The 57671-nt window shown below is 64.2% G+C and carries 48 protein-coding genes (2 of these 48 cut by a window edge); 33 read left to right on the top strand and 15 right to left on the bottom strand.

The window, feature by feature from the left end; all coding sequences use genetic code 11:
* The 10 genes from tssF to ACODS9_RS05550 form a co-directional block, all read left to right on the top strand.
* A protein-coding gene (gene tssF, locus ACODS9_RS05595; protein WP_104444619.1) for a type VI secretion system baseplate subunit TssF crosses the window boundary here: on the top strand, positions 1–162 show its 3' end. Its footprint begins 1701 nt before the window's first position; 162 of the gene's 1863 nt are visible here — the last part of the coding sequence; the start codon falls outside the window, past its left edge; it ends in the stop codon at positions 160–162.
* The gene (gene tssG / locus ACODS9_RS05590) at positions 126–1175 is read left to right on the top strand and encodes a type VI secretion system baseplate subunit TssG (protein WP_038707645.1); all 1050 of its coding nucleotides are present in this window, start codon (positions 126–128) and stop codon (positions 1173–1175) included. The genes tssF and tssG overlap by 37 nt, the downstream gene beginning before the upstream one ends.
* Complete coding sequence (tssH, locus tag ACODS9_RS05585; protein WP_489093462.1) at positions 1168–3843, top strand: type VI secretion system ATPase TssH; 2676 nt, start codon at positions 1168–1170, stop codon at positions 3841–3843. The genes tssG and tssH overlap by 8 nt, the downstream gene beginning before the upstream one ends.
* Before the next feature lie 11 nt (positions 3844–3854).
* Positions 3855–5792, top strand: coding sequence for a type VI secretion system Vgr family protein (locus tag ACODS9_RS05580; protein WP_198753753.1), 1938 nt, complete (start codon positions 3855–3857; stop codon positions 5790–5792).
* A gap of 12 nt (positions 5793–5804) precedes the next feature.
* A complete protein-coding gene (locus ACODS9_RS05575) occupies positions 5805–6239 on the top strand; it encodes a DcrB-related protein (protein WP_489093461.1) in 435 nt (144 codons plus the stop codon).
* Between the two features lie 9 nt (positions 6240–6248).
* Complete coding sequence (locus tag ACODS9_RS05570) at positions 6249–10571, top strand: RHS repeat-associated core domain-containing protein (protein WP_489093460.1); 4323 nt, start codon at positions 6249–6251, stop codon at positions 10569–10571.
* Positions 10568–11095 (top strand): hypothetical protein, encoded by a 528-nt coding sequence (locus ACODS9_RS05565; protein ID WP_046857491.1) that lies wholly within the window; start codon positions 10568–10570, stop codon positions 11093–11095. The genes ACODS9_RS05570 and ACODS9_RS05565 overlap by 4 nt, the downstream gene beginning before the upstream one ends.
* A 56-nt stretch (positions 11096–11151) precedes the next feature.
* Positions 11152–15585, top strand: a complete 4434-nt coding sequence (locus ACODS9_RS05560) for an RHS repeat-associated core domain-containing protein (RefSeq protein WP_489093459.1) — start codon at positions 11152–11154, stop codon at positions 15583–15585.
* 1 nt (position 15586) lies between these two features.
* Positions 15587–16018 carry a hypothetical protein gene (locus ACODS9_RS05555; protein ID WP_401107590.1) on the top strand — a complete coding sequence of 144 codons (432 nt, stop codon included), beginning with the start codon at positions 15587–15589 and terminating at the stop codon, positions 16016–16018.
* A 171-nt stretch (positions 16019–16189) separates the two neighbouring features.
* Positions 16190–17860 (top strand): FMN-binding glutamate synthase family protein, encoded by a 1671-nt coding sequence (locus tag ACODS9_RS05550; RefSeq protein WP_489093458.1) that lies wholly within the window; start codon positions 16190–16192, stop codon positions 17858–17860.
* Positions 17861–17890: 30 nt separating this feature from the next.
* On the opposite strand, the gene ACODS9_RS05545 is transcribed toward ACODS9_RS05550, so the two are convergent.
* Entirely contained in the window at positions 17891–19210 is a 1320-nt protein-coding gene (locus ACODS9_RS05545) for an OprD family porin (RefSeq protein WP_110700207.1), read from the bottom strand.
* A 194-nt stretch (positions 19211–19404) separates the two neighbouring features.
* Complete coding sequence (locus ACODS9_RS05540; protein WP_401107584.1) at positions 19405–19650, bottom strand: hypothetical protein; 246 nt, start codon at positions 19648–19650, stop codon at positions 19405–19407.
* A gap of 168 nt (positions 19651–19818) precedes the next feature.
* On the opposite strand from ACODS9_RS05540, the gene ACODS9_RS05535 reads away from it, so the two are divergent.
* Positions 19819–21909: a TonB-dependent receptor gene (locus tag ACODS9_RS05535; RefSeq protein ID WP_489093457.1), complete on the top strand. Its 2091-nt coding sequence runs from the start codon at positions 19819–19821 to the stop codon at positions 21907–21909.
* A 478-nt stretch (positions 21910–22387) separates the two neighbouring features.
* Here ACODS9_RS05535 and aguA read toward each other — a convergent pair whose 3' ends face one another.
* Together aguA and ACODS9_RS05525 are read right to left on the bottom strand one after the other, a co-directional pair.
* A complete protein-coding gene (gene aguA / locus ACODS9_RS05530) occupies positions 22388–23494 on the bottom strand; it encodes an agmatine deiminase (protein WP_111532493.1) in 1107 nt (368 codons plus the stop codon).
* Positions 23495–23698: 204 nt separating this feature from the next.
* Positions 23699–26599: an aminotransferase gene (locus tag ACODS9_RS05525; protein ID WP_489093456.1), complete on the bottom strand. Its 2901-nt coding sequence runs from the start codon at positions 26597–26599 to the stop codon at positions 23699–23701.
* Positions 26600–26768: 169 nt separating this feature from the next.
* Here ACODS9_RS05525 and rfbB point away from each other — a divergent pair, with 169 nt between their 5' ends.
* From rfbB to ACODS9_RS05490, 7 genes are read left to right on the top strand one after another with little or no spacing between them, the layout of a single operon-like run.
* Entirely contained in the window at positions 26769–27851 is a 1083-nt protein-coding gene (rfbB, locus tag ACODS9_RS05520; protein ID WP_489093455.1) for a dTDP-glucose 4,6-dehydratase, read from the top strand.
* The gene (gene rfbA / locus ACODS9_RS05515) at positions 27848–28723 is read left to right on the top strand and encodes a glucose-1-phosphate thymidylyltransferase RfbA (RefSeq protein WP_489093454.1); all 876 of its coding nucleotides are present in this window, start codon (positions 27848–27850) and stop codon (positions 28721–28723) included. Before rfbB ends, rfbA begins: the two co-directional genes overlap by 4 nt.
* Entirely contained in the window at positions 28720–29268 is a 549-nt protein-coding gene (gene rfbC / locus ACODS9_RS05510) for a dTDP-4-dehydrorhamnose 3,5-epimerase (protein WP_489093453.1), read from the top strand. Before rfbA ends, rfbC begins: the two co-directional genes overlap by 4 nt.
* Positions 29265–30125: a dTDP-4-dehydrorhamnose reductase gene (gene rfbD, locus ACODS9_RS05505; RefSeq protein WP_489093452.1), complete on the top strand. Its 861-nt coding sequence runs from the start codon at positions 29265–29267 to the stop codon at positions 30123–30125. The genes rfbC and rfbD overlap by 4 nt, the downstream gene beginning before the upstream one ends.
* 39 nt (positions 30126–30164) lie before the next feature.
* Positions 30165–31979 carry a sensor histidine kinase gene (locus ACODS9_RS05500; RefSeq protein WP_401107569.1) on the top strand — a complete coding sequence of 605 codons (1815 nt, stop codon included), beginning with the start codon at positions 30165–30167 and terminating at the stop codon, positions 31977–31979.
* Positions 31976–33376 (top strand): sigma-54-dependent transcriptional regulator, encoded by a 1401-nt coding sequence (locus tag ACODS9_RS05495; RefSeq protein WP_489093451.1) that lies wholly within the window; start codon positions 31976–31978, stop codon positions 33374–33376. The genes ACODS9_RS05500 and ACODS9_RS05495 overlap by 4 nt, the downstream gene beginning before the upstream one ends.
* Entirely contained in the window at positions 33373–33828 is a 456-nt protein-coding gene (locus ACODS9_RS05490; protein WP_489093450.1) for a thioesterase domain-containing protein, read from the top strand. The genes ACODS9_RS05495 and ACODS9_RS05490 overlap by 4 nt, the downstream gene beginning before the upstream one ends.
* A gap of 29 nt (positions 33829–33857) precedes the next feature.
* Here the strand turns inward: ACODS9_RS05490 and cysQ are convergent, their stop codons facing one another.
* Both cysQ and nudE read right to left on the bottom strand, forming a co-directional pair.
* Positions 33858–34691 carry a 3'(2'),5'-bisphosphate nucleotidase CysQ gene (gene cysQ / locus ACODS9_RS05485; RefSeq protein ID WP_489093449.1) on the bottom strand — a complete coding sequence of 278 codons (834 nt, stop codon included), beginning with the start codon at positions 34689–34691 and terminating at the stop codon, positions 33858–33860.
* Entirely contained in the window at positions 34688–35254 is a 567-nt protein-coding gene (nudE, locus tag ACODS9_RS05480) for an ADP compounds hydrolase NudE (RefSeq protein ID WP_023630347.1), read from the bottom strand. The genes cysQ and nudE overlap by 4 nt, the downstream gene beginning before the upstream one ends.
* Positions 35255–35318: 64 nt before the next feature.
* Here nudE and yrfG point away from each other — a divergent pair, with 64 nt between their 5' ends.
* Complete coding sequence (gene yrfG, locus ACODS9_RS05475; protein ID WP_401107561.1) at positions 35319–35981, top strand: GMP/IMP nucleotidase; 663 nt, start codon at positions 35319–35321, stop codon at positions 35979–35981.
* 49 nt (positions 35982–36030) lie between these two features.
* Here the strand turns inward: yrfG and lysM are convergent, their stop codons facing one another.
* Positions 36031–36471 (bottom strand): peptidoglycan-binding protein LysM, encoded by a 441-nt coding sequence (gene lysM, locus ACODS9_RS05470; protein ID WP_401107558.1) that lies wholly within the window; start codon positions 36469–36471, stop codon positions 36031–36033.
* A 175-nt stretch (positions 36472–36646) separates the two neighbouring features.
* Here lysM and fdhD point away from each other — a divergent pair, with 175 nt between their 5' ends.
* The 5 genes from fdhD to ACODS9_RS05445 all read left to right on the top strand — a co-directional run bounded on the left by fdhD (position 36647) and on the right by ACODS9_RS05445 (position 42328).
* A complete protein-coding gene (gene fdhD, locus ACODS9_RS05465) occupies positions 36647–37474 on the top strand; it encodes a formate dehydrogenase accessory sulfurtransferase FdhD (RefSeq protein WP_489093448.1) in 828 nt (275 codons plus the stop codon).
* Between the two features lie 8 nt (positions 37475–37482).
* Positions 37483–39828: an FdhF/YdeP family oxidoreductase gene (locus ACODS9_RS05460; protein WP_046857504.1), complete on the top strand. Its 2346-nt coding sequence runs from the start codon at positions 37483–37485 to the stop codon at positions 39826–39828.
* A gap of 223 nt (positions 39829–40051) precedes the next feature.
* Positions 40052–40534 carry a glycine zipper domain-containing protein gene (locus tag ACODS9_RS05455; RefSeq protein ID WP_046857505.1) on the top strand — a complete coding sequence of 161 codons (483 nt, stop codon included), beginning with the start codon at positions 40052–40054 and terminating at the stop codon, positions 40532–40534.
* Between the two features lie 209 nt (positions 40535–40743).
* Entirely contained in the window at positions 40744–41553 is an 810-nt protein-coding gene (locus ACODS9_RS05450; protein WP_489093447.1) for a CheR family methyltransferase, read from the top strand.
* Positions 41554–41671: 118 nt separating this feature from the next.
* Positions 41672–42328, top strand: a complete 657-nt coding sequence (locus tag ACODS9_RS05445; RefSeq protein WP_046857507.1) for a response regulator — start codon at positions 41672–41674, stop codon at positions 42326–42328.
* Here the strand turns inward: ACODS9_RS05445 and ACODS9_RS05440 are convergent.
* Complete coding sequence (locus ACODS9_RS05440; protein WP_046857508.1) at positions 42318–42752, bottom strand: acyl-CoA thioesterase; 435 nt, start codon at positions 42750–42752, stop codon at positions 42318–42320. The two genes, ACODS9_RS05445 and ACODS9_RS05440, sit on opposite strands and share 11 nt — an antisense overlap.
* Positions 42753–42878: 126 nt before the next feature.
* On the opposite strand from ACODS9_RS05440, the gene ACODS9_RS05435 reads away from it, so the two are divergent.
* Together ACODS9_RS05435 and ACODS9_RS05430 are read left to right on the top strand one after the other, a co-directional pair.
* Positions 42879–43322, top strand: a complete 444-nt coding sequence (locus ACODS9_RS05435) for a hypothetical protein (RefSeq protein WP_489093446.1) — start codon at positions 42879–42881, stop codon at positions 43320–43322.
* Positions 43322–43588, top strand: a complete 267-nt coding sequence (locus ACODS9_RS05430) for a type II toxin-antitoxin system RelE/ParE family toxin (protein WP_489093445.1) — start codon at positions 43322–43324, stop codon at positions 43586–43588. The genes ACODS9_RS05435 and ACODS9_RS05430 overlap by 1 nt, the downstream gene beginning before the upstream one ends.
* Before the next feature lie 64 nt (positions 43589–43652).
* On the opposite strand, the gene ACODS9_RS05425 is transcribed toward ACODS9_RS05430, so the two are convergent.
* Positions 43653–45194, bottom strand: coding sequence for a phosphoenolpyruvate carboxykinase (locus ACODS9_RS05425; RefSeq protein WP_367857406.1), 1542 nt, complete (start codon positions 45192–45194; stop codon positions 43653–43655).
* A 179-nt stretch (positions 45195–45373) separates the two neighbouring features.
* A complete protein-coding gene (gene hslO, locus ACODS9_RS05420; protein WP_110700172.1) occupies positions 45374–46276 on the bottom strand; it encodes an Hsp33 family molecular chaperone HslO in 903 nt (300 codons plus the stop codon).
* Positions 46277–46384: 108 nt separating this feature from the next.
* On the opposite strand from hslO, the gene ACODS9_RS05415 reads away from it, so the two are divergent.
* Positions 46385–47185 (top strand): phosphatase PAP2 family protein, encoded by an 801-nt coding sequence (locus ACODS9_RS05415; RefSeq protein ID WP_489093444.1) that lies wholly within the window; start codon positions 46385–46387, stop codon positions 47183–47185.
* Between the two features lie 29 nt (positions 47186–47214).
* Here the strand turns inward: ACODS9_RS05415 and ACODS9_RS05410 are convergent, their stop codons facing one another.
* Positions 47215–47616 (bottom strand): RNA-binding S4 domain-containing protein, encoded by a 402-nt coding sequence (locus ACODS9_RS05410; protein WP_038707163.1) that lies wholly within the window; start codon positions 47614–47616, stop codon positions 47215–47217.
* 109 nt (positions 47617–47725) lie between these two features.
* Between ACODS9_RS05410 and rimB the strand changes: the two genes are divergently transcribed.
* The gene (gene rimB, locus ACODS9_RS05405; RefSeq protein ID WP_489093443.1) at positions 47726–48208 is read left to right on the top strand and encodes a retropepsin-like aspartic endopeptidase RimB; all 483 of its coding nucleotides are present in this window, start codon (positions 47726–47728) and stop codon (positions 48206–48208) included.
* Positions 48205–49110, top strand: a complete 906-nt coding sequence (gene rimK / locus ACODS9_RS05400; RefSeq protein ID WP_046857513.1) for a 30S ribosomal protein S6--L-glutamate ligase — start codon at positions 48205–48207, stop codon at positions 49108–49110. The genes rimB and rimK overlap by 4 nt, the downstream gene beginning before the upstream one ends.
* Before the next feature lie 60 nt (positions 49111–49170).
* Here the strand turns inward: rimK and ACODS9_RS05395 are convergent, their stop codons facing one another.
* A complete protein-coding gene (locus tag ACODS9_RS05395) occupies positions 49171–50484 on the bottom strand; it encodes an ATP-binding protein (protein ID WP_038707161.1) in 1314 nt (437 codons plus the stop codon).
* A 94-nt stretch (positions 50485–50578) separates the two neighbouring features.
* Complete coding sequence (gene ompR / locus ACODS9_RS05390) at positions 50579–51319, bottom strand: osmolarity response regulator transcription factor OmpR (RefSeq protein ID WP_046857514.1); 741 nt, start codon at positions 51317–51319, stop codon at positions 50579–50581.
* Between the two features lie 229 nt (positions 51320–51548).
* Between ompR and ACODS9_RS05385 the strand changes: the two genes are divergently transcribed.
* The 4 genes from ACODS9_RS05385 to ACODS9_RS05370 all read left to right on the top strand — a co-directional run bounded on the left by ACODS9_RS05385 (position 51549) and on the right by ACODS9_RS05370 (position 56724).
* Positions 51549–53873 carry a Tex family protein gene (locus tag ACODS9_RS05385; RefSeq protein ID WP_401107538.1) on the top strand — a complete coding sequence of 775 codons (2325 nt, stop codon included), beginning with the start codon at positions 51549–51551 and terminating at the stop codon, positions 53871–53873.
* A complete protein-coding gene (locus ACODS9_RS05380) occupies positions 53873–54256 on the top strand; it encodes a PaaI family thioesterase (RefSeq protein ID WP_023630730.1) in 384 nt (127 codons plus the stop codon). Before ACODS9_RS05385 ends, ACODS9_RS05380 begins: the two co-directional genes overlap by 1 nt.
* 264 nt (positions 54257–54520) lie before the next feature.
* Entirely contained in the window at positions 54521–56098 is a 1578-nt protein-coding gene (gene gshA, locus ACODS9_RS05375) for a glutamate--cysteine ligase (protein ID WP_489093442.1), read from the top strand.
* The gene (locus ACODS9_RS05370) at positions 56098–56724 is read left to right on the top strand and encodes a TetR/AcrR family transcriptional regulator (RefSeq protein ID WP_198753727.1); all 627 of its coding nucleotides are present in this window, start codon (positions 56098–56100) and stop codon (positions 56722–56724) included. The genes gshA and ACODS9_RS05370 overlap by 1 nt, the downstream gene beginning before the upstream one ends.
* A 122-nt stretch (positions 56725–56846) precedes the next feature.
* Here the strand turns inward: ACODS9_RS05370 and ACODS9_RS05365 are convergent, their stop codons facing one another.
* On the bottom strand, positions 56847–57062 hold the full coding sequence (locus ACODS9_RS05365; RefSeq protein ID WP_008095172.1) for a TOBE domain-containing protein: 216 nt from the start codon (positions 57060–57062) through the stop codon (positions 56847–56849).
* A gap of 30 nt (positions 57063–57092) precedes the next feature.
* A protein-coding gene (ssuB, locus tag ACODS9_RS05360) for an aliphatic sulfonates ABC transporter ATP-binding protein (protein ID WP_038707158.1) crosses the window boundary here: on the bottom strand, positions 57093–57671 show its 3' portion. 234 nt of this gene lie beyond the right edge of the window; only the last 579 of its 813 coding nucleotides appear in the window; its start codon lies off the right edge, out of view; the stop codon is at positions 57093–57095.

Raw genomic sequence — 57671 nt, 5'->3', positions numbered from 1 at the left:
GCCTTCCGCGGCACCGGTGTGTTCCTGCTGGGCGCGGTGTTCGAGCGCTTCCTGACCCGCTATGTGTCGATCAACAGCTTCACCGAAACCGTGCTGCGCACCAGCGAACGAGGCGAGATCATGCGCTGGAAAGCCAAGCCCGGGCGCAGGCCGAACCTGTGAATACGCTACAGGCCATGCAGGCCGAGCCCTGGGAATACGACTTCTTCCAGGCGCTGCGCCGTCTCGAGGCGGAGAACCCCGAGCTGCCACGCTTCGGTCACTCGCTGCGCCTGGCCGACGAACCGGTGCGCCTGGGCCAGCGCCTGGACTGCGGCTTCGCCCCGGCGACGCTGGCCTCGGTCACGGCCAACGACGACCAGCCAGCGCGCCTGGAGCAGTTCTTCTTCGGCCTCGGCGGTCCCAACGGCCCGCTGCCACTGCACCTGACCGAGTACATGCGCGAGCGCCAGCGCAACCACGCCGACCCGACCAGCAAGCGCTTCCTCGATGTCTTCCACCACCGCCTGCTGAGCCTGTTCTATCGCGCCTGGGCCGAGGCCCGGCCGACCGTCAGCCATGACCGCCCGGGCGACGATTACTGGGCCGCGCGCCTGGCCGCCCTCAGCGGCCGCGGTCAACCGGAGCTGCAAGGCCAGGGGCCGCTGGCCGATACCGCCAAGCTGCACTGGTCCGGCCACCTGGCGGCGCAGACCCGCTACCCGGATGGCCTGTGCAGCATCCTGGCCAGCTACTTCGGCGTGCCGGTGAAGCTCGAGGAATACGTCGGCCAGTGGCTGGAGCTACCTGAACGCAGCCAGCTCGGCGTGCGCGCCAACCGCCTGGGCGTCGACCTGTGCCTGGGCCGCTATGTCTGGGACCGCCAGCACAAGTTCCGCCTGTGCCTGGGCCCGCTGACCCTCGACCAGTACCACGCCCTGCTCCCCGGCGGGCAGGCGTTCGTCGAGCTGGCCGCGTGGGTCGCCGAGTACCTGGGCCAGGAACTGGACTGGGACCTCAACCTCATCCTCGCGCAGGGCCAGGTGCCCGCGCTGCAACTCAATGCCGGCCAACGCCTGGGGTTCGATACCTGGCTCGGCCGGCCGTCGCACGATGCCAACGACCTGAAGCTTGCCCGGTACTACGCCGAGCGGCCGGTCAACGCCCCGCCAACAAGGAGTCAGGACCATGGGTGAAATCAGCCGCGCCGCGCTGTTCGGCAAACTCAACAGCGTCGCCTACAAGGCCATCGAGGCCGCCACGGTGTTCTGCAAGCTGCGGGGCAACCCCTATGTCGAGCTGGCGCACTGGCTGCACCAGCTGCTGCAACTGCAGGACAGCGACCTGCACCGCATCATCCGTCAGTTCAACGTCGAGCCGGCGCGCCTGGCCCGCGACCTGACCGACGCACTGGATCGCCTGCCGCGAGGCTCGACATCGATCACCGACCTGTCCTCCCAGGTCGAGGAAGCCGTCGAGCGCGGCTGGGTGTACGGCAGCCTGATGTTCGGCGAAAGCCAGGTGCGCACCGGCTACCTGCTGGTCGGCATCCTCAAGACCCCGAGCCTGCGCAACGCCCTGCTGGGGCTGTCCAGCGAGTTCGCCAAGCTGAAGGTCGAGGCCCTGAGCGAGCGCTTCGACGAGTACGTCGGCGACTCGCCGGAAAACAACCTGGCTGCCAGCGACGGCTTCAGCGCCGCGGCCCCGGGCGAAGCCAGCGGCGCGGTGGCGCCGGCGGCGATGGGCAAGCAGGAGGCGCTCAAGCGCTTCACCGTCGACCTCACCGAGCAGGCGCGCAGCGGCAAGCTCGATCCCATCGTCGGCCGTGACGAGGAGATCCGCCAACTGGTGGACATCCTCATGCGCCGCCGCCAGAACAACCCGATCCTCACCGGCGAGGCCGGCGTCGGCAAGACCGCCGTGGTCGAAGGCTTCGCCCTGCGCATCGTCGCCGGCGACGTGCCGCCGGCCTTGAAAGACGTCGAACTGCGCAGCCTGGACGTCGGCCTGCTGCAGGCCGGCGCCAGCATGAAGGGCGAGTTCGAGCAGCGCCTGCGCCAGGTCATCGAAGACGTGCAGGCCTCTCCCAAGCCGATCATCCTGTTCATCGACGAAGCCCACACCCTGGTCGGCGCCGGTGGCGCGGCCGGCACGGGCGATGCCGCCAACCTGCTCAAACCGGCCCTTGCCCGTGGCAGCCTGCGCACCGTGGCGGCGACTACCTGGGCCGAGTACAAGAAGCATATCGAGAAGGACCCGGCGCTGACCCGGCGCTTCCAGGTAGTCCAGGTGGACGAGCCGAGCGAGGCCAAGGCGTTGCTGATGATGCGCGGCGTGGCCTCGACCATGGAGAAGCACCACCAGGTGCAGATCCTCGACGAAGCGCTGGAAGCCGCCGTGAAGCTGTCGCACCGCTACATTCCGGCGCGCCAGCTGCCCGACAAGTCGGTGAGCCTGCTTGACACCGCCTGCGCCCGCGTGGCCATCAGCCTGCACGCGGTGCCGGCCGAGGTGGACGACAGCCGTCGGCGCATCGAGGCGCTGGAAGTCGAGCTGCAGATCATCGCCCGTGAGGCCGCCATCGGTGTGAACACCGGGCAACGTCAGGCCCAGGCCGACAGCCTGCTGACCGAGGAGCGCGAGCGCCTGGCCGCCCTGGAAAGCCGTTGGGCCGAGGAGAAAGCCCTGGTCGACGAGCTGCTGGCCACCCGCGCGCAACTGCGTGAACAGGTTGGCGTGGTCGATCAGGAAGTGGACGTGCAGGGCAGCCATGAACTGCGCGAAAAACTCATCGACCTGCAGCAGCGCCTGAGCCAGCTGCAAGGCGAGAGCCCGCTGATCCTGCCAACCGTGGACTACCAGGCGGTGGCCTCGGTGGTCGCCGACTGGACCGGTATTCCGGTGGGGCGCATGGCGCGCAACGAGATCGAGACCGTGCTCAACCTCGACTCGCACCTGGCCAAGCGCATCATCGGCCAGGACCACGCGCTGAAGATGATCGCCAAGCGCATCCAGACCTCCCGCGCAGGCCTCGACAACCCGAACAAGCCGATCGGTGTGTTCATGCTCGCCGGCACCTCCGGCGTGGGCAAGACCGAGACCGCCCTGGCCCTGGCCGAGGCCATGTACGGCGGTGAACAGAACCTGATCACCATCAACATGAGCGAATTCCAGGAAGCCCATACCGTCTCGACCCTCAAGGGCGCGCCCCCCGGCTACGTCGGCTACGGCGAAGGCGGCGTGCTGACCGAGGCCGTGCGCCGCCGCCCGTACAGCGTGGTGTTGCTGGACGAGGTGGAAAAAGCCCACCCCGACGTGCACGAGATTTTCTTCCAGGTATTCGACAAGGGCGTGATGGAAGACGGCGAAGGCCGCCAGATCGACTTCCGCAATACCCTGATCCTGCTCACCACCAACGCCGGCACCGAGCTGATCGCCAACACCTGCAGGGATCCGCAGGCCCTGCCCGACCCCGAGGCCGTGGCCACCTCGCTGCGCAAGCCGCTGCTGGAGATCTTCCCGCCGGCGCTGCTCGGCCGCCTGGTGACCATCCCCTACTACCCGCTCAGCGACACCATGCTCAAGGCCATCACCCGCCTGCAGCTGGAGCGCATTCGCAAGCGTGTGGAAGGTACCCACAAAGTCGGCTTCGCCTACGACGACGACGTGGTCGAGCTGATTGTCTCGCGCTGCACCGAGACCGAAAGCGGTGGCCGCATGATCGACGCCATCCTCACCAACGGCCTGCTGCCGGACATGAGCCGCGAGTTCCTCACCCGCCTGCTCGAAGGCAAGCCGCTGGCCAGCGTCAGCATCAGCCGTCGCGACAACGACTTGCACTATGACTTCGGCGCCGCCGACTGACAGGACCGACCATGCTGTTCAAGCAGTTCACGCGCCTGGCGCAGATCAACAGCCCCCTGGGGCCGGACAAGCTGATCCTTGCCGAGATGGGCGGCAGCGAGGAGCTTGGCCGCCTGTTCGACTATGAGCTGCAGCTGACCAGCGACGACCCGGCCATCGACCTCAACCAGCTGCTGGGCAAACCGATGAGCCTGAGCGTGCAGCAGAGCGTCGGCACATCGCGGCACTTCCACGGCATCGTCGCCCGCTGCAGCCAGTCGGTGGACCAGGGCCAGTTCGCCAGCTACCGCGTCACCCTGCGCCCCTGGCTATGGTTGCTGACGCGCACCAGCGACTGCCGGATCTTCCAGCACCTGAGCGCGCCGCAGATCATCAAGCAGGTGTTCCGCGACCTGGGCTTCTCGGATTTCGAGGACCTGCTCAGCCGCAACTACCGCGAGCGCGAGTACTGCGTGCAGTACCGCGAAACCAGCTTCGACTTCGTCAGCCGCCTGATGGAAGAAGAAGGCATCTACTACTTCTTCCGCCACGAGCAGGAGCGCCACGTGCTGGTGCTCGCCGACGCCTATGGCGCGCACCAGAAGGCGCCGGGCTACGAGACCGTGCCCTACTACCCGCCGGACGGCCAGCACCGCGAGCGCGACCATATCAACGACTGGCATCTGGCCCAGGAAGTCCAGCCGGGCTCGCTGGAGCTCAACGACTACGACTTCCAGCGCCCCAGCGCGCGCATCGACGTGCGTTCGGCGATGCCCCGGCCGCACCAGGCCGGCGACTACCCGCTGTACGACTACCCCGGTGCCTATGAACAGACCCAGGATGGCGAGCACTACGCCCGCACCCGCCTGGAATCGCTGCAAAGCCTGCACGAGCGCGTCGAGCTGCGCGGCAACGCCCGGGGCCTGGGCAGCGGCCATCTGTTCAGCCTGAGCAACTTCAGCCGCCAGGACCAGAACCGCGAGTACCTGATCGTCGCCGCCCGCTACTACGTGCACCAGGAACGCCTGGAAAGCGGTGGCGGCAGCGGCGCGGCGCAGTTCGAGAGCAACCTGAGCTGCATCGACGCGCAGCAGAGCTACCGCCCGGTGAGCAGTTCGTTGCGCCCGATCGTCAAGGGGCCGCAGACCGCCGTGGTGGTCGGCCCGGCTGGCGAGGAGATCTGGACCGACCAGTACGGCCGGGTCAAGGTGCACTTCCACTGGGACCGCCACGACCAGTCCAACGAGAACAGCTCGTGCTGGATCCGCGTGTCCCAGGCCACGGCCGGCAAGAACTGGGGTTCGATCCAGGTCCCGCGCATCGGCCAGGAGGTGATCGTCAGCTTCCTCGAAGGCGACCCCGACCGGCCGATCATCACCGGGCGGGTGTACAACGCCGAACAGACCGTGCCCTACGACCTGCCCGGCGGCGCCACCCAGAGCGGCATGAAGAGCCGTTCGAGCAAGGGCGGCAGCCCGGCCAACTTCAATGAAATCCGCATGGAGGACAAGAAGGGCGCCGAACAGCTGTACATGCATGCCGAACGCAACATGGACACCGTGGTCGAGCAGAGCGAGACGCTGTCGGTGGGCGTCAACCGCACCCAGACCGTCGGCATGCTCGAGACCATCACCATCGGCCAGGACCGCATCCGCGCCGTGCGCCGCGACGACATGCTGCTGGTCGGCGCGAGCAAGACCGACAGTGTCAGCACCAGCTACCTGATCGAAGTCGGCGAGAACCTGCGCCTGGTCTGCGGCAAGAGCGTGATCGAGCTCAACGCCAGCGGGCAGATCAACATCAGCTGCGAGCAGTTCAGCTTCCACGCCAACGCCGACGCCGAGATCAACACCGGCGGCACCCTTGACCTGAACGTGGGCAGCGGCGCGCAGACCGACCCGAACAACCAGGGCGTGAAAACGGCCATCGACGGCGCGGTGAAGGCCCTCTTCCCCGGCGCCGGCAAGTAACGAGACCGAACCATGAGCTACCGCGTCAACGAATTCCGCTTCGCCCTGCCCGATGCGCAGGTACGCGACACCAGCATCAACATCCTGCGCTTCGAAGCCCTGGGCACCTCGCTGATCGTCAGCCGCAGCCTGCTCGAAGAGGGCGAGACCTTGCAGAGCAATTTCGACGGCCAGTTGCAGCGCCTGCAGCAACAGGTCAAGGACCTGCAGTTCCAGCCTGCCCGCGCCACGCAGGTGGGCGCGGCGCAGCCGATCGAGGCGATCGAGCTGAGCAGCCAGTTCAGCAAGGGCCAGGAAAAGGTCTACCAGTACCAGCTGGCGCTGGTGCTTCCGGGCACGCGCAAGATGTTCGCCCTGAGCTACGTCAAACCCACCCCCCTGGGCGAGGCCGAGGCGACGCACTGGGCGGCGCTCAAGCAGTCCCTCGAATTCGACAACCTGGGCTGACCCCGCACCATGTCCGATGCACTCTGGGCCGCCCGCGAAGGCGATGCGCTGCTGCACACCTCGGTGATGGCCGACATCATCGGCGGCGTGCTGGAAGTGGCCGCCAACGTCGCCATCGGCGCCCTGGCCACCGCAGCGGTGGCCGCGGCACTGGGCATTACCGTGGTCACCGGCGGCCTGGGCTGCTTCGTGCTTGGCGCGGTGGTGGGCCTGGTGGTCGGTGTGGTCATGGCCAAGACCGGCGCCGACACCGGGCTCAGTCGATTATGCGAGGGCATCGGCAACGCCCTCTTCCCGCCGACCGTGCAGGCCACCATCGTCAGTGGCTCGCCCAACACCAAGACCAACGGCAAGCGCGCCGCGCGCGCGGCTGGCGTGGTCACCGCGCCCTCGGCCCCGGCCAGTGGCGAGGGCGGTGGCGCGCAGGCCGAGGAGCAGGAAGAGACCTTCCTCGACATGGCCAAGGGCTTCTTCTCGCAGATGTGGCGGCCGACCGTCGCCAGCCCAGCGGCCAACACCCAGGAAGCCCCCGACGACAAGGTGCTGTGCACCAAGCACCCGCCGATGCCGCCGCAGTACCTGGCCGAGGGCTCGAGCAAGGTATTGATCAACGGCCACCCGGCCTGTCGTAGCGGCGATCGCAGCACCTGCGAGGCGGTGATCGTCGATGGCGGGCTGGTGTCGAACAACGTGCGCATCGGCGGCGGGCCGATCGTGGTGCGCGAGATACGCAGCGGCAAGACACCGGGGATCGGCCTGGCGATCACGGCGTTGATGATGTTGCGGGGGCGGGGGGGGAAGTTTTATAGCAAGTTTGGGTGCATGTTGATTGGGGGGGCCACCAGCTTCGTCACGAGTCAGGTGACGGGAGCATTGACTCGAGCAATCGTCGGGAGCCCAAACCCAGTACATGCCCCTACGGGGGCCAAGATACTGTCGGGTGAGGAAGACCTTGATTTCACCTTGACGGCGCTTCTTCCAATTACCTGGCAACGTTTCTACAACAGCCGCGACGAGCGTCGCGAAGGCCTGTTTGGCGCTGGGTGGAGCGTGCCCTACGAAGCGTTCGTCGCCGTGCAAGCCGACCGGTTGGTATACACCGATGAACAAGGGCGTCTGATCGACATGGGCATGATCGCCCTCGGCGATGCAGTATTCAGTACAGGGGAAGGCCTGAGTGTACGCCGCGCCTGGGACGGCGAACTATTGATCGAAGACATAGAGAACGGGCTATATCGCCTGTTCCAGCCCTCGCCCGGCAACCCCCAGCACCTGAGACTGGCATCGCTCGGGGACCGCAACGACAACCGAATTCACCTCGACTATGACGAACTCGGTCGCTTGGCGCAGTTGTGTGACACCTACAACACGCCGATGGTCAGACTGCACTACGACAGTCACTGGTCCAGGCGCGTCAGCCATATCGAACGGCTGTTCGCCGATGGCAGCGCGCAAGTTCTCGCCCGGTATAGCTTCGACGAACACGGCGACCTCGCTGAAGTTATGGACGCCGAGGGTCACTCACAGCGGTATTTCAACTATGACCAGCAGCGCCTCATGGTTGAGCATCAAACCATCTCCGGGCTGCGTTGCTTCTACAGCTGGATACTGAGCGCCGATGGCTGGCGAGTTGCCCATCACTGGACCAGCCTAGGCGACGAGTATTTTTTCGAGTACGACGTGGAGGCGGGCCTTACTCGCATCACAGACGGCCTGCAGCGCACCAGCATTCGACGCTGGAACAGCCAGTATCAGGTCGTCGAGTTCACCGATGCACTGTCACTGACTTGGCATTTTGAGTGGAATGACGATCGCCAGTTGCTCTCGGCAACAAACCCCAAGGGAGGCAAGTGGCTGTTCTTCCACGACGATTCGGGGAATCTCGCGGAAACAGTCGATCCGCTAGGTCGTAGCGAATCGACCCAGTGGCTTGAACACTGGTCGCTGCCCAAACTCAGAATCGAACGTGACGGCAGCCGTTGGAAATTCGACTATGACGCTAGGGGCAACTGCATCCGCAAGACCGATCCACTAGGCCACATCACGCGCTTTCACTACGATGACCACGGCCAGACGCTGCAGATCGTCGATGCGACGGGGAAAAGCCGCCATCAAAAATGGAATGACCACGGGTTGCTGCGCGAATATGCCGACTGCTCGGGATACACCACACGCTTCACTTACGATCAACATGGCCATGTTCAAACCATCATCAATGCACTGGGTGAACCTCTACATTATGTACACGACCTCCACGGCCGCCTTCTGGCCAAGACGTACCCCGATGGCCGCGTGGAGCGCTACGAACGCAATGATCACGGTCAGCTGATACGCCATGTCAGTCCAGCAGGTCATGTCACCCGCTTCACCTACGATGAGCATGGCCGCATCACCAGCCGCACGGATGGCAATGGCAACTCGGTGCACCTGCACCATGACAGCTATGGTCGACTACAGTGGCTGAGTAACGAAAATGGCGAACGATACGCGTTTGAGTGGGACGCGCGGGACCGTTTGACGACGCAACGTAATCTCGATGGCAGCAGCCTTTGCTATGCCTACGGACGCCTGGACGAAATCCATGAGGTCAGGTTCAACCCGGCCCCAGGCATCGACCGCGAGGATCCTGTCATTCATCGCCTGTGCTCGGATGCATTCGGCCGCCTGCTGAGCAAGCACACCGCAGACGGTATCACGTGCTATCGCTATGACGACGGTGATCGGCTGGTGCACGTGAGTGCCACTGACAATCACGGCAAAGCGCAGACTCTGACGTTCGGCTATGACGCCGTCGGCCAGCTCATCAGCGAAACCAATGAAGTCGGCAACCTTACCCATCATCACGACGAGCTCGGTAACATCGTTCAGACCACACTCCCCGATGGGCGTCAGATCAAACGTCTGCATTACGGCAGCGGACATCTGCACCAGCTGAATCTTGATAGCCTGCTTATCAGCGATTTCGAACGAGATCGCCTGCACAGAGAAGTAAAGCGCACCCAGGGGAGCCTGACGACTCGAAGCGAGTATGATCGCTGTGGCCGCCTCCGCTCACGGCTGTGCCAACGTTCGGACATGCCCGCCCAGCTACGATCACCGCTTCAACAACGTTTCGAGTACGACGACGCCAGCAATCTTCAGGCCCTGATCAGCCAGCAATCGCAGCTTATGCACCAGCAATGGTTCAGTCATGACGCTGCCGGTCGCCTCACGAATTCACATGGGCCTCTGGGCGCTCAGCACGAAACCTTCAGCTACGACCCAGCTGCCAACTTGGTAGAGCAGCCCTCGAAATCTTTACCCATTCGCCACAACCAACTGCTGGATTACAAAGACAAACGTTATCGCTATGACGGCTTCGGGCGCTTGGTCGAAAAACGCAGCCGCACATGGGGCACCCAATTCTTCCGCTATGACGCGCAGCACCGTCTGATCGAGGTCCGCAATCTGCGCCAAGGCAGGGAGACGGTGGTCACAATGCACTACGACCCCCTGGGACGTCGGATTGCCAAACGCAGTCATGATGCTGCCAGCGGGCTCACGCTGAGCGAAACCACGTTCAGCTGGGATGGCCTTCGCCTTCTCATGGAGTACAGCCATTCACACAGCAGCCTCTACCTCTATGCGGATAGCGGCTATGAGCCACTGGCACGAGTCGACGGTAACAGTGCGAACCATCAGGTCAGCTACTACCACAATCATCTGAACGGGCTTCCCGAGAAGCTTTCCGATGCTCAAGGAGTCATCGTCTGGCAGGGCCGGCATAGTGCTTGGGGGCAACTCTGGCACGAAGAGCGAACAACACCCTACGCACAGAACCTGCGCTTCCAGGGCCAATATTTCGACCGGGAAACCGGACTTCACTACAACACCTTCCGCTTCTACGATCCGGAGGTAGGTCGTTTCACTCAGCCTGACCCTATAGGGCTGGCTGGCGGTATCAATCTTTACCAGTATTGTCCCAGCCCTCTCACATGGATCGACCCCTGGGGTCTCGAGGCCATCTATGAGAACCCCGGGCACCATGAGCCCGGCTACCTGCCAAATCGCCAAGTACCGTTCAACTCCTCCAAAAGCGTGCTGCCAGCGGAGCATGAGGAATTGTTCAGACAGAGCGTTGCCGACCCAGATGATCCAAAGACTCGCTGGGCTAAAGTGGGGGAAGGCAAGAAAGCGGTGTGGCACAGGTTCCAGAGCAGTGCGGGCGACGGTTCGAAGCCTTTCCACTGGAATGGGTCGACGGATGGCAAAGATATCAACGGTCGCCCACGCGCGATCGATAAAAAGAACGTCCCAAGGTATGCGCAGAAAATGAAAGGGTGTGCACTGTGACTCAACTGATCGGAAACAAACTCACAATTGCCATCGAGTACGAGGTGACATCCCAGGCCCCTCTGATGGGGCATGGCAGGCTCTGGTTCGAAGGGCAGCCACTTGGCAGCCTGGAGGACTTGATCTACCTCGATGGCTACCTTTTGGGGTGCCTGGAGGATCTGGTAAAGAAGCCTCTACTGACGCAGCGCTACCAGCACATGGACGAGCGAGGACTGTTCCTGCAACTGGATGGAGACCTCAGTTCCTACGATGAGGAGGACAGCAAGGACTTCAGCGAACAAGCCCGTCCTTATTTCGTTACGTGCGGTACGCTGTTCGATTGTTACCTGGTGTTCTCCTACCGCCTGGACGACATGCGTGGAAGCATCATGTGGCGTCTTGAGGGAGACATCGACGACCTGCCATTCAATGACCTCAAGCAGGCCTCTCGCGCCGATCATTTCGCCACGTTCGAGTATGCGCAGTTACTTACCCTGATCAGCGAACTCCGGACAGGGTTGAGCCAAGCGGGCAGCAGGTGACGACTTTTTGGACACCACCGAACTGAACTCGACAATCGCGAGCAGCTGCCATCACCATGCCTGACGCACTCTGGGCCGCCCGCGAAGGCGATGCGCTGCTGCACACCTCGGTGATGGCCGACATCATCGGCGGCGTGCTGGAAGTGGCCGCCAACGTCGCCATCGGCGCCCTGGCCACCGCTGCGGTGGCCGCGGCATTGGGCATTACCGTGGTCACCGGCGGCCTGGGCTGCTTCGTGCTGGGCGCGGTGGTGGGCCTGGTGGTCGGTGTGGTCATGGCCAAGACCGGCGCGGACACCGGGCTCAGTCGATTATGCGAGGGCATCGGCAACGCCCTGTTCCCGCCGACCGTGCAGGCCACCATCGTCAGTGGCTCGCCCAACACCAAGACCAACGGCAAGCGCGCCGCGCGCGCGGCCGGCGTGGTCACAGCGCCCTCGGCACCGGCCAGTGGTGAGGGCGGTAGCGCGCAGACCGAGGAACAGGAAGAGACCTTCCTCGACATGGCCAAGGGCTTCTTCTCACAGATGTGGCGGCCGACCGTCGCCAGCCCCGCGCCCAACACCCAGGAAGCCCCCGACGACAAGGTGCTGTGCACCAAGCACCCGCCGATGCCACCGCAGTACCTTGCCGAAGGTTCGAGCAAGGTCTTGATCAACGGCCATCCGGCTGCGCGCAGTGGCGACCGCAGTACCTGTGAAGCGGTGATCGTCGACGGCGGGCTGGTGTCGAACAATGTGCGCATCGGCGGCGAGCCCATCGTGGTGCGCGAGATACGCAGCGGCAAGACGCCTGGGATCGGCCTGGCGATCACCGCCTTGATGCTCCTGCGCGGGCGTGGTGGCAAGTTCTACAGCCGATTTGGCTGCATGCTGATCGGTGGCGTGAGCAGTTATGTCACCGGCCAGGTCACCAGCGCCCTCACCTCTGCCATCGTCGGCTCGCCGAATCCGGTCCACGCGCCCACCGGCGCCAAGTTGCTCAACGGCGAGGAGGATCTGGACTTCAACCTGCCAGGCCCGATCCCGTTGCCCTGGCAGCGCTACTACAACAGCCGCGATGAACGCCGCGACGGGCTCTTTGGCCCCGGCTGGAGCGTGGCTTACGAAGTCTTCGTCGAGTTGAAGCGTGACGCGGGCACAGAACGCTTGCTGTTCACCGATGAGCAAGCCCGGGTCATCGACATGGGGCAGATCCCCAAGGGCGATGCGGTATTCAGTGCCAGTGAAGGCTTGAGCGTGCGTCACGCCCTCAATGGCGAGCTGCTGATCGAAAGCCTGCAAGGGGTTTACCGGCTGTTCGAGCCTACGCCGGGCAACCCTGACCGCCTGCGCCTGAGCCAGCTGGGCGACCGCAACGACAACCGTCTCTACCTGGACTACGACGACCTCGGCCGTCTGGCATACTTGCGCGACAGCAGCGGGCAGATCGAGATTCACCTGCGCTATTGCAGCCAGTGGCCGCAGCGGCTGCTCGCGGTTGATCGTCACTATCCCCATGCCCATCAGCCCCACCCCAGTCGAGAAACGCTGGTCAGCTACCGCTATGACGCCAATGGCAACCTGGCCCAGGTTGAAGATGCCCTGGCCTGCCCCACCCGACAGTTCGCCTACGATGCCGGCGCGCGCCTGACCCTGCACCAGACCTACGACGGCCTGCAGTGCTGCTATGAGTGGGCGAGCTTCGACGATGGCTGGCGGGTGGTCCGACATTGGACCAACGAAGGCGACGAGTATCGCTTCGAGTATGACGTTGGCGCGGGCATTACGCGTATCACCGATGGCCTGCAACGGGTCTCGACCCGTCGTTGGAACCCGCAGTACCAGGTCACCTCGTTCACCAATGCGCTGGGCGACACCTGGCATTTCGAGTGGAACGATGAGCGCCAATTGCTCGGCGCCCAGGCGCCCGATGGCGGTCAATGGCAGTACTTTTATGACGAGTCGGGCAACCTGGCCGAGAGCATCGACCCGCTTGGCCGCAGTGAGTCGTTTCAGTGGCTGGAGCATTGGGCCTTGCCACGCGTACGCACCGACAGGGGGGGTAATCGTTGGCTGTATCGCTATGACCCGCGTGGCAATCGCACCAGCGAGACCGACCCGCTGGGCCAGGTCACTCGCTACCGCTACGACGTGCACGGCCAGGTTGTGGAAATCATCGATGCGGCAGGCAAGCACAAGCAGCTGCGCTGGAACCCACTGGGCCAACTCACGCGCTATACCGACTGTTCTGCTGCAACCACCGGCTTCGACTACGATCACCGCGGCCACTTGCAGGCAGTGACCAATGCCTTGGGTGAATGCACCACCTATGAGCGGGATATCCGGGGCTACCTGACCGCCATCGTGCAGCCTGACGGTCGGCGCGAGCACTTCGAGCACGACGCCCTGGGCCGGCTGGTGCGCTACAGCGATACGGGCGGGCAAACCAGCCTCTACAGTTTCAATCGGCAAGGCAAAGCCTGGAAAAGCATCGACCCACTCGGTCACCAGGTGGAGTATCGCTACGACCCCTACGGTCGCTTGAGTACCCTGCGCAATGGCAACGGCGAGCACTATCGGTTCAGCTGGGACCCGCTCGATCGCTTGATCGACCAGCAAGCGCTGGACGGCGGCGGACGCCGCTACCGCTATGACGCCACGGACAACCTGATCGCGCTGGAGTTTTACCCCTCGCCCGAGTTCGCCGAGGCGAACCCAGCGGCAATCGTCCATCAATACACCCGCGATGCCGGTGGGCGAATGGTCGCCAAGACCACCGACGATGGTGTTACCGAGTATCGCTACGACGCGTTGGACCAACTGCTGGAAGTGCTCGGCATTGACCGCGACGGCAGCAAGCAACGGGTCGCGTTCGCCTATGACGCCTTGGGGCAAAACACCGAGGAGCACACTGCAGGCGGGGTACTGCGGCGGGTCTACGATGAACTGGGCAATCCCCTCCAAACCCAGTTGCCTGATGGCCGCTGGCTCAATCGGCATTTCTACGGCAATGGCCATCTGCACCACATCAACCTCGACGGCCTGTTGCTCTGCGACTTCGAACGCGACCGCCTGCATCGGGAGACCTTGCGCGTGCAAGGTCGCCTGGCGACACAGAGCGAGTACGACCGCAGTGGGCGGGTGCACAGACGCCAATCTCGCCAGCTCGACCAAGCCTCCCAGCTGCTGGCGCCGTTCCAGGAGAGCTACCAGTGGAGCTTGGCCGATGATCTGGCGGGGCATTTCAGCCAGCAGCCCGGCCAACAGCATCAGCAGTGGCTACGCCACGATGCGGCCGGCCGGATAATCGCGCGCCAAGATACTCACGATGGCACCCATGAAGCCTTCGCCTACGATGCTGCCGCCAACCTGATAGACCCCGCGCAGACGCTGGCCAAGCCGGTTCGCCATGATCGCCTGAGCCACTATCAGGACAAAGGCTATCGCTATGACGCCTTCGGCCGGTTGCGGGAAAAACGCAGCCGTCGCTGGGGCACGCAGCACTTTCACTACGACGCCGAGCACCGCCTGGTACGGGTCGACAGCCATCAGGCAGGGCGCGAACGCGTGCTGCGCATGCGCTATGACCCGCTGGGGCGCAGGCTGGAAAAAGCCGAGTACGACGGCCAGGGTCAGCTTTTGAACCAGACCTGCTTCACCTGGGAAGGCCAACGTCTGCTGAGCGAGCGACGCAATGGCCGCACCAGCATCTACGTCTATGCCAACGACGGCTTCGAGCCACTTGCGCGCATCGACGGCCAGGGCCAGACGCAGCAGGTCTGCCACTTCCACAACGACGTCAATGGCCTGCCGAACAAGCTGACCGACGAGCAGGGCAAGCTGCTCTGGCAGGCAAGCTATCAGGTGTGGGGCAATACCTTGCGCGAGGAGCGCGAGGAGCGCTTCATCGACGAGCAGAATCTACGCTTTCAGGGCCAATACCTTGATCGCGAAACCGGCCTGCACTACAACCTGCACCGTTACTACGACCCCGATATCGGGCGCTTCACCCAACCGGACCCGATTGGCCTGTACGGTGGCCTGAACCTGTATGCCTATGGGCCCAACCCGTTCACCTGGATCGACCCGCTGGGCCTGGACGGCATCTTCACCCGAACGGTGTTCGAGGCGCCTTCTGGCAATGTGCACACGGTCTATCAGCAGGACATCGACTGGGACTTGAAGGTCAAGACCAAGAATGGCGTGAAGACCAACATGCAACTGGTGCTGGAAGAAAATCGCAGCCCCATGATCGTCAAGAACGGCAAGTACCAAGTGGTGCACCTGCATCACTCGAAACAGGATGGGCTGGGGTCCTTGTTCGAACTTTCGGCGAAGACCCATAACCGCTTCCGCAAGAGCAATGCCTTGCATCCGCACTTGCCCAACGCCCACCCCCACAATCCGGTCAATCGTAGCGCTTTCGACATTGACCGTGATGCATACTGGAAACAACGCGCTAACGCGGCCATGAAAGCCCGTGGCAAACCAAACCGATGTGGAGCCTGACATGCTTTCCAAAAAACTGATCGACCATTGCAAAGCCAAGGGCTGGTGGTTCGATGATGCCTTCGAGGACTACCAGCAAGCCTTCAGCGACCTGGGTATCCCCATGGACTCCGATTTTGTCGAGTTCTTTTTGCATGTCGAGGATTCGCCTACCTTCCTTAGCCGCCACACCGAGATCTTCCAGGTAGGCTGGTTCCTGGTTAACTCCAGCTACGAAGATTCGATTGAAGCCGCACGGGATATGGGCCTGCCGGAGGAGTACCTGCCGCTGGATGATTTCCAGGCTGAACACGGTTTCTTCTATAACACCCGCACTGGGGAAGTGCTGGAGCTGGAGGCAGGGCCGTTGCTGGTGGACTTCCTCGCCGGCAAGGTCAAGCCTCAATACCCAGATTTCAACGCCTTCCTGGAGTGGTACTTCGAGCTGGCGTGAACCTGTGCGAGCGGCCCGGGGCGATCCCGGGCCGCCAAGCGAGCACGGCGTTAGCCCAGGGCGACGATTGAACGCAAGTCGCGCGCGCAAGAGTGTTTTACCGAAACCACTGGTTTTCCGCGCGCCCGCTTTGCCTATCCTAGGTCGGGTCATCCTGTCTGCGATGGACCCATGAAAGATTCGCTCCCCAGCCGCTATGCCTGCCTGGCCGCGTGCCTGATCTTCACCTTTGCCAGTATCCCCTTGCTCGCCCAGCACAGCTGGCTGTGGTTGTTTTGCGTGATCACTGCCCTGCTCAGCCTGGTCGGCCTCAACGACCTGCGCCAACGCCACCACGCCGTGCGCCGCAACTACCCGATCCTGGGCAATATCCGCTACCTGATCGAGACCATCCGCCCGGAGATCCGCCAGTACCTGATCGAGGGCGACGACGACAAGCTGCCGTTCTCCCGCGCCCAGCGTTCACTGGTCTACGCCAGGGCCAAGAACGAGAGTGCCGAGAAAGCCTTCGGCACGCTCAACGATGCCTACAAACCGGGCTTCGAGTTCATCAGCCACTCGATGCTGCCGGTGCCGATGCCCGACCCTGCGTCGTTCCGCATTCGCATCGGCGGCCCACAGTGCCGCCAACCGTACTCGGCGTCGATCTTCAACATCTCGGCCATGAGCTTCGGCGCCCTCAGCGCCAATGCCATCGCTGCGCTGAACAAGGGCGCGCGCCTGGGCCGCTTCGCCCATGACACCGGTGAGGGCAGCATCAGCCCCTACCACCGCGAACACGGCGGCGACCTGATCTGGGAAATCGGCAGCGGCTATTTCGGCTGCCGCAGCGAAGACGGCCAGTTCGACCCCGAGCGCTTCGCCGAGCAGGCCCGCGCCGCCCAGGTGAAGATGATCGAGATCAAGCTCAGCCAGGGCGCCAAGCCGGGCCATGGCGGGATCCTGCCGGGGCACAAGGTCAGCGCCGAGATTGCCGCCACCCGAGGCGTGCGCGAGGGCGAGGACTGCATCTCGCCGGCCGCCCACAGTGCTTTCGCCACACCGCGGGAACTGCTGCAGTTCGTCGCCCGGCTGCGCGAGCTGTCCGGCGGCAAGCCGGTGGGCTTCAAGTTCTGCCTGGGCCACCCGTGGGAGTTCATGGGCATCGCCAAGGCCATGCTGGCCACCGGCATCACCCCGGACTTCATCGTCGTCGACGGCAAGGAAGGCGGCACCGGCGCAGCGCCCCGGGAGTTCTCCGACAACATGGGCGTGCCGCTGCGCGAGGGCCTGATGTTCGTGCACAACACCCTGGTGGGGTTGAACCTGCGCGAGCGCATCCGCATCGGCGCGGCGGGCAAGCTGGTCAGCGCTTTCGACATAGCCTGCGTGCTGGCCATCGGCGCGGACTGGGTCAACTCGGCCCGGGGCTTCATGTTCGCCATCGGCTGCATCCAGTCGCAAAGCTGCCACACCAACAAGTGCCCGACCGGCGTGGCGACCCAGGATGCGTTGCGCCAGCGCGCGCTGGTGGTGCCGGAGAAGGCCGAGCGGGTCGCAAGCTTCCACCGCAATACCCTGCATGCCCTGGCCGAGATGCTTGCCGCTGCCGGCCTGGACCATCCTACTGAACTCAAGCCCAAGCACCTGGCGCGGCGTATCAGCGCCAGCGAGATCGGCCTGTTCTCGCAGCTGCACACCTTCCTCAAGCCGGGCGAATTGCTCAGCGGTGCGATCGACAGCGAGTTCTATGCACGGATGTGGCGGATGGCACGCAGTGACAGCTTTGCGCCGGAGACGGGGGAAATCGAGGTGGCGCCGGTGACGGTCAGCGTGCAGCGGAAAGAAACAGCCCCGGCATAGGCCGGGGCTGCGGGTGACGCGGGATCAGGATCAGAAGATGCTGATCGGGTACTCGACGAATACGCGGACTTCGTTGCCGTCGTCGTTGTAACCGTTCTGCTGGACAGCATTGTTGGTCCGCAGGAAGGAGCTGCGCAGTTTGACGGACAGGTCCTTGGCCGGACCTTCCTGAACCACGTAACGGATCTGGTTGAAGATCTCGCGCTCTTTACCTTCACCGAAGCCTTGTGGGGCGCCGACCTTACGGGTGTTGATGTTGTCACCCACTACATAGGCAAACTTGTAGGTCAGCCCCGGTACGCCGAAGGCACCGAAGTCCAGGCCGTAGCCCAGCTGCCAGGAGCGCTCGTCTTCTGCGTTGAAGTCGGACCAGTAGGAGTTGGCGAGGTAGATGGTCGAGCCACCGTCACCCACGCCACCATCGTTCTGGTACCAGCCGTAGTTGTAGCCGGTGCTGCCGGTGCTGCGCTGGTGCGCCAGGGTGAACGAGTGCGGGCCGTAGGCGTAGGTGGCGGCCAGGCTCCAGATGGTGTTGGAGTCGCCGTTGAGCTTGGCGGCACGCACGTACTTGTTGTCGATGTCCGACTTGTAGCCGTTGAAGTCCAGGGTCAGGGACTGGTCGCTGGCAATCGGGAAGACATAGTTCAAGCCCAGGTAGTGCTTCTTCATCACGTCTTCGTTGTCGGCGGTGTACAGCGACGCGGTGAAGTTGTCGGTGAACTTGTAGCTGCCGCCGAGCACGTTGATCGACTTCAGGCCGCCGCCATCACGACGCTCGGCGCTCTTGCGCGCTTCCTGGGTGAAGCGGCCGGCGTTGATTTCCAGGCCCTTGATCTCCTTGGAGGTGATCATGGTGCCGGTGAAGCTTTCTGGCAGCAGGCGACCGTCGTCGTACTGCAGAACCGGCAAGGCCGGCATCTGGTCACCGTACTTGAGCACAGTGTTGGACACACGGAACTTCACCGCAGCGCCACCACGGGCCAGGTTATGCGAAGCGTTGGTTTTTTCGTCAGGAAGGGTGGGGTCCGAACGCTTGAAGAAGTCGACACCGCCACCCTGGTTGCGCCCTTTGCCACCATCCAGGCGCAAGGCGTACAGGCCGAACGCGTCGACACCTACGCCCACGGTGCCTTGAGTGAAGCCGGAGGAGAAGTTGGCGATGACGCCCTGGCCCCACTGGGACTGGTCGTTGGTGTGATGCTTCTTGTCACGGTTGATGAAGGCGTTGCGCAGAAGGACGTTGGCGTGGCTGTCCTCGATGAAGCCCTTGCTCTCGGCCTGGTCATTGGCCTGTGCCTGGGTCGCGGCGATCATCGCCAGGGCGACCAGGCTGATCCTGGTTTTCAACATGTTATTTTCCTTATTTCGTATTCAAAAACGCTCTGCATCAGAACGCCAGGAACCAACGCCCCTTCGTAGGTTCGACGCTATGCGGATCCAAGCCGAAGGCCCGCCAATGGTCTGCAACGGGCCTTGCAGCCGCATGGCCAGAGAATGGCCAGCAGGCGTAGAGCCCGAATCCTAGCCCTGCCTGCTTATACATGTCAAAAAAACGTGAAATGCAGGTTGATATAACCAAAAACAAGGTCAGCGCTGGTGCATTTCCATGCATATCTGCCGTGGGTCAGCGCAAATTTGTCTCTTTTGTGGAAAACGGTCGAAATCCATAAAACCGTCATACGGCCATGTTCCCGCAGGACTTCCGAAAGCCTGTTTGAACTGCCCTGCTCTTCCCACTGCGCGGTCACGCAGAGAGCAACGTTGCACGCACCGCCGCTTCCACAAGCCATTCCGAAGCGCATCCCTGCGAATGCCAAGACAATTTCAAATCAATCCAAACGAATAGCAACATCTTGAAACATATGTAAAGACAACCCTTTACAAATGTCGATGCAACAGTAAATAGCAAGCATTACCATTCGCGCCTAATTTCTCACTCCCTCCCTTGGACGCCTTCGATGCCTGCCCCCTGCCGCCTTTCACCCTTGACCCTGGGCCTGTCGCTGCTGTTCAGCGCCGGCCTGGCCAGTGCCGCCACCACGACCTTGCCGGAAACCTCGGTGACAGCCGACAGCACCCGCGAAGAGGACAACCCGCAAGTCAAGGACGTGACCACCGCGACCCGCACCTCGACCCCTGCGCGCTACGTGCCACAGGCCATCGATTCGGTGAAGACCCGCAACGTGCTGGACTACGGCAGCAGCAACCTGGGCAAGGCGCTGGAAGGCATCCCCAACGTCAGCAGTGGCGCCGACACCCGCTTCGACAGCCTGCGCATTCGCGGCTTTGACGCCAGCAACGACTTCTACCTGGACGGTGTCCGCGACGACAGCCAGTACACCCGTGATCTGCACAACATCGAGCGGGTCGAGGTGCTCAAGGGGCCGGCGGCAGTGCTTTATGGCCGTGGCAGCCAGGGCGGCATCGTCAACCGGGTGAGCAAGGCGCCGGAACACGGCCGCCGCTCGACCATCGAGGCTCAAGGTGGCAGCCAGGACCTGCGTAGCCTGTACGCCGACCTCAGCGCCGACCCCAGCGACACCCTCAGCCTGCGCCTGAACCTGGGCAACGAGGACAAGAACAGCTTCCGCGACGGCATCGACGGCAACCACCGCCAACTGTTCGCCCCGTCCATGAGCTGGCAGATCACCCCCGAGCTGAACTGGCTGGTGCAGTACGAGTACAGCCGCTACGACCGCACGCCCGACCGTGGCATCCCCGGCAACCCGCTCACCGGGCGCCCCGCCGATGTCAGCCGCAAGACCACCTACGGCGACACCCAGCGCGACTACATCAACGACCGCGCCGAGTCGCTGCGCTCGCGCCTGAACTACGAGCTGAACGATCAGTGGCAACTGCGCCACACCTTCAGCCTGTTCACCCTGGAGAGCGACTTCGACAATACCTACCTGACCGCCTACCGCCCCGCTGCCGGTCTGGTGGACCGCCAGCGCTGGCAGCAGGACCTGAGCACCCGCAATCTCTACAACACCGTCGAACTCGAAGGTCATGTAGAAACCTTCGGTCTGGAGCACACGCTGCTGGTGGGCCTGGAAATGGGCGAACAACGTCGCAACTCGCTGCTGAGCCAAGGCGTAGGCGTGCCCTCGGTACCGCTGCAGGGGGCCACGGCCAGCCAACAGCACAACGGCACCATGCGGGTGTCCAGCAACAACCACACCGACGTCGAGAGCCGAGGGATCTACCTGCAGGACCAGATCCGCCTCAACGACCAGTGGCAGCTGCTGGCCGGTGTGCGCTTCGACCAGTTCGAGGTGGACACCACCAACAAACTGCGCAACATCTCGGAAAAGCAGAAGGACAACAGTTTCAGTCCGCGTATCGGCGTGGTGTACACCCCCTGGCAGGACCACTCCTTCTATGCCTCCTGGAGCAAGACCTACTCTCCGGTCGGTGGCGGCCTGATCGGCATCACCCCTGGCGCGGCCGGCAATGCCAACCAGACCGACCCGGAACAGACCCGGCAGAAGGAGATCGGGGTCAAGAGCGAATGGTTCGACGAGCGCCTGAGCACCACCCTGGCGATCTACGAGCTGGAACTGTACAACCGCCGTACCCGCGACCCGATCATTCCGGACCTGATCCAGCTCAGCGGCCTGCAGCGTTCACGCGGCATCGAGCTGACCGCCACCGGCAACGTGGTGGGCAACTGGTACGTGCGCGGCGGCATCGGCCTGCAGGACGCGACTATCGTCAAGGACAACAACGGCCAGCAGGGCAACCGCATCAACGACGTGGCCAAGCGTAACGCCAGCCTGTTCGTGACCTGGAAGCCGGAGCTGGGCTGGTACGCCGAAACCGGTTTGACCCTGGTCGGCGACCGCTACGCCGACAACCAGAACACCGTGATCCTGCCGGGCTACGGCCGCTGGGACGCGCTGGCCGGTTATCGCACCCACGACTGGGATGTACGCGCGGCGTTGAGCAACATCACCGACAAGACCTACTACAGCTCAGCCACCAGCGCGGCGCAGATCCAGGTGGGCGATCCGCGCAGCCTGGTGGTGACCGGGACCTACAGCTTCTGAGTTGCAATCAGGAGCGGACGTCAAGGACAGGGCACCCAAACGAAAACGCCACCGCAATTGCGGTGGCGTTTTTTTCTGCGACGGGTTCCTTCCCGGTCAATGCCAGACAGCCAGCAGAGCTTCGAGCTCTTCCTCGCTGATCAGGCCTTGGGGGTATCGCCCATCCAGCAGGCGTCGTGGGTCGGTCGTCCTGACCCGATCGTCTCCATGACGTTTCAACCACTGAGCCAGGATTCTGAGCGATTGGTGACTGGCCGCCGTTGAGGGCAAAGCCGACTCACTTGCTGCGTTCATTTCCTCACGTACTCCCTGGGCCGAGTGAGCGGCTAAGTTACTTCAGGCACATTACAGAACGGCGTAGGCCGATTCCCCTGAAGTACGAAGAAAAATCAATACAATTGCTGTGCCATTCCAAGTGTCCGACTATCGCCAGCAAAAAAAAGCCCGTCTTGCGACGGGCTTTTCTCTCAGTGGCCGATCAGCGTTTGACCGGTGCCGGCTGCTGTTGGGTCAGGCAGTGAATGTTGCCACCGCCAAGCAGCAGTTCACGCCCCGGGATCATCACCACTTCGTGGTCCGGGAAGACCTTGGCCAGGATCGCTCTGGCTTGCGCATCAGCCGGGTCGTCGAAGCTCGGGGCGATGATGCCGCCGTTGACGATCAGGAAGTTCACGTAGGAACCGGCCAGGCGTACCGAAGGGTCGCGCTCCTGGCTGCCCACCACGTGATCGACGCCGTCACATTCTGCCTGGGTGGCGTACAGCGGCCCCGGGATCGGCATCTTGTGCACCACGAACTCGCGCCCTTTGGCGTCGCGGGTGTTTTTCAGCACCTCATAGGCGGCGTGGCAGCGCGCATAGTTGGGGTCATTGGAATCATCGGTCCAGGCCAGTAACACTTCGCCTGGGCTGACGTAACAGCAGAAGTTGTCGACGTGGCCGTCGGTCTCGTCGTTGTACAGGCCGTCCGGCAGCCAGACGATGGTCTCGACTGCCAGGTGCTCGCGCAGGATCTCCTCGATCTGTTCGCGGTCCAGGTGCGGGTTGCGGTTGCGGTTGAGCAGGCATTCTTCGGTGGTGATCAGAGTGCCTTCGCCATCGACGTGGATCGAACCGCCTTCGAGCACGAAGCCTTCGGTGTGGTAACGCTGCACGCGCTCCATCTCCATGACCTTGGCGGCCAACTCCTCGTCACGGTTCCAGGGCGCGTACAGGCCGCCGTCGAAACCGCCCCAGGCGTTGAAGCCCCAGTCCACGCCGCGTACCTCGCCGTGGTCGTTGATGACGAAGGTCGGGCCGGTGTCACGTACCCAGGCGTCGTCATTGCTGATTTCGACCACGCGGATGTTGGGCAGGTCGAGTTGGCGACGGGCGTTCTCGTACTGGCCGGCGGACACCGCCACGGTGACCGGCTCGAAGCGGGCGATGGCCTTGGCCAGGGTCACGTGCGCGGCCTGCGCCGGCTTGCCGCCCAAGCGCCAGTTGTCCGGGCGCTCCGGCCAGACCATCCAAACCTGGGTCTGCGGGGCCCACTCGGCGGGCATGTGGAAACCGTCGGCGCGGGGGGTCGAGTTGAGGGTCTTCATGGGTAACCTCTGCGAAGGCCCGGGGCCAGGGGCGCCAGGTCGGTGATCGGAAAAGATGCAGGCCCGCCAGTATAGGCAGCGTAATGATCAGACGATATTACAACCGATAAATATCGACTTTAAATAGATAATCACAAAATATTTAGGCATAAAAAAGCCTGGCGAACCGATAACAATCGACTTGCCAGGCCTGCATGCCTTGAATCAGAGCCCCTCGCCGAGGACCCGCTCCACGCTGTCGACGAAGTAATCCACGCTGGACCGCGTGGTGCACATCGGTGGCTTGATCTTGAGGATGTTCAGGTAGTCGCCAGTCGGCTGCATGAAGATCCCCAGGTCGCGCAGGCGATCGCACAGGATCATGGTCTCCTCGGTCGCCGGTTCCAGCGTCTGGCGATCGCGTACCAGCTCCAGCCCCAGGTAGAACCCGGAACCATGGGCGGCGCCAGCAAGCGGATATTTATCGACCAATGCCTGTAGCCGAGCCTTGAAGTAACGGCCCACGTCTCGGGCGTTGTCCCACAACCCTTCATCACGCATTACGTCCAGCACCGCCATGCCGATGCGACAACTGACCGGGCTGCCCCCGGCCGACGAGAAGAAGTAGCCCTCGGCCTCCAGCGCCTCGGCGATCTCGCGCCGGGTGATCACCGCGCCCAGCGGCTGGCCGTTGCCCATGCCCTTGGCCATGGTGATGATATCCGGCACCACGCCCTGCTCCTCGAAGCCCCAGAAGTACTCGCCCAGGCGCCCGTAACCGACCTGCACCTCGTCGGCGATGCACACCCCACCACGCTGGCGCACCTTGGCATAAGCCTCGCGCAGGTAGCCCGGCGGCAACGAGATGCCCCCAGCGTTTCCGTACACCGGTTCGCAGATCATCCCAGCCAGCTGGCGACCACGGGCGTCGAGGTCGGCCAGCTTGGCATCGACATCGCGGAGGTAGTCGGCGGCGCTGTCGGCGCCCCGGTAGCGCCCGCGGAAGGTATTTGGCGCCTCCACCGGATGCACCCAGTCCGGCCGGGTCTCCAGGGCCTGGGGGTTGTCGGCGATGGAGGTGGAGATCGCGTCAGTGGCCACCGACCAGCCGTGGTAGGCCTCCAGCACGCTGAGCAGGTCGCGCCCGCCGCTGTAGGCCCAGGCCAGACGGATCGCCAGGTCATTGGCCTCGGTGCCGCTGTTGACCAGGAACACCCGGTCGAAGCCTTCCGGGGCCACTTCCAGCAGGCGTTCGGAGAATTCGGCGATGGCTGCGTAGTGAAAGCGCGAGTTGGTGTTGACTAGCGACCACTGGCGCGCCGACTCGGCGGCCATGCGCGGATGGCCATGGCCGAGCACCGCGACGTTGTTGAGCATGTCCAGATACGAGCGGCCCTGCATGTCGATCAGGTAATTGCGCCAACCGCGCTCGATGTGCGGAGGCTCGGCGTAGTAATGCTTCTGCGAGCGCGCGAAGCTGGCATCGCGACGGGCCAGCAGGGCTTGCGCGTCGGCCAGCGGCTCGGCGTCGCAGGCGAAGCCCAGCAAGGCTTGCGACGACGGGCACAGGGCCAGCCAGGCGGCAGCGTGGGAGGGCGTGGCAAAGAAGGGTGGACGGATATCGGTATCCACGCACAGTTGCACGCGAAGGTACCCACAGGTCGCGCCGATGACCTGGCCCTTGAGCAGCGTCTGGCCATCGGTCGGCGCCTCTTCCAGGCCTTCGAGCCACAGGTTCCAGTGCGCGGTGCGCAGGCAGCCATGGCCCTCGCCGATGCATTGCCATACCCCAGCATCGGGCGCCTGCAACGCGGTGCCGGGCGACAGGTTCAGCTCCACGCCCAGGGCGCAGGTAGCCGGTTCTTCAGGCCGGTCGATGTGGGTTTGCGACAGGCGGTACTGCCCATGCAGGCTGCACGCCGGCCCCGGCTGGGCAGCAAGCAGGCGCTGGTCAAAGCCGGGTTGCTCCCAGTTGCCCGCCTCGCAGTAGGGGCTGAGCACGCCGAGGTCGACCCGAGTCACCGTCTCGCTGTTCAACGCCGGCAGCAACACGGCGCAATCGCCAAGATCGATGCTGGCTGGCTTGCGCCCTACCGCCTGGAGGATCGCCACCTCCATCAAAGCTGCGGGCACGGCGCAGGCCGTATCGAAAATCTCCCACTCGTGGGCGATGTTGTCGCGGGTGTACTGGTTGTCCGGGTCGATGGCCAGTTGCTGCTCGCTGCTGAGCACCAGCACAGCCGCGCGGTTCAGCACCAGCGGCCAGAGGGCGCGCAACTCCGCGTCCTGCAGGGGATTCACGGCATGATAGGCGCTGACCGCCGGCAGGATCCGCAGCGGGTCACCCTCGGCGTGATGCAGCAAGGCCGCGCAGGTCACCGACAGATCGGCAATGCGCCAGGTACGCACCAGGTCACCAAAGTCGATGACACCCTGCACCTGCCACTGCCGCTCGGCGTCGCGGGCCCAGACCACGTTGTCGTCGGTGATGTCCAGGTGCACGGCCTGGGTCGGTAGCAGGTCAATTAACGGTTGCAGACGTGCGGATGCCGCCTGGGCGACCTGCTCCACCTGCGCCCGGCGCTGGGCATCCTGCAATACGGGCGACAAATGCTGGATCAGTACCTGGGCATGGCGCGGATCCCACTGCAAGGTGCGCTCGAGGCCTGGATGATCGAAGTCGGCCAGCGCCTTATCGACAAGGGCGCAAAGCGCACCGAGCTCAGCCATCACCCGCGCTGGCAGATGGCCCAGGCGGGTCAGTGGCTGCCCGTCGATGTAATCGAGCAGACGGGCCCGCAGCGGCTGGCCATCGACCTCGAGGTCCAGCAATAGCTCGCCTGTACTAGCTGTGCGCACTACCGGCACTGGCACGCCTTGCCCATGCAGGAACGCCAGCGCCGCGTGCTGGGCCTGCAGTTCGACCGCCGCATAGCTGCCATGACAGACCTTGAGCACGAAGCGGCCCTGGTCGCTGTCCACGCGAAAGTTGAGGTCCTGCTGGCTGCCCAGCACCTGCAACGTGCCCTGCAAATCGTAGTGCGACCTCAGCAGGGCATGGGCCTGGGCCTCGCCAAGTGAAGGACTGGGCTGGCTCGAACGCTGGATCAGGGGGCTCAGGGGCATGAACGGGGAACCTCGTTTTTTTGTCGCTTATATCGCCACCACCGGGGGTGATAAGCAAGTGGCAGCCTTGCACAGACGACAGGCCGTCGTGCATTCACGACTTGCCACGAGCGGCGCCAGCCAACAAGCTAGGCACCTGGTAATACGCTTTCCGCACAGGCACCCGCACATGCGCATTCTCGTCACCGGCGGCGCCGGTTTCATCGGCTCGGCCTTGGTCCGCTATCTGATCGAACACACCGATCATGAAGTGCTCAATCTCGACAAGTTGACCTACGCGGGCAACCTGCAGTCGCTGCAGCGGATTGCCGACCACCCCCGCTATGAGTTTGTCCAGGCCGATATCGCCGAACAGGTCAGTGTCAGCGCCATGCTTGCCAGGTTCCAGCCACACGCCATCATGCACCTGGCCGCGGAGTCGCACGTCGACCGCTCCATCGATGGCCCGGCGGACTTCATCCAGACCAACATCGTCGGCACCTACAGCCTGCTGGAGGCCGCTCGCGGATACTGGAGCACGCTGGACGAAAGCGCCCGCGAAGCGTTCCGTTTCCACCATGTTTCCACCGACGAAGTGTTCGGAGACCTGCAAGGCACCAACGACCTGTTCGATGAAAACACGCCGTACGCGCCCAGCTCCCCCTACTCGGCCAGCAAGGCGGCAGCTGATCACCTGGTCCGCGCCTGGCACCGTACCTACGGGCTGCCGACAGTGATCAGCAACTGTTCCAACAATTACGGTCCGTACCACTTCCCCGAAAAGCTGATCCCGTTGACCATCCTCAACGCCCTGGCCGGCAAGCCGCTTGCGGTGTACGGCGATGGCCAGCAAGTCCGCGACTGGCTGTACGTCGAGGATCACGTCCAAGCCCTGCTCCGGATCGTAACCACTGGAGAGGTCGGCCAGACCTACACCATCGGCGGCCACAACGAGCAGCGGAACATCGACGTGGTGCAGGCCGTGTGTGCGCTGCTGGAGGAGCTGGCCCCTGCGCACCCCGCCGGGGTGACCCGCTACGCCGACCTGATCACCCACGTCCAGGACCGCCCGGGGCATGACCTGCGCTACGCTATCGATGCCGGCCGAATCGAGCGTGAGCTCGGTTGGGTACCGCAGGAAACCTTCGCCTCGGGCCTGCGCAAGACTGTGCAATGGTACCTGGACAATTTCGAGTGGTGCCGCCAGGTCCAGGACGGCAGCTATCAAGGCGAGCGCCTGGGCAATTCGGACTTCAAGGACCTGATCGCATGACCAAAGGCATCGTCCTGGCCGGCGGCACGGGCACCCGCCTGCACCCCATCACCCTCGGCGTCTCCAAGCAGCTGCTGCCGATCTACGACAAACCGATGATCTACTACCCGATCTCGGTGCTGATGCTCGCCGGCATCCGCGACATCCTGCTGATCTCCACGCCACAGGATCTGCCGCAGTACCGCCAGTTGTTCGGTGACGGCAGCCCGTTCGGCATTCACATAAGCTATGCCGAACAACCGTCCCCCGACGGGCTGGCACAGGCGTTCCTGATCGGCGAATCGTTCATCGGTGACGATGCCGTGTGCCTGATCCTCGGCGACAACATCTTCCACGGCCAGGGCTTCAGCGAACAGCTGCAGCGTGCGGTGCGGCAGCCCTCGGGCGCCACCGTGTTCGGCTACTGGGTCAAGGACCCGGAGCGCTTCGGCGTGATCGAGTTCGACGCCGATGGCCGGGCGTTTTCGATCGAGGAAAAACCCAGGCAACCCAAGTCCAGCTATGCCGTGACCGGCTTGTACTTCTACGACAACGATGTGGTGAACATCGCCAAGAGCATCCGCCCGTCAGCCCGCGGCGAACTGGAGATCACCGACATCAACAATGCCTACCTGGCACGCGGCGACCTGCGCGTAGAACGCTTCGGCCGTGGCTTCGCCTGGCTCGACACCGGCACCCACGACAGCCTGCTGGAAGCCTCGCAGTACGTGCAGACCCTCGAGCATCGCCAGGGGCTGAAGGTGGCCTGCCTGGAAGAGATCGCCTTCCAGAACGGTTGGATCAGCCGTGAGCAACTGCTGGCCAAGGCCTGCGAACTGCAAAAGACCGGCTACGGCCAATACCTGAGCCAGCTGGCCGAAGAACAGCCATGAATGTCATCGCCACCGCACTCCCCGGAGTCCTGATCATCGAGCCCAAGGTGTTCGGCGACAGCCGCGGTTTTTTCTACGAAAGCTACAACGCCCGCGACTTCGCCCTGCGCACCGGCATCGACACGCCCTTCGTCCAGGACAACCACTCTCGCTCCCGACACGGCGTGCTACGCGGGCTGCACTACCAGTTGCAGAATGCCCAGGGCAAGCTGGTCCGCGTGCTGCAGGGCGATATCCTTGACGTGGCGGTGGACATCCGTCGCAGCTCGCCAACCCTGGGTCAGTGGGTGGCGGTGCGGCTGTCCGCCGACAACCATCGCCAGCTGTGGCTGCCACCGGGTTTCGCCCATGGTTTCCGGGTGTTGAGCGAGTCGGCCGAAGTGCTCTACAAGACCACCGACTACTACAACCCCGACGCCGAGCACGGCATCCTCTGGGACGACCCGCAGTTGGCCATCGACTGGCAGCTGGACGGCCGGCAACCGTTGCTGTCGGCCAAGGACCAGGCCGCCACGTCATTTGCCGATGCACAGCTGTTCCCATGAAGATCCTCGTCTGCGGCCGCCACGGCCAGGTTGCACTGGCACTCCAGGAAGCATTGCGCGGCCTGGGCGATGTGCAGCGGCTCGGTCGTGACGGGTTGGACATGGCCCGACCAGGGCAGCTGCGCGCCGTGCTGCGCCAGATGGCGCCCGACCTGATCATCAACGCCGCCGCCTACACGGCAGTCGACCAGGCCGAAAGCGAAACGCAGCTGGCCCACGCCATCAACGCCGAAGCGCCCCGGGTACTGGCCGAAGAAGCCGCACGGCTCGGCGCACCGCTGATCCACTACTCCACCGACTATGTCTTCGACGGCAGCAAGCCAGCTCCCTACAACGAGGATGACGCCCCCAATCCACTGGGCGTCTATGGCCGAAGCAAGCTGGCGGGCGAGCAGGCCATCATCGCTGTCGCCGGAGAACATCTGATCCTGCGCACCAGCTGGGTCTATTCGCTGCATGGACGCAACTTCCTGCTGACCATGCAGCGCCTGCTTCAGGAACGTCCACAGCTGAAAGTCGTCAACGACCAGATCGGCGCCCCGACCTGGGCAGCCACTCTCGCCGCCAGCACCCGCGCGCTGATCGAGCGCTGGCGCAACGGCCAGGCCGGTGCCTGGGGCACCTACCACCTGACCGCCCAGGGCGAGACCTCCTGGTACGGCTTCGCCCAGGCCATCGCTGACCAACTCAAGGCCCAGGGGCGGTCTTGCGCCGAGCTGCTGCCGATCCCTTCCAGCGAGTACCCGGCACCGGCAAGACGACCGCTCAACTCACGCCTGGATTGTTCCCGACTGGCGCGTGAATGGCACGTCAGCCAACCGCACTGGCACGATGCACTCATCGACTGCCTCAAGTAGCGCATAATTGCGCCAGATCCTACTGGCGCCCTTATTGCGATGATCCCAAGACCCACGCCTCCCCGCCGCCCCCGCTGGCGCAGCCTGGCCCTGCTGGCGCTGTGCCTGGCCCCGCTGCTGTGGCCGCTGCACCACCTGGCCGAGCGCTACTACCAGGATGAGCTGGCCTCGCAGAATCGCCAGACCCTCGACCTCTACGTTGCCAACCTGCTGGGCACCCTGCACCGCTACGAAACCCTGCCGCAGATCCTCGGCGACCTGCCGGCGCTGCGCGGCGTACTGGCCGACCCGTTTCGCCTCGAAGCGGTGACCAACGCCAACCGGTTGCTCAAGGGCATCACCCAGCAGACCGGTGCCGAGGTGATGTACCTGATGGATGTCAGCGGCAACACCCTGGCCGCGTCCAACTGGGACAAGCAGGACAGCTTCGTCGGCCGCAACTTCTCATTCCGCCCGTACTTCATCGAGGCGATGGAGGGGCGGCTGGGGCGGTTCTTCGGCCAGGGCACCACTTCGGCCAAGCGCGGCTACTTCTTCGCCGCCGCCGTGCACGACCGCGACAAGGTGATCGGCGTGCTGGTGGTCAAGGTCGACCTCGACCACACCGAAACCCTGTGGGGCCGCACGCCGGAACAACTGCTGCTGACCGACCAGAACGGCGTGGTGGTACTCACCTCGCGCCCGGACTGGCGGTTCCGTGCAACCCGCGAATTGACCGCGGCCGAGCGCCAGGCCATCGTCGCCATCCAGCCCTACCCGACCCAGGCCCCGCAGCCGTTGAGCCTCAACCGCGACGCCTGGCTGGTCCAGACCCGCGACATCAAGGAAACCGGCTGGCAGGTGAACATCCTCGCCCCGCGCCTGCTGGTCGACCGCTCGGTGCAGACGGTCATGGCCATCGGCGGTGGCGCGCTGCTGGTGACCATGCTCCTGGCTGGCCTGGTGATGCAGCGCCGCCGCCACTACATCGACCGCATCGACTTCGAGGCCCTTGCCCGGCAAGAGCTGGAAAAGCGCGTGATCGAGCGCACCGCCGACCTGGAAGGCCTCAATACCCGGCTCAAGAGCGCGGTGCTGGAGCGCGAAAGCGCCCAGCAGGAGCTGGTGCGCGCCCAGGACGAACTGGTCCAGGCCGGCAAACTCTCGGTATTGGGCACCATGTCGGCGAGCATCAGCCATGAGCTCAATCAACCGCTGGCGGCGATTCGCAGTTATGCCGAGAACGCCGAGATTCTCCTCGACCATCAGCGCACCGAAGATGTGCGCGGCAACCTCAAGCTGATTGGCGAACTGACCGGGCGCATGGCCTCGATCATCGCCCACCTGCGCGCCTTCGCCCGCCGCGACCAGCACGCCCCGGAGAGCGTTGCCCTGCAACCGGCCCTGGATGATGCCCTGGCGCTGCTGGCCAAGCGTCGCCGGGCCATGGCCGTCGAGCTGGTGCGCGACCTGCCCGAGGCCACGCTGTGGGTACAGGCCGGCGAGACCCGCCTGCGCCAGGTGCTGGGCAACCTGCTGGCCAACGCCCTCGATGCCCTGACCGAAAAAGCCAACCCCCGCAGGCTGTGGCTAAGTGCCGAGCGCCAGGACGGCTGCGTCTACCTGTACATCCGCGACAATGGCCCAGGCTTCAGCCGCCAGGCCCTGGAACACGCCAAGGAGCCGTTCTTCACCACCAAGACGCGCACCCAGGGCCTCGGCTTGGGGCTGGCTATCTGCGAAAGCCTGATGCACGCGCTCGGCGGCGAGTTGCTGCTGGGCAACCACCCGGAAGGCGGCGCCCTGCTGACCCTGAAACTGCGCGTGGCCAAGCCCGGCGCCAATCTGCAATCTTCGGAGGACACCTCGGCATGAGCACCGAGACACCGATCGACAGCCGTGCCCAGGTGATCCTGGTCGATGACGACCCGCACCTGCGCCAGGCCCTGAGCCAGACCCTCGACCTGGCCGGGCTCAAGGTGGTGGCCTTGGCCGACGCCCAGGGCCTGGCCGAACGCCTGGAGGAGGACTGGCCGGGCGTGGTGGTCAGCGATATCCGCATGCCCGGCATCGATGGCCTGCAACTGCTGGAGCAACTGCACGCCCGCGACAGCGAACTGCCGGTGCTGCTGATCACCGGCCACGGCGATGTGCCGCTGGCGGTGCAGGCAATGCGCGCCGGCGCCTACGACTTCCTCGAAAAGCCTTTCGCCAGTGATTCCCTGCTCGACAGCGTGCGCCGCGCCCTGGCCCTGCGCCGCCTGGTGCTGGACAACCGCAGCCTGCGCCTGGCCCTGAGCGACCGCCAGCACCTGGCCACGCGCCTGGTCGGCCAGTCGCCCGGCATGCAACGCCTGCGCGAGCAGATCGGCGCCTTGGCGGGCACCCGCGCCGACGTGCTGATTCTTGGCGAGACCGGCGCCGGCAAGGAGGTGGTGGCGCGAGCCCTGCACGACCTGTCGAGCCGACGCGACGGTCCGTTCGTGGCGATCAATGCCGGCGCCCTGGCCGAGTCGGTGGTCGAGAGCGAGTTGTTCGGCCATGAGCCGGGCGCTTTTACCGGCGCGCAGAAGCGCCGCATCGGCAAGTTCGAGTTCGCCAATGGCGGCACGCTGTTCCTCGACGAAATCGAAAGCATGAGCCTGGATGTACAGGTCAAGCTGCTGCGCCTGCTGCAGGAGCGGGTGGTCGAGCGCCTGGGCGGCAACCAGCTGATCCCGCTGGATATCCGCATCATCGCCGCCACCAAGGAAGACCTGCGCCAGGCCGCCGACCAAGGCCGTTTCCGCGCCGACCTGTACTACCGCCTGAACGTCGCGCCGCTGCGTATCCCCGCGTTGCGCGAGCGCGGCGACGACATCCTGGTGTTGTTCCAGCACTTCGCCGATGCCGCCAGCGAACGCCATGGCCTGCCGCCCCACAACCTGCAACCGGCGCAGCGTGCCCTGCTGCTGCGCCATGACTGGCCGGGCAACGTTCGTGAGTTGCAGAATGCCGCCGAACGCTTTGCCCTTGGCCTGGAGCTGGCCCTTGATGGCCAGGCGCCTGCGGCGGCCAACGATATCCATGTTGCGGTGTCGACCGGCAACCTCAGCGAGCAGGTCGAGCAGTTCGAGCGCTCGCTGATCGCCGCCGAGCTGATGCAGCCGCACAGCTCCATGCGCAGCCTCGCCGAGGCCCTGGGTATCCCACGCAAGACCCTGCACGACAAGCTGCGCAAGCACAGCCTGAGCTTTGGCGGGCACGACGACCAGGAGGACAACCGTCAATGAGCAACGACAGCCAGTACCTGCAGTCCGTACTGCACAGCGATATTCCGCTGACCCGCGAGATGGGCATGGAAGTCATCGATTGGCAGGCGCACACCTTGCGCCTGAAGCTGCCATTGGCGCCCAACGTCAACCACAAGAGCACCATGTTCGGCGGCAGCCTGTACTGCGGCGCGGTGCTGGTGGGCTGGGGCTGGCTGTACCTGCGGCTGCGCGAGCTGGGGATCGATGACGGGCATATCGTCATCCAGGAGGGGCAGATCAGCTACCCGCTGCCAGTCACCGGGGCTGCCGTGGCACGTTGCCCGGCGCCGGACGAGAAGACCTGGGAGCGATTCCTGACGATGTACCAGCGTCGTGGGCGGGCACGGCTGACGCTGGAGACGGTGGTGAGCAACGAGGGTAGTGACGAGCCTGCGGTGACGTTCAGCGGGCAGTACGTGCTGCATCGCTGAAAGCTGGGGGCGCTTCGCGCCCCGACAATTCAAACCTCGATCGTACGCGCCAGCTCGACGAACGCCTGTCGCCACTGCGCAGCGCGGGGCAACGCCAGGAAGAACGGATTGAGCAGCGACTCACGCGGTGGGTAGCGGAACGGCAACCCGTCCAGCCCGATCACCTCGCCCCCGGCACCTTCCAGCACGCCCTGTGCAGCCGCGGTATCCCACTGCGAGGTCGGTGCCAGCCGTGGATAACAGTCGGCACTGCCTTCGGCGAGCAGGCAGAACTTCAAGGAGCTGCCGATGTTGGCCAGTTCCAGCTCTCCCACCGCACTCCCAAGCCCCGCCAGCAGCGCTTCCTGCTCCGGGCTCGAATGCCGACGGCTGGCGACGACGGTAAACCGCTCCTGTGCCGGTGGGGCATTACGCACCTGGATCGGTTGAGCCTCTTCGTCACGCTCGGTCTTCCAGGTACCGAACTCGCGCCCACCGAAGTAACAGCGGCCATTGGTCGGCATCGCCACCACACCGAACACCACCTCGCCGTTTTCAATCAGCGCGACGTTGACGGTGAACTCCTCGCTACCGGCGATGAACTCCTTGGTGCCATCCAAAGGATCGACCAGCCACCAACGCTGCCAGCCTGCGCGGGTTGCCAGCGGGATATCGCAGTCCTCCTCGGAAAGCACCGGAATTTGTGGCGCCAACGCCTGCAAGCCATCGGCGATAACCCGATGGGCCGCCAGGTCGGCAGCGGTCACCGGTGAATCGTCGGCCTTGTTGCTTACCGCCACGTCAGCGCGCCAAAACGGCAGGATCGCCTCGCCAGCCAACAGGGCGAGCTTGACCACGTCCTGCATCAGTTGCCGATCATTCATACGCTGAGCACCCCACGCTGGATCAGCAGGTCACGGGCCAGGTACAGCGCCGCCAGTGCCCGGCCTTCGCTGAACTGCGGGTGCATGGCCAGGGCCGAGAGCTCGCGCAGGTTGACCTTGTCGACCCGCATCGGCTCGGGCTCGTCGCCTTCCAGGCGCTCTTCATACAGGTCGGTGGCCAGGACCACCTGGATCTTCTGGCTCATGTAGCCGGGCGACAGCGACAGCTCGGTCAGGTGTTCCAGCTGACGCGCGCCAAAACCGGCTTCTTCCTTGAGCTCCCGGTCGGCGGCGGCGAGCACGTCCTCGCCCGGCTCGATCAGGCCCTTGGGCAACGACAGCTCGTATTCGTCGGTACCGCCACAGTATTCCTCAACCAGCACCGCATGCTCGGCATCGAGCATGGCCACGATCATCACTGCGCCATAGCCATTGCCACGGCCGACCAGCCGCTCATAGGTGCGCTCGGTGCCGTTGGAGAAGCGCAACTGCACGGCTTCAACGCGGAACAGGCGGCTGCTGGCGACGATCTCGCGGCTGAGGACGGTGGGTTTCTGGCGCATGGGGCGGCTCCTTGGCGTGAACGGGTTACTATACCGTGGCTTGCCGACTGATCGAGAATTTCCCATGCCCGTTCTTCCCTGGTCCGCCATCGATACCGTCCTGCTGGACATGGACGGTACCCTGCTCGACCTGCATTACGACAACCGCTTCTGGCTGGAGCACCTGCCCCAGCGCTACGCCGAGCTGCATGGCGTGAGCCGGGCCATGGCCGAGCTCGAGCTGCGCCCGCTGTTCGAACAGCATGCCGGCACGCTCAACTGGTACTGCCTGGACTTCTGGAGCCGTGAACTGCGCCTGCCGATCCGCGAGCTCAAGCTGGAGATCGCCGACCTGATCGCCTTGAAGCCGGATGCCGATACCTTCCTCGCCGCCATTCGCAAAGCCGGCAAGCGGGTGGTGATGATCACCAACGCCCACCGCGATTCGCTGTCGTTGAAGCTGGAGCGGGTGGAACTGGCACCGTACTTCGAACGGCTGATCAGCTCGCACGACTATGGCTATCCGAAGGAGAGTCCGCAGTTCTGGGATGCGCTGCAGGCAGACATCGGCTTCGAGCCGGCGCGCAGCCTGTTCATCGATGACACCCTGGCGATTCTGCGCAGTGCCCGGCTATTTGGCGTGGGGCACCTGCTGGCTGTGCGCCAGCCGGATAGTCGGGCCGAGCCACGCGATACCCAGGAGTTCGCGGCAGTAGAGGATTACCGGGAATTGCTTGCTGGGCTGTAAGGCCCGCTCCCACGGCTGGTGTGGGAGCGGGCTAGCCCCGCGATTGACGTCAGTCGGGAATACGCAGCACTTGCCCCGGATAGATCTTGTCCGGATGTTTGAGCATCGGCTTGTTCGCCTCGAAGATCTTGTTGTACTTGTTGGCATCCCCATAGACTCGCTTGGAGATGGCACTCAGGGTGTCACCCTTCTCGACCTCGACGAACCGGGCAGCTTGAGCAATTGGCCCGGTAACGGTGATCTGGTCATCCACCGAGGCCACGCCGGCGATGTTGCCGGCCGCCAGGATGATCTTCTCTTTCTCTTCCTGGCTGCTTACCTCACCCTTGAGGATAACCTTGTCACCCTCTACAGTGGCCGAGATGTTCGGGTTGCCCAGGCCAACGTCCTGGACGTGTTTCTTCAACTGTTCCTCGGCGTTGGCATTGCCCGGCGTCAGCAGGTCGATCAACTTCTCGCCGGCTTCCTTCACGAAACTGAACAGGCTCATGTGGCGCTCCTTTGATGGTGAATCCATGGAAGCAGGAGTCTAGGCCAGGATCGGCCAACCCGCCCCGGTGCGACCAATCGACGCGCTCTATCACGGGATAGACGCTAGCGATTAGACGCCATCTGCACAGGGGCCTAGGCTTGTGGGGTCAAACTGCCAGCCGGTATTCGAGCCGATGAACAGCAAGCCACCGGTCTGTGCGGCGTCAACGCCTCTCGCCCTGCCCGCCGCCAGCAACACCTACGACTATGTCCAGCTTTCCGATGCCGCCCGCGACAATACCCCGCTGGCCGAGGAAGTGGCGTTGGCGATCGTCTACAACGGCCTGAACCAGGCGGTGATGCTGGTCAGCCCGACCGACCTGGAAGACTTCGCCGTCGGTTTCAGCGTCGGCAGCGGCATCGTTGCCGGTACCGAGGAAATCTACGACGTGAAGCTCTCCGGCAGCGGTTCGGCGCTCTACGCCGACCTGGAGATCTCCAGCCGCGCCTTCTGGAACCTGAAGAACCAGCGCCGCCAACTGGCCGGCACCAGCGGTTGCGGCCTGTGCGGTGTCGAGGCATTGGAGCAGGCGCTGCCCGAGCTGAATGTGCTGCCCGGCGCGCCGCTGCCGCCTGCCCACTGGCTCAAGGACCTGCGCCTGCGCATCGATGCCTTCCAGCCATTGGGCCAGCACTGCGGCGCGGTGCACGCGGCACTGTTCATGGACCGCGACGGCCAGCTGCTGCTGGGCCGCGAGGACATTGGCCGGCACAACGCCCTGGACAAGCTGATCGGCGCCCTGATGCGCCAGCGCATCGAGACCCAAGGGGGGCTGGCCATCGTCACCAGCCGCTGCAGCCTGGAACTGATCCAGAAGGTCCTGCGCGCCGGCATCCAGACCCTGGTGAGCCTTTCCGCGCCCACCGGCCTGGCCCTGCAATGGGCCCGCAAGCACAACCTCAACCTCATTCATCTGCCCAAACACAGCGCACCGCGGGTGTTCAGCCCAGCGGCGGAGTAGCAACAGCCGTGACCTCCTACGAAAAACTGCCAGACAACGCCCCCGCCTCCACCCCTCGCTACAAACCTTATCCCGGCCCCGCCGGAGGCTGGGGTGCGCTGCGCAGCGTGGCCAAGGCCTGGGTGGGTAGCGACAACGCCCTGAAGAACATCCGCGCCCTGCTCAAGACCAACCAGAACGGCGGCTTCGACTGCCCCGGCTGCGCCTGGGGCGACTCGCCCGAAAGCGGCATGGTCAAGTTCTGCGAGAACGGCGCCAAGGCGGTCAACTGGGAAGCCACCAAGCGCCGGGTGGACGCCGCGTTCTTCGCCCGCTACAGCGTGAGCGCGCTGCTGGGGCAGAGCGACTACTGGCTCGAGTATCAGGGCCGACTGACCGAGCCAATGGTCTATGACCCGATCACCGACCGTTACCGGCCGATCGACTGGGACGCCGCCTTCGCCCTGATCGCCCGGCACCTGAACAACCTGGCAAGCCCCGACCAGGCCGAGTTCTATACCTCCGGCCGGGCCAGCAACGAGGCGGCCTATCTCTACCAGCTGTTCGTGCGCGCCTACGGCACCAACAATTTCCCCGACTGCTCGAACATGTGCCACGAGGCCAGCGGCGTGGCCTTGGGCCAGAGCGTCGGCGTGGGCAAGGGCACGGTCACCTACGACGATTTCGAGCACGCCGACACGATCTTCGTCTGGGGCCAGAACCCCGGCACCAACCACCCCCGCATGCTCGACCCGCTGCGTGACGCGGTGAAACGCGGCGCCCAGGTGGTGTGCGTCAACCCGCTCAAGGAGCGTGGCCTGGAACGCTTCCAGCACCCGCAGAACCCGTTGGAGATGCTGACCAACAGCGACCGCCCGACCAACACCGCATTCTTCCGCCCGGCGCTGGGCGGCGACATGGCGCTGCTGCGCGGCATGGCCAAGTTCCTGCTGCAATGGGAGCGTGAGGCCCAGGCCAGCGGCGCGCCGGCGATCTTCGATCATGCCTTCATCGCCGAACACGGCCATGGCGTGGACGACTACCTGGCGGTGGTCGACGCTACTCCATGGGAGCAGATCCAGGCCCAGTCCGGGCTGACCCTGGCCGATATCGAGCTGTCGGCACGCATGTACTGCAAAGGCAAACGCGTGATCATGTGCTGGGCCATGGGCATCACCCAGCACCGCCACTCGGTGCCGACCATCCAGGAAATCGTCAACCTGATGCTGCTGCGCGGCAACCTCGGGGTACCGGGCGCCGGCCTGTGCCCGGTGCGCGGCCACAGCAACGTGCAGGGCGACCGCACCATGGGCATCAACGAACGCCCACCGGTGTTCCTGCTCGATGCCATCGAAAAACGCTTCGGCTTCCCGGTGCCACGCCACAACGGTCACAACACCGTCGAGGCCATTCACGCCATGCTGGAAGGCCGGGCCAAGGTATTCATCGGCTTGGGCGGCAACTTCGCCCAGGCAACGCCGGACACCGAGCGCACCGCCCAGGCGCTGCGCAACTGCGAGTTGACCGTGCACATCAGCACCAAGCTCAACCGCAGCCACCTGATTCACGGCAAACAGGCGTTGATCCTGCCGTGCCTGGGCCGCACCGACATCGACCTGCAGGGCGAAGGCCCGCAGGCTGTGACGGTGGAGGACTCCTTCAGCATGGTCCACGCGTCCAACGGCCAGCTCAAGCCACTGTCCAGGCAGATGCGCTCGGAGCCAGCCGTGGTTGCCGGCATCGCCGCCGCCACCCTGGGCAAGCAGCCAGTGGACTGGCACTGGCTGGTGGCCGACTACGACCGCATCCGCGACCTGATCGCCGACACCATCCCGGGCTTCGCCGACTTCAACGAGCGTCTGCGCCTGCCCGGCGGCTTCTACCTGGGCAACAGCGCCGGCAGCCGCCAGTGGAAGACCGCCAGCGGCCGCGCCAACTTCAAGGCCAATCTCCTGCCGGACAGCCTGCTCGACGAGCGCGTGCGCGCCAGCGGCCAGCTCCCGGACCTGATCATGCAGTCGATGCGCTCGCACGATCAGTACAACACCACCATCTACGGCATGGACGACCGTTATCGTGGCGTGCGCGGCCAGCGCGACGTGCTGTTCGCCAACGAGGCCGACATCGTCCGCCTGGGCTTCCAGCCGGGGCAGAAGGTCGACATCGTATCGCTGTGGGGCGATGAGCATGTACGCCGGGTGCAGGGATTCACCCTGCTGGCGTTCGACATCCCCGCCGGCCAGGCGGCGGCCTACTACCCGGAGGTGAATCCGCTGGTGCCGCTGGAGAGCATCGGTGACGGCAGCCACACGCCGACGTCGAAGTTCATCGCCATCAAGCTGGAGCGCGCGCGGGACGACGGTCGCATCATCTGATTCGCGCCCGGCAAAGCTGAACGCTGCCCACAAAAAAGCCCTGTTCCGCAACGGTTCAGGGCTTTGTCATAAGTACCTCAGACAAGCGAAAATCGAGAAAGTTTCATACATAATTCAATAACTTAGAGAATTGTGTACAACTCGTGCTACTCGTCGGATTCCGATTGCCAGCCGCTTCGCCGAGCCTCAAATTCCGCTTCGTCATCCCTCTGAGGCTCTCTTGATGAAGAAGTACTCCTCGATTCTGTTGTTGTCTTTCGGTCTGCTCAGCGGCGTTGCCATGGCAGGCGGCACCACCGAGGCCGGCATTGGCGGCGCATTGGGTGGGGTACTGGGCTCCGTGGTGGGCAACTCCATCGGTGGTAGCACCGGCGGCGCCATCGGTGCCGGTCTGGGCGGCGCGGCCGGCGGTGCCCTGGGTGCCGACAAGCGCCAGCGCGGCGAAGCGGCCATCGGTGGCGCACTGGGCGCGGCCGGCGGCAACGTGGTGGGTCGCTCGGTGGGTGGTACCACCGGTAGCTACATCGGTGCGGCGGCCGGCGGTGGCGCTGGTGGCGCACTGGGTAACTATATGGGCAACAAGGCCGACGAAGACGAGCGTCATGAGTCGCGCCGCTACCGTCGTGACTACGATGACCGCCGTCATTACGACCGCGGCCATCACTACGGCCACCGCAAGCACAAGCGCCACTGGCGCCATGACTGATCGCCAGGCTTACGCCTGACGCCTAAGGCCCTGCCCTCACCGGCAGGGCCTTTTCTTTTGCAGGCACGCCAAGGGATTAAGGGCCACCCCGATATGGAGGCCACTAGCCACTAGTTATCATCGCTGTTTCGACCACGTACAGGACGCAGGGAATGCGCGCGACCTTCACCAATCTCATCTGTCTGCCCCGGGCCAGGAGAGGCTGAAGGATGCCCAGCCGCCGCCCGCCACTGCTCAGCGAAGCCGGCTTTGCGTCGATACGCCAGCGCGTGATGCAGGCTACCGGCGTGCAACTGGCCGATGATCGCCGGGCCGTGGTCGCGGCACGTCTGCACAAGCGCCTGAAGGCCCTGGGCCTGGCTAACTACGAGCATTACCTCGGCTTGCTCGAAAGCCCGGAGGGCACCGACGAGCACGAGCATCTGCTGCGCCTGCTGGTCGCCCGCGACAGTTACTTCTTTCGTGAACATCGCCATTTCGAATGCCTGGCCGGCTGGCTGGCCGACCTCGACCACCCCGCACGCCTGTGGAGCGCAGCCTGTGCCACCGGCGAAGAAGCCTGGAGCCTGGCCATGGTCGCCGCCGAAAAAGCCCGTCACCCAGGCTGGCAGGTACTGGCCAGCGACTTCGACCCGCAACTGCTGGAAACCGCAGGCGCCGGCATCTACGACATCGCCCAGGCCCGCTACTTCCCCGAGGGCTGGCTGGCCCGCCACTGCCTGTGCGGCGTCGGCGAGATGGCAGAGCGGCTACGCATCGCGCCCGCCCTGCGCGAACAGGTACGCTTCGAGGCCATCAACCTGATCCGGCCCCTGCCTGCCCACCTCGGCAGCTTCGACGTCATCTTGCTGCGCAACCTGCTGTCGAGCCTGGCGCCACGCTACAAGAGCGAGGTGCTCCAGCAGTTGCTGGCGCACCTGCGCCCCGGTGGCCTGCTGATCATCGGCCATAGCGAAAGCGTCCACGCGCTGGGTCTGCCCCTGCGCCCGCTACTGCCGTCGGTGTTCGAACGCCTATGATAAGAGGCACTGCCGCGCCAATCGGCAGACAAGGACTGATCGCGCAGTTGCGCGGCAGTGCGCTTTCGGATCGAGCAGGCCTGCCGCCCCCCTTCCCTTGCGAAACAGGCCCTAATCCATGCCTTGCCGAATCCTGCTTGCCGATCATTCGCCCCTCTTCCGCGCCGGCTTGCGTGCCTTGCTGGAGCAGAAGAAAGATTTCGTCGTGGTGGGCGATACCGGTGATGCCATGAGTGCCGTGAGCCTGGCCGAAAAGCTCAAGCCGGACATCGTGGTGCTCGACATGAGCGGCGAGCTGGACAGCCAGCAGGCCCTGCAGGAACTGTTCATCCGCGCCCCCGCCAGCCGGGTGCTGATGTTCTCGCCGCGCTCGGAGCTCGAGCATGTGATGAGCTGCCTGCAGCTCGGCGCCCATGGTTTCCTGCTCAAGAACGCCACGGTAACCGAGCTGGAGCAAGCCCTGCAGACCCTGCGCGGCGGTGGCCAGTACCTGTCTTCGGCGGTGCTGCCGATGGTCATCGGCCAGGCCCTCAAGCACAGCCGCAAGCGCGTTGCCAACCAGGTCCAGCCGCCGCCCCTGACCACCCGCCAGCTGGAAATCCTGCGCCTGATCGCCCGGGGCGAGACCACCCGCTCCATCGCCGACGGCCTGGGGTTGAGCATCAAGACCGTCGAGGCGCACCGCTCGCAGATCATGCACCGTCTGCAGATCCACGACGTGCCCGGCCTGGTGCTGTTCGCCGTGCGCGAAGGGATCATTCGCCTCAACGATTGAGCGACAGCCCGGCGAGGATCAGTTGCAGCGTTTCCGGCAGTGCCGCCGGGCGGCCCGACGCACGCTCGATGAACACCTGCACCACGCTGCCCGCCGCACAGGCTTCGGCCTCGCCCGGGCGGAACAGCGCCAGGCGGAACTCAACGGTGCTGCCCGCCAGACGAGTCACCCCCAGGCCCACCTCAAGCACGTCGGGAAAGCCAGGCAAGGCGAAGAAGTCTGCCGCCGAACTCACGACGAAACCGGCCAGCTCACCGTCGCGCAGGTCCAGCTCGGCCTGTTCGACCAGGAAGGCCTGGATCGCGGTTTCGAAGCAGGCATGCACGGTTGAGCCGGCGAGGTGGCCGTTGTGGTCGTTGTCCTGGGGACGGGTGAGGATGGGGTGGAAATGGGAGAAGGCGGAGCGTTGGGGGGATTCTGTCATGAGAACAACCTTATTTCCTTTGCATGTCAGCGAAGCTTCCCACATAGGCTTGGGAACGCCTATAGTCGCAATCAACAATAGATTGCATAAGATAGTACGCGTCCCATGAAACCGAGACATACCCCCGTGCCGATTCTGCAACTGGATCATGCCAACCTCAGCCGCCTGGCTGAAAGCCGTCGAATCAACGCCACCCACATCGTTGGGCAACCCGGAGGCTGGGCTGTTCAGGTGGATGTCGACGATCAGGAGCACGTACTCACCGCACAGCGTAGCGGCAACGTGCGGCTGTTCAAGAAGCTAGAGACGCTGGTCAGCTACCTGCATGACCTGGGTATCGACCATTTCGAAGTCGATAGCTCGATATGGGATGCGCGACAGACCGCCACCTATCAGCGGCCGGATCGCGCCCAGGCACTCAAAAGGGCACATGAGGCGGCGGCCTACGACGCCTGGTTCAGCGAACAGGTCGAAGCAAGCCGTCGCGATTCTTCACCCGCGCTGGATGACGAAGAGGTCGAGAAGTTCTTTGCCGCCCGCCGAGCCGAGCTGAGAGCCAAAAACCGCTGATGCGCCTTGTCTGGTCGACAATGGCTCGCAATGACCGTCTGCGCATCATGACTCTCGTTGCACAAGACAATCCGGCAGCGGCCGAGGCACTGGATGAAGCCTTCAGGGAAAAGGCCAGACGCGCCGCTCGCAATCCGCGTCTGTACAAGCCCGGCAGATGCGTTGATACACACGAAATTGTGGTAACGCCCAATTACGTGATGATCTATCAGGTACAGGATGACGAAGTCGACATCCTCCGAATCCTGCATGCACGGCAACAGTGACCATGATTTCAACCACGAAAAAGCCGCCCCGAGGGACGGCTTTCTTATCCGAACCGGCAGCAGCTTACAGCTGCGGACCAGCGGCCTTGATGGCGTCGGAAACGTCGAACTTCTTGAAGTTCTCGGTGAACAGAGTGGCCAGGCCCTTGGCAGCTTCGTCGTAGGCAGCCTTGTCAGCCCAGGTGTTGCGCGGGTTGAGCAGCTCGGTCTCGACGCCCGGAACGACCTTCGGCACGTCCAGGTTGATGATGTCCAGGTGCTCGGTTTCTGCACCGACCAGCGCGCCGCTCTGGATGGCAGCGATCACGCCACGGGTGGTGGGGATGCTGAAGCGCTTGCCAACGCCGTAGCCACCGCCGGTCCAGCCAGTGTTGACCAGGTATACCTTGGAGCCGAACGCCTTGATGCGCTTGATCAGCAGCTCGGCGTAGACGCCGGCTGGGCGCGGGAAGAACGGTGCGCCGAAGCAGGTGGAGAAGGTCGACTTGATGCCGCTGCCCGAACCCATTTCGGTGGAACCGACCAGCGCGGTGTAGCCGGACAGGAAGTGGTAGGCCGCCTGCTCGTTGTTCAGGATCGACACTGGCGGCAGCACGCCGGTCAGATCGCAGGTCAGGAAGATGACTGCGTTCGGCTCGCCGCCCAGGTTCTTCTCGGAGACCTTGGCCACGTGGGTCAGCGGGTAGGCAGCGCGGCTGTTCTGGGTCAGGCTCACGTCGGCGTAGTCGGCGTGCTTGGCATCGTCGATGACGACGTTTTCCAGCACCGCGCCGTGCTTGATGGCTTTCCAGATGACCGGCTCGTTCTTCTCGGACAGGTCGATGCACTTGGCATAGCAACCGCCTTCGATGTTGAAGACCACGCCCTCACCCCAGCCGTGCTCGTCGTCACCGATCAGGTAACGGCTCTCGTCGGCCGACAGGGTGGTCTTGCCGGTGCCGGACAGGCCGAAGAACAGGGTGACGTCACCCGCTTCGCCGATGTTGGCGGCGCAGTGCATCGGCAGCACGTCGGCGGCCGGCAGCAGGAAGTTCTGCACCGAGAACATGGCTTTCTTCATTTCACCGGCGTAACGCATGCCGGCGATCAGCACTTTCTTCTGGGCGAAGTTGATGATCACGCAGCCGTCGGAGTTGGTGCCGTCACGCTCTGGCACGCACTCGAAGTTGGCGACGTTGAGGACCTGCCACTCATCGCGGCCAGCCGGGTTGTACTGGGCCGGGTTGATGAACAGGCAACGGCCGAACAGGTTCTGCCAGGCAGTCTGGGTGGTCATCTTGACCGGCAGGTAGTGCTCGGCGGCAGCGCCTACGTGAACGTAGGAAACGAAGTGATCCTGGGCGTTGTTGAACGCCTCGACGCGGTCCCACAGGGCATCGAACTTGTCGGCCGGGAACTTGCGGTTGATCGGGCCCCAGCCAATCTGGTCCTGGGTGGAAGGTTCTTCGACGATGAAACGGTCAGCCGGCGAACGGCCGGTGCGGTGACCGGTTTCCACCACCAGCGCGCCGGTATCGGCCAGCACGCCTTCACCGCGGGACAGCGCTTCTTTTACCAGCTCATCGACGCTCAGGTCGGTGTACACGGTGTTGTTGGCTTGCGTCATGAGATACCCCATCCGGCCCGAGGCCGAGTGCTCCAAACGTTTTGTAGTTGTCTCGAAAAAACTACTACAGCGAAAAAAGTGGCCGGATTATGCCAGAAAAGCCCAAAAAAAGTAGGCCCCTCCTGTCAGAACTGCGCTTTTGCGCAATTCGACAGGAGTATTTCCTGTAGTGAACCGTTTCAGTGCTGAGTTTCTGATGGCGCCTCGGTGCCACCGCCAGCAAACAATTGCGCAACATCGCTCGCGTCGAACACATAACGCTCGTTGCAGAACTGGCAATCGATCTCGACCTGGCCGCCACATTCGGCCACCAACGCATTGGCATCCTGCTCGCCGAGGCTGACCAGGGCGTTGCCGGAGCGCTCGCGCGAGCAGCTGCAGCGGAAGCGTAGCGGCTGGATATCGAACAGGCGAACCGCGTCTTCGTGGTACAGGCGGTGCAGCACGGTTTCGTTGTCCAGGCCGAGCAGTTCCTCGATCTTCACGGTGTTGGCCAGGGCCTTGACGTGGGCCCAGCTTTCCTCGCGCTCCTCGCTGTCCTTGTGGATCTCGGCCGGCAGCTGCTGCACCAGCAGGCCACGGGCGCGGGCGCCATCGGCGGCCAGGGAGATGCAGGTGTTCACCTGCTGCGACATGACGAAGTAGTTGGTGAAGCACTCCGACAGGTCCTTGCCGTCCAGTTCGACGGTGCCCTGGTAACGCTGGCCGTTGACCGGAATGATGGTCAGCACCAGGTGACCACCCGGCATCAGATCGGCAAGGCTGGCATCCGCCTTGATCTGCTCGGCCTCGTAGCGCGCCAGGCCACGGATGTCGTGCTCGCTGGTGTACTCGATGGCCAGCAGCGGAACCGGGCCCTGGGACTGCGCCTGGAGCACCAGCAACCCGTCGAACTTCAGGGTGCCGACCAGCAGCGCGGCGGCGGCCATCAGCTCACCGAGCAGATGCTTTACCGGCTGCGGGTAGTCGTGCTTGGCCAGCACCTCGGCGTAGCTGCTTTCGAGCACGACCATCTCGCCGCGCACATCGCGGTCGTCGAACAGGAAGCGTTGGGTGAAATCGGTATCTGGCAAGTCGCTCATGGTTGTCTGGCTTTCTGAAAATGGTTACAAAATAATTACAGGAGACTGAAAGGTCTGTCGCAGAGCGCTCACAAGGCGCTCACTTCCTGCTGGATATCGAGGTATTTTATGGACAATCGACCACTGTTCCAAGCAAGGTGGTCCTGGGGACCTTTGGCAGCCTGCACCCTGCTGCCCATCGCACTACTGTGTTTCTGGTTGTGGCCCGTTGGCCAGATCCTTTGCCTGACATTCGACGAGTGGCTGTTCCACAGCCTGAATGCGCCGCTGGCAGACAACACCACCTGGCGCTACATCTGGACCGTCGGCAGCCTGCGCCCGTTCGACATCGTCGTCGGCCTGATCCTTCTGGCAGTGCTTATCCGTGGTGACTGGGTGTTCAAGGCAGCCCAGGTCCGCCAGGCCTTTTTCGGCTTTCTGGTCACGCTACTCCTCTTAGTGGTGATTCGCGCGCTGTTTTCCAAGTGGGTGGATGCAGCCGGGTGGCAACACAAGAGCCCGTCGATGATGTTCGACGACGTGGTGCACCTCAGTGACTACTACCCGAACCTGGAGGCGGCCTGGGAACTCAAGGACCGCTCGAGCAAGAGTTTCCCCGGGGATCACGCCTCGGTATTGCTGGTCTGGGCACTGTTCATGAGCCTGTTCAGTCGCCGCCCGCTGCAGTACCTGCTGGTGTGGGGGCTGGCCCTGCTGTTCATGCTGCCGCGCCTGGTTGCCGGTGCCCACTGGGGGCAGGATGACTACATCGGCGGTTTGCTGATGGCGGTGCTGGCGTTGGGCTGGAGCTGCTACACGCCGCTGGCGGCCAAAGGCAGCGCAGCGTTGCTGCGCTGGACGGCACCGCTGTTCGACCTGCTGGGCAGGTTGCCGTTGATCGGGCGGATGAGCGTGATTCGCGCCGCCTGATCGTTCACGGGGCCGCTACGCGGCCCTCGTCACTCGAAACTGCCGTGCAGCTGGTGAATCTGCCGGCGCTGCTTCTTGGTCGGCCGCCCGTCGGTGGTCACGCCCATCGCCCCCGCCTTGCGCATTTCAGCGGCCTGCTCGCGGCGCTTCACACTCTCGGCGGTTTCCTCGTACAACGTCTGTGCTTCGGGCGCGCCACGGCGCACCACCGACAACGCCCTGACCACCACGGTGCGCTCGTCGAAACCGGTGCGCAACACGAACTCATCGCCCACCCGTGGCTCCTTGCCCGGCTTGCAGCGCTCGCCCCGGCAGTGCACCTTGCCACTTTCAATGGCCGCCTTGGCCAATGCGCGGGTCTTGTAGAAGCGCGCTGCCCACAGCCACTTGTCCAGGCGTACCTTGTCGTCGTCTTCAGGCTTTTGTGCCATGGTTTTTCCTCGAATTCTGTCTTTCACGGAACTGTACTACCGTGACTGACAGATGCAAAAAGTCCGTGCCGTCATTACAGTTCACCTCCTTATCCGCAGGGCACGCTTAGTGAAGACATTTGACCACCTGACTGTGATCGGCCTGCGCGAGTGGGTCGCCCTGCCCGGCCTCGGCGTCGCCGGCCTGCGCGCCAAGATCGACACCGGCGCCAGTACCTCCAGCCTGCACGCCACGGAGGTCGAGCCGTTCGAGCGCGATGGCCAGCAATGGGTACGCTTCACCGCCCACCTGGGCTCGGTGGTGCAACTGCGCCACCGGCGCTGCGAAGCGCCCATGGTCACCATGAAGACGATCAAGAGCTCCAACGGCCATACCCAGACCCGCTATGTGATCCGCACGCCCCTGGCGCTCGGTGACCGGGTCTGGGAGGTCGAATTCACCCTGGCCTGCCGCAAGAGCATGCGCTATCGCCTGCTGCTTGGTTCGAAGGCGCTCATCCATGGCCAACTGGTGGTCAACCCCGGCCTCAAGTACGTTCAGGACAAACCGGCCTTCGCGGCCACCCTTTCCCCTGTCACAGGTGCTGCATGAAGATCGCTGTGCTGTCGCGCAATCCGCGTCTGTATTCCACCCGCCGCCTGGTCGAGGCCGGTACCCAGCGCGGCCACGAAGTGGTGGTGATCGACACGCTTCGGGCCTACATGAACATTGCCAGCCACAAGCCGCAGATCCACTACCGCGGCAAACCCCTGGAAGGCTTCGACGCGGTCATACCGCGCATCGGCGCCTCGGTCACCTTTTATGGCTGCGCGGTGCTGCGCCAGTTCGAGATGATGGGCGTCTACCCGCTCAACGAATCGGTGGCCATCGCCCGCTCGCGGGACAAGCTGCGCTCGCTGCAACTGCTGTCGCGGCGCGGTATTGGCCTGCCGGTCACCGGCTTCGCCCACTCGCCGGACGACATCCCCGACCTGATCCAGATGGTCAATGGCGCGCCGCTGGTGATCAAGGTACTGGAAGGTACCCAGGGCATCGGCGTGGTGCTGTGCGAGACCACCAAGGCCGCCGAGTCGGTGATCGAGGCGTTCATGGGCCTGAAGCAGAACATCATGGTCCAGGAGTACATCAAGGAGGCCGGTGGCGCCGATATCCGCTGCTTCGTGGTCGGCGACAAGGTGATCGCCTCGATGAAGCGCCAGGCCAAGCCGGGCGAGTTCCGCTCCAACCTGCACCGCGGGGGCGTGGCCAGCCTGATCAAGATCACCCCTGAAGAACGCATGACCGCGATTCGCGCGGCCAAGGTGATGGGGCTGAGCGTGGCGGGTGTGGATATCCTGCGCTCGAACCATGGGCCACTGGTAATGGAGGTGAACTCATCGCCGGGCCTGGAGGGGATCGAGGTGACTACCGGCAAGGACGTGGCCGGGATGATCATCGAGCACCTGGAAAAGAACAGCGGGCCGAATCAGACGCGGACCAAGGGCAAGGGTTAAACAAATCGCGGGGCACCTCGCAGCGGCGGTGCGCCGGTGCGACTTGCCCCGCGATTGATTTCACACAGCGTTACGCGGCAGCAACAACCCCAACGGCAACCGCACCCGCGCCTCGATCCCGCCACCGGAGCGGTTGCGCAATTCGACATTGCCGCCATGCTGCGCGGCGATCCGTTTGACGATCGCCAACCCCAGCCCGGTGCCCTTGCCGCCCCGCGCCCGGTCGCCACGGATGAACGGGTTGAAGATGGTCTCCAGCTCCGACTCGTCGATCCCCGCCCCGCGATCCAGCACGCTGAGTACCACATAGGGCGCGCTCTGGTCACCCGATACATAGGCCGCCACCTCAACGCCCTTGCCAGCGTGATGCAGGGCGTTGCCGATCAGGTTGCCGAGCATGCGCTTGAGCGAGACACGGCGCAGCGGGAACGGCGGAATCGGCTCGAGGCACAGGCGCACCTGCTCCTCATGCTGGTTGTAAGGGGCCACCACTTCGTAGATCAGATCGTTCAGGTCGACCTCTTCCACCGGCTCGTCACGCCCGTCACGAATGAACGCCAGGAACTGGTCGAGGATCGCGTCCATGTCCTCGATATCGCGGACCATGTCCTCACTGAGGTCGCTTTCGTTGCCCATCAGCGACAACGACAGGCGCAGCCGGGTCAGCGGCGTGCGCAAGTCGTGGGAAACGCCCGCCAGCATCAGCTCGCGTTCGCGCCCGGCCTGCTCGACATCTTCGGCCATCTGGTTGAACGCCCGGTACACTTCGGTCATTTCGCTGGGGGTGTCGCTGATCGGCAAGCGCACACTGCGCCCCTGACCCAACTGGCGGGCGGCGAACACCAGGCGCTTGAGCGGCTGGTTGAGCTGGCGCACGAAGATCCAGGCCGAAGCCGTGGACAGCAAGCCGATGGCCAGGAACCAGCCAAGCACGTTCCATATCTTCTGCCCGCGCAGCGGATGCGGATACAGCGGCACCTTGAGCCAGCCCGGGCCCAGGCTCGGGGCGTTCACCCAGAGCGCGGGCGGCGCATGGATCCGCAACCGCACTTCGGTGTCCTCGCCCAGCTCGGCCTGCATCTGGCGCTGGTAGATCTCGCTGTAGGGCCAGTGCTGCTCGCCCTCCGGCACACCGGCGCCGGTCACACGGATCAAGCCGGCGGCCTCGGCAATCTGGTCGCGGTTCTCTTCATCCGCTGCCCAATAGGCACGCAGCGTCAGGGCCACGCCGTGGCTGTACTGGCGGTCGACCAGCACGTCCTCGTTCATCAGCAGGTACACGAGCGTCAGTGCCTTGGAGAACAGCACGACGATCAGCACCAGCCAGAGGGTGCGGGCGAAGAAGCTTTGCGGGAACCAGAGAGGCGTTTTCATCGATCTACTACTTTGCTGAAAAGGCCGGTCGCCTTAGACGAAAACAGGGCGACCCGCATGGGTCGCCCTGCTGCACCCTGACAAGCCGGCAGGCTCATTTGCCGGCGTTTCCGTCCGGCACGAAGACGTAGCCCACACCCCATACGGTCTGGATGTAACGCGGCTTGGAAGGATCGGGCTCGATCATCCGGCGCAGGCGCGAGATCTGCACGTCGATGGAACGCTCAAGGGCATCCCACTCACGGCCACGCGCCAGGTTCATCAGCTTGTCGCGGGTCAGCGGCTCGCGAGCATGCATCACCAGGGCCTTGAGCACGGCGAACTCGCCGGTGGTGAGCATGTGCGTTTCTTCACCGCGCTTGAGCTCGCGGGTGGCCAGCGACAGTTCATAGTCGCCAAAGGTGACGGTCTCTTCCTCGCTGCCCGGCGCGCCTGGCACGGCCGGGGCCTGGCGGCGCAGCACGGCCTTGACCCGGGCCACCAGCTCATCTGGGTTGAACGGCTTGGCCAGGTAGTCGTCGGCGCCAAGCTCCAGGCCCTTGATACGGCTGAGTTCGTCGCCCTTGGCGGTGAGCATGATGATCGGGATCTGGTTGTTCGAGGCGCGCAGGCGCTTGCACGCGGACAGGCCGTCCTCGCCCGGCAGCATCAGGTCGAGCACCACCAGGTTGAACACTTCACGGGCCAGCAGGCGATCCATCTGTTCGACGTTGGGCACGGTGCGGACACGGAAGCCCTTGCTGGTGAAGAAACGGTCCAGCAGGCTGCTCAGGCCCGGGTCGTCGTCGACGATGAGAATCTTGTCGCCTTCTACGGCGTTTGCGGTGCTGGTCATGAATTACTCCTCTGATATCGCCGCGCATTATGGCGTAGCCATTGCCGCGCGTGCCGTGTGCATTGTTAGCAGATTTTTCCCGCCGTGCCACTGCCGCCCCATCGACGACTGGCGCCGCGCCATCACCGCAAGCCCGGCCCGATGGGTATAATGCGCGGCTTTCACCCAGTGTCGCCGGGGCTGAACGCCCACCCGCGGCCTTGCATTCACTATTTGTCAGGTGGTTTTCATGGACAGCATCAACAGCCGTATCGCCGAGGAACTGGGCGTGCGCCCACAGCAGGTCGAAGCGGCCGTGGGCCTGTTGGACGAAGGATCGACCGTGCCCTTCATCGCCCGTTACCGCAAGGAAGTGACCGGCAGCCTGGATGACACCCAACTGCGCCACCTGGAAGAGCGCCTGCGCTACCTGCGCGAGCTCGACGAGCGCCGCGCCAGCATCCTGGCCAGCATCGAGGAGCAGGGCAAGCTGACCCCGGAGCTGGCCCGCGAGATCAAGCTGGCCGACACCAAGACCCGCCTCGAAGACCTCTACCTGCCGTACAAGCAGAAGCGCCGCACCAAGGGCCAGATCGCCCTGGAAGCCGGCCTGGGCGAACTGGCCGACGGCCTGTTCGACGACCCGCAACTGAACCCGGAAGCCGAAGCCGCGCGCTTCGTCGACGCGGACAAGGGCGTGGCCGACGTCAAGGCTGCCCTGGAAGGCGCCAAGTACATCCTCATGGAGCGCTTCGCCGAAGACGCCGGCCTGCTGGACAAGCTGCGCAACTTCCTCAAGCAGGAAGCGGTACTCACCGCCCGCGTAGTCGCCGGCAAGGAAGACGAAGGCGCCAAGTTCCGCGATTACTTCGCCCACGACGAACTGCTGCGCAGCGCGCCGTCGCACCGTGCCCTGGCGATCTTCCGCGGGCGCAACGAAGGCGTGCTGAGCGCCTCGCTGAAGGTCGGCGAAGAACTGCCGGGCACCCTGCACCCGTGCGAGGTGATGATCGGCAACCATGTCGGCATCGAGAACCGCAACCGCCCCGCCGACAAGTGGCTGGGCGAGGTGGTGCGCTGGACCTGGAAGGTCAAGCTCTACACCCACCTGGAAACCGACCTGTTCGGCGAGCTGCGCGACAACGCCGAAGGCGAGGCGATCAACGTCTTCGCCCACAACCTGCACGACCTGCTGCTGGCCGCCCCGGCCGGCCCGCGCGCCACCCTGGGCTTCGACCCGGGCCTGCGTACCGGCTGCAAGATCGCCGTGGTCGATGCCACCGGCAAGCTGCTGGACTACACCACGGTCTACCCGCACGCGCCGAAGAACGACTGGGACCGCACCATTTCCGTGATGGCCGCGCTGTGCGCCAAACACTCGGTGGAGCTGATCGCCATCGGCAACGGCACTGCCAGCCGCGAGAGCGACAAGCTGGTGGCGGAGCTGGTCAAGAAGTACCCGGCACTGAAAATCACCAAGATCATGGTTTCCGAGGCTGGCGCTTCGGTGTACTCGGCCTCTGAACTGGCCGCCCGCGAGTTCCCCGACCTGGACGTGTCGATCCGCGGCGCTGTGTCCATCGCCCGCCGCCTGCAGGACCCGCTGGCCGAACTGGTGAAGATCGACCCGAAATCCATCGGCGTCGGCCAGTACCAGCACGACGTGTCGCAGGTGAAACTGGCCCGTGGCCTGGACGCCGTGGTCGAGGACTGCGTGAACGCCGTGGGCGTGGACGTCAATACCGCCTCGGTGGCGCTGCTGACCCGCATTTCCGGCCTCAATGCCACCCTGGCGCAGAACATCGTCGCCCACCGCGACGCTAACGGCCCGTTCGCCACCCGCGCCGCGCTGAAAAAGGTCAGCCGCCTGGGCGAGAAAACCTTCGAGCAGGCCGCCGGCTTCCTGCGCGTGATGAACGGCGACAACCCGCTGGACGCCTCGGCGGTGCACCCGGAAGCCTACCCACTTGTGCAGCGCATCGCCGCCGACACCGACCGTGACATCCGCTCGCTGATCGGCGACAGCGGCTTCCTCAAGCGCCTGGACCCGAAGAAATTCACCGACGAGTCCTTCGGCCTGCCGACTGTCACCGACATCCTCCAGGAACTCGACAAGCCAGGTCGCGACCCGCGCCCGGAGTTCAAGACCGCCACCTTCCAGGACGGCGTCGAGGACCTCAAGGACCTGGAACCCGGCATGATCCTCGAAGGTGTGGTGACCAACGTCACCAACTTCGGTGCTTTCGTCGACATCGGCGTGCATCAGGATGGCTTGGTGCATATCTCGGCGCTGTCGGAGAAGTTCGTCAAGGACCCGCGTGAAGCGGTCAAGGCCGGCGACGTGGTCAAGGTCAAGGTCATGGAAGTGGACATCCCGCGCAAGCGCGTCGGCCTGTCCATGCGCATGAGCGACACCCCGGGCGAGAAGGTCGAGGGCAACCGTGGCGGCAACCGTGGCAATGGCGGCAACCGCCAGCAGCAGGCGCCGCGCCAGCGCGAGGCCACCGCCGCCGCGCCGGCCAACAACGCCATGGCAGCGCTGTTCGCCAACGCCAAGCAACTGAAGAAGAAGTGATGGAAGTACCGAAGGAGTACGTCGAAAGCGCCTTCAGCCAGCTCCTCGGCTGCCGCCTGCAACGCCTGGAAACGGGTGTTGCAGAAGTGGCCCTGGCGCTCGAACCGCACCTGCGCAACCGTGGCCAGAAGCTGCACGGCGGGGCGATCTTCAGCCTGGTCGATATCAGCATGGGCCTGGCCTGCTCGGCCAGCCATGGCTTCGACCAGCAGAGCGTGACCATTGAATGCAAGATCAACTACATGCGCGCCGTCAGCGAGGGCGAGGTCGTGTGTACCGCCCGGGTGCTGCATGCGGGACGGCGCACCCTCGTGGTCGACGCCGACGTGCTCCAGGACGACAAGCTGGTGGCCAAGGCGCAGGGAACCTTCGCGGTTCTCTAGCTGATGTAGCTAAATCTGCGGTATTTTCGAGCTACTCGGGGCCGCTTCGCGCCCCATCGCCGGCAAGCCGGCTCCCACAGGGGTATGCATGCTCTGTGGGAGCCGGCTTGCCGGCGATGGGGCGCGAAGCGGCCCTGAAATCGACGCTAAGCCTAGCCGGAACCGCATAAACCAGGCGACAACGCCAGTTCCTTTCCCAACTACCCTTGTAGACCGTCATCTCTACCCCCATATTGGGGCGACTGACGCGTGAAGGAATCCATCTTGAGCGACCTCCTCAACCGCCGCCTGAGCCTGCTCGGCGACAATATCGACCTGCTCAAGCAGTGCCTGCACGGCATTGAGCGCGAATGCCTGCGCGTGACCAAAGAAGGTCGCCTGGCCCAGACCCCGCACCCCGAAGCACTGGGTTCGGCGCTGACCAACGAGCAGATCACCACCGACTATTCCGAGTCGCTGCTGGAGTTCATCACCCCAGCCCTGGCGGACCCTGCCAAGGTGCTCGAAAGCCTCGAACAGACCCACCGCTTCGTCTACAGCAAACTGGGCGAGGAACTGCTGTGGAGCCCGTCGATGCCCTGCGCGTTGCCGGCCGAAGAAGACATCCCGATCGCCGAGTACGGCAGCTCGAACATCGGCAAGCTCAAGCATGTGTACCGCAAGGGCCTGGCCCTGCGTTACGGCCGCACCATGCAGTGCATCGCCGGCATCCATTACAACTTCTCGCTGCCCGAGGCGCTGTGGCCGCTGTTGCGCGATGCCGAAGGCGGCGAGCAGGACGACCGCGACTACCAGTCCTCGGCCTATATCGCGCTGATCCGCAACTTCCGCCGCTACAGCTGGCTGCTGATGTACCTGTTCGGCGCGTCCCCGGCCCTGGACAAAGGCTTCCTGCGCGGCCGCCCGCACCAGCTCGAAGAGCTCGATGCCGAAACACTGTACCTGCCCTACGCCACCAGCCTGCGCATGAGCGACCTGGGCTACCAGAGCAACGCCCAGGCGGGCCTCACGCCCTGCTACAACAACCTGGCCAGCTACACCGATAGCCTGCGCAAGGCCGTCGGCACGCCCTACCCACCCTATGTCGAGGTCGGCACGCACGTCGATGGCGAGTGGGTGCAGTTGAACACCAACATCCTGCAGATCGAGAACGAGTACTACTCGAACATCCGCCCCAAGCGCGTCACCTACACCGGCGAGCGGCCGATCCAGGCCCTGACCTCGCGCGGCGTGCAGTACGTGGAAGTGCGCTGCCTGGACATCAACCCGTTCCTGCCAGTGGGCATCGACCTGACCGAAGCCCGTTTCCTCGACGCCTTCCTGCTGTTCTGCGCCCTCGAAGAGAGCCCGCAACTGGACAACGGCGAGTGCGGCCAGTGCACCGACAACTTCCTCACCGTGGTCAAGGAAGGTCGGCGCCCGGGCCTGGAGCTGCGCCGTGACGGCCAACCGGTCGCATTGAAGAAGTGGGCAAGCGAACTGATCGAGCGGATCGGCCAGCTGGCCGGGCTGCTCGACCGTGCCCAGGGTGGCAATGACCACGCCAAGGCCCTGGAAGCACAGCAGGCCAAGGTCGAAGACCCCGAGCTGACGCCATCGGCCCAGGTGCTGGCGCGCATGACCGAACATGACGAGACCTTCGTCCAGTTCTCCCTGCGCCAGAGCCGCCTGCACGCCGAGAGCTTCCGCGAGCAGCCACTGAGCAGCGCGCAGCAACAGGCCTTCGAAACCCTGGCTCGCGAGTCGATCGCCAAGCAGTCCGAGCTGGAACAGGAAGAGGTCGGTGACTTCGACCTGTTCGTCGGCGCCTACCAGGCCAGTATCCTGGCAATCAGCAACTGATGAACCGCACCGCCACCCCGCGCAAGCCACGCGCCAGCAGCCAGGCCAGGATCGAAGCGATCCTGGCCGCGGCGCGCGAGCTGCTGGCAGGGCAAGGGGTGGCGGGGTTGTCGATCTACAGCGTGGCGGAACGGGCGCAGATTCCGCCATCGTCGGTGTATCACTTCTTCGCCAGCGTGCCGGCCTTGCTGGAGGCGCTGACCGCCGACGTGCACCGGGCATTTCGCGAAGCCTTGAGCGCACCGATCGACAGCGCGGCGTTCAGCACCTGGCATGGCCTGTCGCGGCTGATCGAGCAGCGCATGCTCGACATCTACAACGAAGACGCCGCGGCGCGGCAGCTGATCCTCGCCCAGCATGGTTTGAGCGAAGTGGTCCAGGCTGATCGCCAGCATGATCTGGAATTGGGCGAGTTGATGCACCAACTGTTCGACCGGCATTTTCAGTTGCCAGCGATGCCGAGGGATGTGCACGTGTTCGCCCTGGCGATGGAACTGAGCGACCGGGTGTATGCCCGCTCGATGCAGCTGCATGAGGCGATCACGCCACGCATGGCGGAGGAAGGGATGCGCGTGTTCGAGGCGTATCTGGGGCTGTATCTGCCGCCTTACCTGGCCAAGCGCTGACCCTGAGCCCTGCAAATATCCTGTAGGAGCGGCTTTAGCCGCGATGCAGCCAACGCGATGTCTGGCACCCGCTCCGCAGGTGATCGCGGCTAAAGTCGCCCCTAAAGGTACCGTGCAAGACTTCAGAGCTTGGCGATAGACACCTCGGTCGATTTCACGAAGGCGATCACCTCGCTGCCTACCTGCAACTCGAGCTCCTTCACGGAACGGGTGGTAATCACCGAGGTGACGATGCCAGAGGCGGTCTGCACGTCGATTTCCGACAGTACCGGGCCTTCGAGGATTTCCTTCACGGTACCTTTGAACTGGTTGCGAACGTTGATGGCTTTGATGGTCATGGCGTCATTCCTTTTTGCGGTTTCGGGGATTCAATGAGCCCAGCGCAACTGCGTGGGCAACGGGGCGACAGGTTCCGGATCGGGCGGCGTGCCCGGGACGGAGAGAACACGGTTGAGCACTTCGCTTTCCAGCGCCGCCAGACGGTGCGAACCCCTCACCCGGGGTCGCGGCAGGTCGATGACCAGGTCCAGGCCGACGGCGCCGTCTTCGATCAGGATCACCCGGTCGGCCACGGCGACGGCTTCGCTGACGTCGTGGGTGACCAGCAGCACGGTGAAACCGTGCTGGCGCCACAGGCGCTCGATCAGTTGCTGCATCTCGATACGGGTCAAGGCGTCCAGCGCGCCCAAGGGCTCATCCAGCAGCAGCAGGCGCGGCTGATGAATGAGCGCCCGGGCCAGGGCCACCCGCTGTTTCTGGCCACCGGACAAGGCCGCCGGCCACTCATTGGCGCGATCGACCAGGCCGACCGCCTCCAGGGCTTCCAGGGCGCGTGGCCGCCAGTTGCCGGACAACCCCAGGCCGACGTTGTCGATCACCTTCTTCCAGGGCAGCAGGCGCGCGTCCTGGAACATCAGGCGGGTATCCTCGCGGGCCTCGGCAAGCGC

This window comes from Pseudomonas sp. FG36, from assembly GCF_057809275.1.
Note: the sequence above shows the minus strand (reverse complement) of the source record. Positions and strands in the feature narration are given on the sequence as shown.

Coding starts and splice junctions, on each gene's coding strand:
- fdhD (WP_489093448.1), top strand. CDS start 36,647: ATGAACAGCAAGCCACCGGTCTGTGCGGCGTCAACGCCTCTCGCCCTG.
- rfbC (WP_489093453.1), top strand. CDS start 28,720: ATGAATGTCATCGCCACCGCACTCCCCGGAGTCCTGATCATCGAGCCC.
- ACODS9_RS05560 (WP_489093459.1), top strand. CDS start 11,152: ATGCCTGACGCACTCTGGGCCGCCCGCGAAGGCGATGCGCTGCTGCAC.
- ACODS9_RS05580 (WP_198753753.1), top strand. CDS start 3,855: ATGCTGTTCAAGCAGTTCACGCGCCTGGCGCAGATCAACAGCCCCCTG.
- ACODS9_RS05540 (WP_401107584.1), bottom strand. CDS start 19,650: ATGGCTTGTGGAAGCGGCGGTGCGTGCAACGTTGCTCTCTGCGTGACC.
- cysQ (WP_489093449.1), bottom strand. CDS start 34,691: ATGAATGATCGGCAACTGATGCAGGACGTGGTCAAGCTCGCCCTGTTG.
- ACODS9_RS05535 (WP_489093457.1), top strand. CDS start 19,819: ATGCCTGCCCCCTGCCGCCTTTCACCCTTGACCCTGGGCCTGTCGCTG.
- tssH (WP_489093462.1), top strand. CDS start 1,168: ATGGGTGAAATCAGCCGCGCCGCGCTGTTCGGCAAACTCAACAGCGTC.
- ACODS9_RS05370 (WP_198753727.1), top strand. CDS start 56,098: ATGAACCGCACCGCCACCCCGCGCAAGCCACGCGCCAGCAGCCAGGCC.
- ACODS9_RS05380 (WP_023630730.1), top strand. CDS start 53,873: ATGGAAGTACCGAAGGAGTACGTCGAAAGCGCCTTCAGCCAGCTCCTC.
- ACODS9_RS05365 (WP_008095172.1), bottom strand. CDS start 57,062: ATGACCATCAAAGCCATCAACGTTCGCAACCAGTTCAAAGGTACCGTG.
- ACODS9_RS05455 (WP_046857505.1), top strand. CDS start 40,052: ATGAAGAAGTACTCCTCGATTCTGTTGTTGTCTTTCGGTCTGCTCAGC.
- lysM (WP_401107558.1), bottom strand. CDS start 36,471: ATGAGCCTGTTCAGTTTCGTGAAGGAAGCCGGCGAGAAGTTGATCGAC.
- rfbA (WP_489093454.1), top strand. CDS start 27,848: ATGACCAAAGGCATCGTCCTGGCCGGCGGCACGGGCACCCGCCTGCAC.
- yrfG (WP_401107561.1), top strand. CDS start 35,319: ATGCCCGTTCTTCCCTGGTCCGCCATCGATACCGTCCTGCTGGACATG.
- ACODS9_RS05415 (WP_489093444.1), top strand. CDS start 46,385: ATGGACAATCGACCACTGTTCCAAGCAAGGTGGTCCTGGGGACCTTTG.
- aguA (WP_111532493.1), bottom strand. CDS start 23,494: ATGAAGACCCTCAACTCGACCCCCCGCGCCGACGGTTTCCACATGCCC.
- ACODS9_RS05410 (WP_038707163.1), bottom strand. CDS start 47,616: ATGGCACAAAAGCCTGAAGACGACGACAAGGTACGCCTGGACAAGTGG.
- rimK (WP_046857513.1), top strand. CDS start 48,205: ATGAAGATCGCTGTGCTGTCGCGCAATCCGCGTCTGTATTCCACCCGC.
- nudE (WP_023630347.1), bottom strand. CDS start 35,254: ATGCGCCAGAAACCCACCGTCCTCAGCCGCGAGATCGTCGCCAGCAGC.
- hslO (WP_110700172.1), bottom strand. CDS start 46,276: ATGAGCGACTTGCCAGATACCGATTTCACCCAACGCTTCCTGTTCGAC.
- ACODS9_RS05450 (WP_489093447.1), top strand. CDS start 40,744: ATGCCCAGCCGCCGCCCGCCACTGCTCAGCGAAGCCGGCTTTGCGTCG.
- rfbD (WP_489093452.1), top strand. CDS start 29,265: ATGAAGATCCTCGTCTGCGGCCGCCACGGCCAGGTTGCACTGGCACTC.
- ACODS9_RS05500 (WP_401107569.1), top strand. CDS start 30,165: ATGATCCCAAGACCCACGCCTCCCCGCCGCCCCCGCTGGCGCAGCCTG.
- ACODS9_RS05440 (WP_046857508.1), bottom strand. CDS start 42,752: ATGACAGAATCCCCCCAACGCTCCGCCTTCTCCCATTTCCACCCCATC.
- ACODS9_RS05570 (WP_489093460.1), top strand. CDS start 6,249: ATGTCCGATGCACTCTGGGCCGCCCGCGAAGGCGATGCGCTGCTGCAC.
- ACODS9_RS05525 (WP_489093456.1), bottom strand. CDS start 26,599: ATGCCCCTGAGCCCCCTGATCCAGCGTTCGAGCCAGCCCAGTCCTTCA.
- ACODS9_RS05425 (WP_367857406.1), bottom strand. CDS start 45,194: ATGACGCAAGCCAACAACACCGTGTACACCGACCTGAGCGTCGATGAG.
- ACODS9_RS05395 (WP_038707161.1), bottom strand. CDS start 50,484: ATGAAAACGCCTCTCTGGTTCCCGCAAAGCTTCTTCGCCCGCACCCTC.
- ompR (WP_046857514.1), bottom strand. CDS start 51,319: ATGACCAGCACCGCAAACGCCGTAGAAGGCGACAAGATTCTCATCGTC.
- ACODS9_RS05490 (WP_489093450.1), top strand. CDS start 33,373: ATGAGCAACGACAGCCAGTACCTGCAGTCCGTACTGCACAGCGATATT.
- ACODS9_RS05575 (WP_489093461.1), top strand. CDS start 5,805: ATGAGCTACCGCGTCAACGAATTCCGCTTCGCCCTGCCCGATGCGCAG.
- ACODS9_RS05445 (WP_046857507.1), top strand. CDS start 41,672: ATGCCTTGCCGAATCCTGCTTGCCGATCATTCGCCCCTCTTCCGCGCC.
- ACODS9_RS05545 (WP_110700207.1), bottom strand. CDS start 19,210: ATGTTGAAAACCAGGATCAGCCTGGTCGCCCTGGCGATGATCGCCGCG.
- ACODS9_RS05495 (WP_489093451.1), top strand. CDS start 31,976: ATGAGCACCGAGACACCGATCGACAGCCGTGCCCAGGTGATCCTGGTC.
- ACODS9_RS05550 (WP_489093458.1), top strand. CDS start 16,190: ATGAAAGATTCGCTCCCCAGCCGCTATGCCTGCCTGGCCGCGTGCCTG.
- rfbB (WP_489093455.1), top strand. CDS start 26,769: ATGCGCATTCTCGTCACCGGCGGCGCCGGTTTCATCGGCTCGGCCTTG.
- ACODS9_RS05385 (WP_401107538.1), top strand. CDS start 51,549: ATGGACAGCATCAACAGCCGTATCGCCGAGGAACTGGGCGTGCGCCCA.
- ACODS9_RS05430 (WP_489093445.1), top strand. CDS start 43,322: ATGCGCCTTGTCTGGTCGACAATGGCTCGCAATGACCGTCTGCGCATC.
- ACODS9_RS05555 (WP_401107590.1), top strand. CDS start 15,587: ATGCTTTCCAAAAAACTGATCGACCATTGCAAAGCCAAGGGCTGGTGG.